The following is a 56,590-nucleotide window of genomic DNA, read 5'->3' as shown; positions in this document are numbered from 1 at the left end:
GTGCGCCGTCAGCCAGTCGGCCGCCCTGCCGATGCCCTGCAGCACAAGCCCGCCCTCGGGGACGCGGCCGCCGCGGGCGCCGACGGAGACGACACGGCCGGACGCGTCCAGCACGACCTGCGCTCCGGGTCCGGTCGGCAGGTCGGCCCGGAAGGCGTCGGTGAACCGGACCATGTCGTCGGCCAGTCGGCAGGTCACGTCCTGCCAGGGCAGCTCGCTGGGCGTGCTGCCGGGGCGGCCGCAGTCCCGGAGCGTGCCGGGGACCCGGTTGATGCCCTGGATCGCGTAGGCGGCCTTGCCCGCCCGGGCGGTGGCGGTGCTCGTGAGGTCCGCGATCCGGACGGTGCGGCCACCGTCCTCGAAGAGCAGCGCGGACCGGGATCCGGCCGCCATCGACTCGAGTTCCCCCCGGTAGGCGCCGATCCCGGACATGGTGCCCGGTACGCCGTCGCCCGGTGACAGCACGAAGAAGCCGCCGTTGACCGCGACCAGGGAGTGCAGCTTGCGCGCCACCGCCGAGGTGGTCTCGCGCTGTGCCACATTGCCGTCGTGCGTGGCTTCGATGCTTCCGTCGAAGGTCTTGGGGTCGATCACCGCCACGTGGACGTTCTCCAGGTCGGCCGGCTCCTGGATGTCGTACCCGGTCCACGACGCAGTCGTGCGGAACCCGGCCGCGGTGACCGCCGACGCGGCCGTCCGCGCCTCCTCCTGGGTGGCGAAGCGGCCGACCCGGACCCGGTACCCCATCAGTCCGTGCGGAGTGTCGGCGTAGGACGGCCACTGCACGCTCTCCACGCGCGGCTCGAAGCCTGAGTGGGTCAGCTTGCGGGCCGTGTCGTCAGCCCAGCTGCGGGTGGAGACCTCGGCCCAGGTCACGGGCGCGTCCGGATCGTTGGTGCTCCACCGGCTGCTGGTCGGCGCCTGAACCGTGACCGTCCAGGAATGCCGCGTGCCGGGGTGCCGGAGGACACCGGTGCGGACCGTGACGCCGGGAGCGACGGTCTGCGTCGTCCACTGTTCGGTCGCCGTCGTGCGCGCCGGACCCGCCTCCGCCGGGCCGGGCAGGAAGGCCGGGGCCGTGAGGGCGAGCACGACCGTCGCCGCGAGCCGGGCACGGACACGAGCGGAGCGCCGTGCAGCACCCCGGATGCGGGTACGACGCATGCACATGCACCTCATCAATGGTCGGGGGGCGACCGTGCCCCGAGCACACCTTGACACGAGGCCCACTTCACGTGCCGTACGTGACATCCACTGTCTCGCGAACGAAAGGGATCGCAACAGGCATGTGAACTCGCCGGCACCAGCCCGTCATCGGCCGGCCGGCTCAGGCGAACGCGGACCCTGCGGTCGCGTGGAACTGCACGTACTCGATGGTCGCGCCACCGGGGTGACGCACGGTCAGGTTGCGGCCGGTGGGTACCTCGTTCGGCCCGTCGAGGATCTCCCCGCCGTGCCGCTCGGCGATGCGCAGCACCTCGTCGACGGACTCGACGATCGTGGTGGCGTGGGTGCCGCGGTACGGGGCCAGGGCCTCCTCCGTGCCCGCGAGGAGCAGATAACCGCCGACGCTCGCGAGGTGCAGGTCGCGGTAGGTGAACCGCAGCCGCGGCTGCTCCCCGGTGAGTTCGACGAAGGTCGGCAGGGCGGCGTCGAGGTCGTCTACGTAGACGCGGGCGAGGGTGGCGAGCACCGGCATGACCATCTCCTGGATCATTTCGACTTTCCCGAAACGTTGAAGTGAGCTGCATACTAAGGGTGTTGCGCGGTGAGGACGAGGAGGACCGGTGGCACGACCCGACCGTGGAGAACCGGACCTGGCCGCGGTGCTGCACGCACTGGGCGATCCGGTCCGGCTGGAACTGGTCCGCCGGATGGCCGAGAACGGCGAGAGCGCGTGCAGCCCGGAGGGCGTGGACGTGCCCCGGTCGACGCTGTCCAATCACTGGAGGATCCTGCGCGAAGCCGGAATCACCCGGACCCGCCGGGCGGGAAAGGCCCGCCTGATGTCCCTGCGCCGCACCGACCTCGACACCCGCTTCCCCGGACTCCTCGCCGCCGTACTGGCCGAGGGCAGGCGCTGAGCACCGGCGGGTGCCGGCTCGGTCGGCCATGCGGCGCGGGGCCGCCCCCGAGCGTCCCGGCGTCACATCGCCGGGGTGCGTCCGGCTGCCACGGAGCCGGGGTGGTCCGCGCGGCATACGTGGTGGCCGACCGCGAGCGGCTGCTCGGCGCGGACCAGCCGGTCACGCTCGCCATCCGGGCCGCACTGCCGAAATGGCGAGCGCAGGGGAGCTGATACTGCGGGACCGGCGGCGTGACGGTGCGGCGGGCATCGTGCACGGCGGCGGCTACGGGGCCCGGGGCCCGACGGCCTGGGGTGATCACCATCAAAGCCCCGGCACGCCCGTCCTAGAGGGCAAGCGTGATCGCCGCCCCGAGGCCGCCGAGGCCGAGGGCGACCGCGGCCTCTCCCCAGCCGCCCCTGCCCCAGGGGAAGAAGCGGTCGACGGACAGGCGGCCCGGGCCGATGGCGGCGACGGCCAGGGCGGCGACGGCGATGCACACGTTGTACTCCACACCGCCGTCCGCGTCCCACGCACCGTGCGCACCGGTGACCGTGGCCATCGCGTTGATCATGACGCCGATCAGGGCGGCGGCCGCGAGCGGTGTGAGCAGCCCGAGGGCCAGGCCGAGGCCGCCGAGCAGCTCGGACAGGCCCCCGATCACGGCGAAGAGCTTCCCCGGGCGGTAGCCCAGCGCTTCGAAGCCCCTGGCGGTCGCCGTCAGGCCATCGCCTCCGAAGAGCCCGAAGACCTTCTGAGCCCCGTGCCCGGCCATGAACAGGCCGAAGCTCAGCCGCAGGAGCAGCAGGCCGCAGTCGGCGGCGGTCGCGAAGGGCTCGGTCGCGGTAGCACGCGCGGCCGGTGGATCGGCGGGGGCGGAACGGTTGAGAATGCGCTTGATCGACATGACACTGCTCCGGTGGGAGGGCCAGAGCGGGCGTTTCCCCCAGCTCGGACGGCTGCCGAGCGACCGGTGGAGGGTCGGCTCCACGCAGCGTCGTGGGGCACGCCCCCGTACGATCCTTCCGTCGCGGGCGGTGTCGTGCATCCGGGGCGGGCGTACGTGCACAGCCCCGCCGTCAACCGTCCACGCAGCGCGCCCGCTGTCGGGGGAATCGGCCCCCGCCGGTCCCGGCCCGGCCCGTGCCCTGTGCCAGGCTGCCGGGCGAACCCCCGCTTCCCTCGTCCGGGAGCGGCTTCAGCGCAGCAGGAGGCAGCGACCTTGACCGCCGACGACGACCCCCTCGGCTGGGACACCTCCGCCGCGGCCGGCGCCTACCGGGACCGCGACATGCGGCTGGCCGAGAGACTGATCTTCCCCGCCGTCCTGGAACGGCTCTCCGGCAGCTCCGGCCCCGGCCGGCTGGCCCTGGACATCGGCTGCGGCACCGGCGCGGTGGCGGCGCGGCTCGCGGCAACCGGCGGGTGGACGGTCCAGGGCGTCGATCCTTCGGCGGACATGCTGGACATCGCCCGTGCCGACCGGGCGCACCCCCGTGTCTCCTACCGCCTGTTCGACGGCCGGTCCCTGGACTGGCTCGCCGACGGCACTGTCGATGCCGCCGTGTGCTGCCTGGTGTACTGCACGGATCCCGACGACCACCGGCTGGCCGGCCTCACCGCCGAGATCCGCCGGGTCCTGCGTCCCGGTGCCCCGTACGTCCTGGCCGACCTCAACCCGGCGGCGACCGGCGTGGTCTTCTCCACCCTGCGGCACGGCGAGCCGGGCGCCGTGTACCGCGACGGGGACGCCGTGGCCACGCTGCTGCGCCTGCGCGACGGCAGCGCGATGACCGGCGTCACGTACCACCGCTCCCTCGACCGGTACCGGGCCCTGCTCACCGAGGCCGGCTTCCCCTCCCCCACCGTGGAGCTGCCCACCCTCCCCGCCGACGGCGCAGCCGAGGAGACCGCGGCGGAGACCCGGATCGCCCCGTACATGATCCTCACGACGCACGCCTGACCCGCGTCCCGGGGCACTGGACGGATCGCCGGTCGACGGCAGCCGTGTCAGGGGAGCCGTGGCACCACCTCGGCGGCGATCCACTCCATGGCCTCCTCGACGTGCTCGGCGGCGACGGGCAGCCACAGGGTGCAGGCGGTGATCCCTGCCTCGGCGAGCCGGGTGAGGTCGTCGGCGACGCTCGCCGCGGTGGGCGCGCTGCCGCCGAGCGGCCGTCCCGGTGCCGTGACCGCCGCCGGGAGACCGGGCGGGGTGAGGAACGCGGCCGTGGCGAGCGTGAGGCGGTCGGCGTCCGCTGTGCCGGCGAGTCCGCGCAGGCGGCGTCGCACGTCGGTGATCTCCGCGGCGTCGGCGCCGGTGCCGTACCAGCCGTCGCCGAACCGCAGCGCGCGGCGCAGGGCGGCGTCGCTGTGGCCGCCGACCCACACGGGCGGACCGCCGGCGGTGACCGGGGGCACTCCGAGGTGCGCCGCGCGCAGGGTGGTGTACGGCCCGTCGAAGTCCGCGGGGCGCCGGGGCCACAGCGCCCGGACGGCGGCGAGGTGGTCGTCGGTGCGTGCACCGCGTTCACGGGCGGGCACACCGACGGCGGCGAACTCGTCCGGACTCCAGCCGGTGCCGACGCCCAGGAGCAGCCGGCCACTGGAGACGCCGTCCAGGGTGGCGGCCTGGTCGGCGAGGACGAGTGCCGGGTGGTACGGCGCGACGAGCACGGACGTCTGCAGCCGCAGGCGCGTGGTCGCCCCGGCGACGGCCGCCAGCAGCACGAGCGGGTCCGTGTCGAGGCCGAAACCGCTGTCCAGGAGGCGGTTGCCGACCGCGACGTGGTCGAAGCCCAGGTCTTCGGCACGGCGCGCGGCGCGGAGCGCGCCGTGCCGTCGTCGAGCGGCCGGCGCGGTTGCAGGGAGACGCCGAGGCGCAGCAGGGGCATGAGGTCGCCTTCCGGTGGCGGTACGGTGACGATTCGACGGTCGGCGGACCGCCCTGTCGCCCACCCCGACTCCCGTACTCCGCCTGGTTCTTCCCGGCCGGGACGCCGAGGAGCACCGCAGCCGTGGGACCGTTCCCGCGCCGGTACATCGTCGTCCGGGGCCGGCAGCGGCGTGTGACCGTCCGTCCACGGGATCTCCGCCCCTGTCAGCGGGGCGGACGGGGGCTTCACCGATCGTCCGTTCTAGCGACACTCCCTGGTCATGGTAGGTTCACAGAAAAACTCGAAGCCGCCCCGGGTTGCCCGGTATTTTGGAGCGCGTATTCATGCCTGGCGCCACCGTTTCGGTCGTCATCGCCGCGTACAACGCGATGCCGTATCTAACGCAGTGCATCGGTTCGGTCGCGGAGCAGAGCATCGGCCGTGAGCGGCTCGAGGTCATCGTCGTGGACGACGGCTCCACGGACGGCACGGCCGACGAGCTGGAGCGTCTCAAGGGCGTCTACCCGGACATGCTGCGCGTCTTCCGGCAGAAGAACTCCGGTGGTCCGTCGGCCCCGCGCAACGTCGGGCTGGACCACGCGACCGGTACGTTCGTGTTCTTCCTGGACGCCGACGACCGTCTCGGCCCCGAGGCGCTGGAACGCATGGTGCGGATGGCCGAGGAGAACGGCACCGACGTCGTGCTCGGCAAGATGGTCGGGGTCGGCGGGCGGGGCGCTCCCACGTCGATGTTCAAGCGCAACCAGCCGCGCACGGACGTGTTCTCCTCCCGTGTGTACTGGACGCTCAACCCGATGAAGCTGTTCCGCCGGGAGCTGCTGGAGCGGCACGAGCTGCGCTTCCCCACCGACCTGGCCATCGGCGAGGACCAGCTCTTCGTCGGCGCGGCCTACCTGCACGCCTCGGGCATCTCCGTGGTCGCCGACTACGACTGCCTGTACTGGGTGCAGCGCGAGGACGACGGAAACATCACCCTGCGGCTCAAGGGGACGCAGCGGCGGCTGCAGTTCCTGCCCCGCATGGTCGACATGATCCTGGAGCTCGTGCCGCCCGGTCCGGGCCGCGACCACCTGGCGCACCGGCATCTGACCGTGGAAGTCCAGCAGTTGCTCGCCGGACACCTCGTGCACGAGCCCCGCGAGACGCAGCTCAAGACGCTGGACCGGCTCGCGGAGATAATCGAGCCCCTGTGGCACGAGGGCATGAACGACCAGCTCTCGGCCATGGCCCGGCTGCGGCTGCACCTGGTGCGCCACCGCATGCTGGACGAGGTGCTGGAACTCGTGGCGTTCGAGAAGCGGCTCGCCCGGTCCAAGGCCGCCACCCCGGTCCTGGTCGAGAACGGCCGGGCACTGGCCCGCTACCCGTTCCTGCGCGACCCCGAGCGTGCGATCCCCGACCTGTGCTACGACGTCACCGCGCAGCTCGGCCTCCGCCACCGCGTCAGCCGCGCCGAGATGGACGGCGGCGTGCTCCACCTGGCCGGACACGGCTACCTGCACCGCGTGGCGACGCGGGACGTCAGCACCGAACTGGTCTTGCGGGAACGCGACAGCAAGACCGAGTACCGGCTGCCCGTCACGCACACCGCGACGCCGGGTCTGGGCGCGGACGAGGACGAGGGCTCGTACGAGTACGACCTGGCCGGGTTCGAGGCCACCGTCGACATCGCGACCGCCGCCGACGGCGAGCCGCTCGCCGACGGGCTGTGGGACATCTCCCTCGCGGTCGGCGCCCAGGGGCTGAGCAAGGAGGTGCGGATCGGCAGCAAGCGCGCCGAGAACGTCTCCGGCGAGCCCAGCACCCGCGTGCTCGTCACCGGCGAGGGCCTGCGCGCCGTCACTCTCTACACCACCAAGCCGTACGGCAACTTCACGCTCGAACTCGGCGAGCTCAAGCACAAGGTGCGGCCGCTCCTGCGCGTCGACAAGGACATCCGCTGGGCCGACGGCTCCCCCACCGAGCTGCGCGTCGGCGGGCGGCTGGGCCTGGCCGAACACCCCGCGGACGCCCTCGCTCTGGCCCTGGAGGACGGCACCGGCACCACCGTCACGTTCGCGGTCCGTGACATCGCCGCCGACGGTGCCTTCCACGTCACCGTGCCGGTCGACGCGCTCCCTGCCGGGGTCTGGACGGGTGAGCTGCGGCTCGGACCGTGGGCCGCGCCGCTGCCCGCGCTCCCCGCGGGTCTGGCCCCCGCCAAGTGGCGCCGCCTCGCACTGCCCTGGTACGCCCGGCCCCTCCCCGGCGCCACCGACCGCTTCGCCCTCAAGGTCGCGCGGACGGACCTCGTCAAGGCACTCACCAACCGCCTCAGGTAGCGGGACGGCCCGGCCGGCGCGACGGGAAAGACCAGCCCGCGCGGAGGTCCCGGGCCGCGTCACGTGGACGACCGGGCGAGCGGCATCGCCTTCGGTCCCGTCGTTCCCAGCGGGTCTCAGCGGTCCGGGCCGTGTCCCCGCCGGGCGCGGCCTGGTTCTCGCGAGGGTCAGCGCCGGGCGCAGGTCGTGTCCCGGGCCGGGAGGCGCCCGGTCGCCAGGTACGTGTTGACGGTGGTGTCCACGCACGCGCTGCCGAAGACGCCGTACACCGCGTGCTGGTCGGCTCCGCGCAGGGTCACCAGGCGGGAACTGGGCCAGCGGTGGTGCACGGATGCGGCGCCGCGGTAGATGGTGCGCGGGTCGCCGGTGGCGTTGACGAGCAGGGCCGGCAGGTCGTCCCGGATCGTGGTGGGGCGTTCACGCGGCGGGTCCCAGAAGGCACACGGGTTGATGTCGTTCGTGACGGGCGCGAACAGCCGGTCCCCCGTCCCGGCGCGCCGCAGATCGCGCCAGTACGTCTCCGGGTCGCGGGGCGCGGCCGCGTCCCCGCACAGGATGGACGCCTGCGCACTGCCGTAGGCGGACTCGTGCCCGGTCAGCAGGAACTCCAGTGCCGAGGCCAGCCACGGGGACGGGGTGACCGTCCGCCCCCCGGCGGCGCGCCGCAGGTCCCGCACGCCCTGCGCGAAGTCGCCGTAGGCCTGGGGATTGTCCTGGGAGAGTCCGTTGAAGACGATGACGGGCAGGACGTGGTCGTCCACCCGGTAGCCGCCCACGCGCAGGGGGGTGCGGGCCGCGGTCGCACGGACCGCCTCCACGGTGCCCAGGACGGCGCTCCGGGTGCGTCCCAGCCCGTAGGCCGCGTGGTGGGCCGCGGCCCAGTCGGCCCAGTCGCGCAGGGCGTGCCGGTTGACCTGCTCCGTGCCCCGCAGCAGCCGCGGACTGTAGCGGGCGGGGTCCACCACACCGTCCAGGACGACCCGGTCGACGCGCTGCGGGAACATCGTCGCGTAGACCTGGCCGAGGTAGGTGCCGTACGAATAGCCCAGGTAGGAGATCCTGCGCTCGCCCAGGGCGGCGCGGACCACGTCCATGTCGCGGGCGGTGTTCCGGGTGCCGGCGTACGGCAGCAGGTCACCGGCACGGGTGCGGCAGCGGTCGGCCAGGTCCGCGGCGAAGGAGACCATGCGGTCGAAGCCGGCCCGGCCGGCACCGGCTCCGCGGATCATGCTGCCGGTGGGCCACTGGCAGTCCAGCGGGGTGCTCCGGCCGACGAAGCGGGGGTCCACGCCGACGACGTCGTAGCGGGCGGCGACGTCCCTCATGGCCTTGCGGACCCACGGTGGATCGCCGATCGTCTGTCCGCCGGGCCCGCCGCCGTTGAGCAGCAGCGCGCCGGCCCGGTGGGCGGTGCCGGTGCCCCGGATCCGGGAGATCGCGACGGTGATCGTACGGCCGTCGGGGCGGGCGTAGTCCAACGGCACGGTGACGTCGGCGCATTGGGCGCCGGCCTGTTCGAGTTCCTTGCCGGTGGCGTCGTCGGGGCCGAGCAGACAGCTCTTCCAGTGGAGGTGCTGGTGGTGGTAGCGGGCGAGGGGGTCGGCGGCCGGCCGGGCCGCGGCGGGTGAGGCGGGGCCGGCGCCCAGGGCGAGCGCGCCCGCCAGGGACAGGGCGACGGCTGTCGCACCCCGGAAGAGGAGGCGGCGTGGGCGCCGGCCGCCGGCCGGGAAGGCGGAGCGGGTCATGCGGGTGTCCTTTCGGTGGACGTGCCCTCGCAGAGGGCCTTGTCGACGACGTCGAGGAAGTCCAGTTCGGCCTGGAGGGTGGCGGGCACCTCGTTCAGGGCGACGGCGACGGTGCGCCCGCCGGGGCCGGTGGCGACCAGCGCGCGGTGGCCGCCGGGCACGGTCCCGGCGTGCCCCCACCAGGTGCCGCCGCACGACAGCGGTGAGGAGATCAGGCCGAGGCCGTAGCGGGCGCCGGGCCAGAGCCGGTCGGGGTCGGCGGCCACCGTGCGGCGCATCTCGGCGAGTTGGGGTGCGGGCAGCAGCCGACCGGTGAACAGCGCGGTGGTGAACCGGGTCAGGTCGGCCGGGGTGGACACCAGGGCGCCGCCGACTCCGCCGAAGGTCGTGTTCCAGTCGGTGCCGTCCACCCGGCGGCCGTCCCCGGCGGTGAAGTAGCTGTGCGAGTGCGGGCCCCGGATGCGCGGGTCGTCGCCCGGCCAGTAGGTGTCGTGCAGGCCCAGCGGCGCGATGATGCGGCGGGTGATCTCCGCCTCCGGGCCGTGCCCGGTGACTTCGCGCACGATCAGCCCGGCGACCAGGTAGTTCGTGGTCGCGTAGTGCCAGGTGTGCTCCGGGCGTGGCAACCGCAGGGCGCGGGCGATGAGGCGGCGCGGCTCGAAGTGGCGGTACCGCAGCCGTTCGATGTGCTGCCACTCGGGGGCGTCGAGGTAGTCGGGCAGTCCGCTGGTGTGCTGGAGGAGCTGCCGCACGGTGATCCGGCGGCCGTCGTGTCCGCCCGCCCGGATCAGGCCCGGCAGGTAGCGCTCGACGGGCGCGTCCAAGGACAGCCGCCGCTCGGCGGCGAGCTGCAGGACGACGGTCGCGGTGAAGGTCTTGGTGACGCTGCCGACGCGCAGCCGGTCAGTGGTGTTCATGGGGCGGCCGGTGCGCAGATCGGCCACGCCGTCGCTCGCCGTCCAGCGGGCGCAGGGCGCGTCCGGGGCGGCGCCGGTGACCAGGACCGCGGCGCCGGCGATCCGGTCGTGTGTCACCAGGTGGTGCACGGACCGGCTGAGCGCCGGGTGCGGGCCGCACGCGCGGGGCGCGTCCCGTGCGGGCTGCGCGGCGGCGGCCGGGGCGGCGGTCAGCAGGCAGGCCAGGGTGACGGCCGCGAGGCCGGTACGCCGGCGGAGTACGGAACCGGGTAAGGAGATCGCCATGCGACCTCACGCTAGACACCGCCCGCAGCGCGCTCACTCCGGCAGGCAGGCGATTCGGTGCGGGGGCCGGCACCAGTGAACGTGCGGAGGCGAACCCCCGGTCCCGGCAGCTGCCGGCGCGGTCGGACAGGCGTACCAAGGGTGAACCCGGGGCGCTCGCGCCGTCCCGCCGAGCCGTGGGCTGACACCCTGGGCGGGACGAAGGGATCCGCTCGTTGCCGCTGGGGGGCAGGCATGACGGTTGGGGAGGCCGCCGGCGGTGCCGTCGGGCGGGTGCCGCGGCACGTGGCCTGTGTGATGGACGGCAACGGGCGCTGGGCGGCGCGGCGGTCGTTGCCGCGTACGTCGGGTCACCGTGCGGCGGAGACGACGGTGATCGACGTCATCGAGGCGGCACGGACGGCCGGTGTGGAATGGCTGAGCCTGTACGCGTTCTCCACCGAGAACTGGCAGCGCCCGAGCGCCGAGGTCGACTTCCTGATGCGGCTGGTGCGCCGCGTCGTGCGCAAACACGCCCCGCTGCTGCACGTACGCGGGATCCGCTGCCGGTTCCTCGGCGTGGCGGATCCGCGCATTCCGCCGGCGCTGGCCCGGGACTTCGCCGATCTGATGACGCTGACCGGACAGAACCGGGGCATGACGCTGACCGTCGCGTTCGATCACGGCGGGCGCGGCGACATCGTGGCGGCGGCGCGGTCCCTGATCCGCAGCGGGGTGCCGGCCGAGGCCGTGGACGAGCGGAGCTTCGCCGCGCACCTGCCCTTTCCCGACACACCCGATGTGGACCTCGTCATCCGGACCTCCGGGGAGCAGCGCATCTCCAACTTCATGCTCTGGCAGGTCGCCTACGCGGAGTGGATGTTCCCGCCGGTCCTCTGGCCCGACTTCCGCGCGCCCCACTTCCTGGAGTGTCTGCACGCCTATCAGCAGCGCGACCGCCGCTTCGGTGGCGTGCCGCCGAACGCGAACGGAGAACGACCAGCGTGACCGCTACGGACAGCCAGTTCCAGGAGTTCTTCAACGATCCGCGCTGGGCGCCGGCCGTCCTCCGGGCGACCGTTCTGGAGGCCGCGCACCCACAGGTCGGCGCGGCCCTGCTCGACAGCTCGACGTTCGTGACCCACCCGTGGCGCCGGCTGCGCAACACGATCGTGAGTCTGCAGCGCATGTTCGGGCCCGACGACGAGGTGCGGCGCAGGGAGGCGGCGCGGCTCAACCGGCTGCACGCCCGGCTGAAAGGCACCGACGCGCACCAACGGCCCTACGACGCGCTGGATCCCGTGGTGCGGGCCTGGGTGGTCGCGACGCTCTTCGAGAGCAGCGTCACGATGTGCCGGCTCAGCGGGCAGCCGCTGGAGCAGACCGCGATGGAGCGGCTGTACGCCGGGTTCCGGGCGTATCTCGCCGCCCTGGACGGCGACGCGGACCGACTGCCGCCCACGGTGCGGGAGTTCTGGCCGTACTACGACCGGGTGGTGGAGGAGGAGCTGGAGAACACGGAGGCGATGCGGATCATCCTCTATCGGCTCCTCGACCATCTGCCGGCCCCGCCGCTGCTGCACGGTGTGCCCACCCTGTGGGCGGCCGGCCGCGCGATCGGCGGTCCGCTGCTGGGTGTGATCACCGTGGCGTCCCTCCCGGAGTCGTTCCGCCGGAAGGCGGGGCTGCCCGAACTGCCCGGTGCGCAGACCCTGATGCAGGGCGTCTATCTGGGCGCGGGCCTCGCCCGTTTCCTGCCGGAGGGCTGGATCCGGCCCGAGGCCGTCGTCGGCCTGCTCTCCCTCTCCCCCGACGGCGACGACCCCCGCGCCCGGACGATCAGCGCGCTGCGGGACCGGATGAAGCGGGCCGGGGCTCTGGTCCGGCTGCTCGCCCCGCTTCCGCCCGAGCCGGATCCCGGCGCCGGAACCGTGTCGCGGCGCGGCGTGGCGGAGTTCTTCACCGAGGTGCTGGACCAGACCGGGGACGGCTACCTGGACTGGCCCGATCTCGCCGCCATGGCACGGGAGATCGCGGGCCGTCTCGACCTGGACGAGCCGGCGGAGACGCGGCTGTACGACGCTTTCGCCGCATGGTGGCGGGAGCTGCAGGCGGCTCTCGACACCGACGGCGACGGCCGGGTCAGCGCCCCGGAGTACGCGGCGGCCGTGCCGTCCCTCGCCGGTCCCGCGCTGATCAGGGTCGCCGAGGTGCTCTTCGACGTCACCGACACGAACGGCGACCAGCGGGTGGACGCGGACGAGTACCGGACGCTGTTCCGCACTGGGTTCCGCCGGGACATGCCGGGCGCGGACGGCACGTACACGCGTGGGGCGTTCGTGCGGGACTTCCTGGCCTTCATGTCGGGCCGGGAGCGCTCGACGCCCTACGACCCGCTGCTCGCCGACGCCTGACCGGCGGCTCCGGTGCGGCGGTGAGCGGTCAGCCGAGGCCGAGGACGTCCAGGGTGCGCTCGGCCATGCGCCGCTCGCCGAGGGCGTTGGGGTGGACCGGGACCACGTTCTGGCCGAACAGGAGCGGCTCGGTCCACCGGGTGCCGACGGGCCGGCAGGCGTCGTGCCCGGCGGAGGCCTCGGCGAAGTCGACGTAGGTGGCCCCCGTCTCCTCGGCGGCGCGCCGGACCACGGCGTTGAGGTGCGCCTGGAGGGCGTGCAGGTACGGCACGTCGCCGGTGGCGACCGGCAGTCTGACGAAGCAGGAGGGGTCGCTGGTGGGCGGGGTGATCCACGGGTAGCCGAGCACCGTCACGCTGGCCCGGGGCCCCTTGGCGCGCACGCCGCGGAGCGCGGACGTCAGCGCGGGACAGGTGTGCGCGTCGATCTCGTCGTCGAAGGACGACCCGTACCGGTCCTTGCACGGGCTGCCCCGGCCACCGCTGAGGATGCCCGCGGTTCCGCACGCGGTGACGGCGTGGACGAAGGTGCCGTTGTCGTTGCCGCCGATCGTCAGGGTCACCAGGTCGGTGTCCGCGGTGACCGCGTCCGTCTGGGGGGCTACGCCGGGACACTGCGCCTCGGTGAAGTCCTTGGTCCGGGCGGCGCCGCAGGTGACGTCCCTCAGGCGCGCCGTCGTCCGGGCGGCGATGACATGGGCGTAGTTCGCCGTGGAGCGCAGACAGAGCGGGCTGGTGACGTCGACGGGGAGGACCCCGGAGGCGGCGCTGTAACTGTCCCCCAGGGCGGCGTAGTTCAGGGGTGTCGCGGCCTGGGCGGGAGTCGTGGTGAGGCCGAGGGCCAGCGCGCCGACGGCCGCGGAGGTCGCGGTGAGGACGCGGCGCAGGGCATGCAGGGGCATGTGGAGACAGCCGGGCATGGCGGTGCCGTGGGCGTGGTGGATCGCGAGAACGGGGCGGCTCGAACGAGCGGAAGGGGTGTGCGGGGCGGCCACGAGACGGCGGTACTACCGCTAGGTAATCTGAGGCCGCCGCCGCGCGGAGTCAACTTTGCCGACAGAACTTTTGAAAGACGGACGGCCTGATAATCCGTCCGCATCCGGGGCACCCGTACGGCAGGAGCACCACCTTCACCGGCTGGAGGCACGTCATGATCGCCCTCGGCATCATCCTGCTCATCATCGGCTTCCTCACAGGCATATCCATCCTGTGGACCATCGGCGTGATCCTGCTGGTGGTGGGAGCCATCCTGTGGATCATGGGGGCCATGGGCCACGCGGTCGCCGGACGGCGCCACTATTGGTGAGCGGCGACATGTGATCCCTCCGGCGGGTGCTGTCCTTCAGTACCCGCCGCGGCAGGGAATGAGCTGCGGCCCACCGGAGGGACGTCCGGCGGGCCGCGGGCGTGCGCGGGGAGTCCGGGCGGGGGCGTCGACCGTGCCTGAGCCGGCGGCCTCGGGGCCGAACCATGCCGCGGGTGGGGCGACTTCCCCGATGCCGGGGGCCGCGCACGGTGATGTGCCGAACGAGGACGCCGGTTCCCCCCTGCCGCAACACGTCGCACGGGACGACCGGGTGTCTCCGGGCCCCGCGCGCCGGGCCACTGTCGCGGAAGCGCCGCGGAATTGTCCGTGATCCGTAACAGCGGGATCCCCTGCCTGCCCCTCACCGTCCTGCCTGATGCCGAGCACATCGGCACGGCACAAGGCGGACACGGCAGGGGGCGGGACGGACATGGCGCGGCATGGCGGACGGGGATGGTACGGCCGGGTGATAGCGGCGGCGGTGGGGGTCACGGCGGTCGCCGCCGCCACCTCGGTGTGGTCCGCGCAGGCCGGCCAGAGCGGCGGCGGGTCCGCCGCACCGGGGGCCGCCCGGCCCGCCGCGCCCAAGGCGGCGCCCGTCTCCGTGGCCATCGCCCACGCCTCCGACCGCGGCGAGCACGCGGTCAACATCACCATCGACGACGGCCCGGACCCGGTCTGGACCCCGCAGGTGCTCCAGGTGCTGCGGGACAACGGCGTGAAGGCGACGTTCTGCATGGTCGGCACCCAGGCCCAGGCGCACCCGGATCTGGTCAGGCAGGTGGTGGCCGCCGGGCACCGGCTCTGCGACCACACCGTGTCGCACGACACCACCATGGACACCAAGTCCGAGTCCTACCAGGCGCAGCAGATCGTCGACGCGGAACGGCAGATCACCAAGGCGTCGGGGGGCGTCCGTCCGATGTACTACCGGGCCCCGGGCGGCGCCTTCACCCCGTACAGCCGGAAGCTGGCGGCCTCCCACGGTATGCGGCCCCTGGGCTGGAACGTCGACTCCAAGGACTTCGAGCGGCCGGGCAGCGCCGCGATCATCGCGACCGTCAAGGGCGAGCTCAAGAACGGGCCCACGATCCTCTTCCACGACGCGGGCGGCGACCGCTCCCAGACGGTGACGGCGCTGCGCACCCTGCTGCCCTGGCTGAAGCAGCAGGGGTACGCGTGCGGCTTCCCGGTGCGCTGAGACGGTACTCGTCCGCAGTCGGCGGCGCGGGCGGGTCCGGGCAGGCACTGAATCGATCATGGAGCCTCCAGGCCGCCTCCGACGTGCGAGGATGAAAGGATGGACATCCTCCGCAGGAACAACGTCCGCGTCTTCGGGCCGGAGTCCGGTCGGGCCATGGTCCTCGCACACGGTTTCGGCTGTGATCAGAACATGTGGCGCCTCGTGGCGCCCGGCCTGGCGCGGCACTTCCGGGTCGTGCTGTTCGACTACGTCGGCTGCGGCCGCTCCGACCTGGCCGCCTGGCGGGAGGAGCGCTACGCGACCCTGGACGGCTACGCCCAGGACGTGGTGGACGTGTGCGAGGAGCTGGACCTGCGGGACGCCGTGTTCGTGGGCCACTCGGTCAGCGCCATGGTCGGTGTCCTGGCGGCCGCGGGGGCCCCGGACCGTATCGGCTCTCTGGTCATGGTGTGTCCCTCCCCCTCGTACATCGACGAGGAGGGCTATCGCGGCGGTTTCACCGCGGCGGACATCCACGAACTGCTGGAGTCGCTGGAAGCCAATTACCTCGGCTGGTCCGCGGCCATGGCCCCGGTCATCATGGGCAACCCCGACCGGCCGGAACTGGGTGAGGAACTGGCCAACAGCTTCTGCGCCACCGACCCGGAGATCGCGCGCGTCTTCGCACGCACCACGTTCCTCTCCGACACCCGTCAGGACCTGAAGACGGTGACCGTCCCCACCCTCGTCCTCGAATGCGAGCAGGACGTGATAGCGCCCCGGGAGGTCGGCGCGTACGTCCACGCGGCCGTTCCCGGCAGCCGCCTGGTCACCCTGGCCGCCACGGGCCACTGCCCGCAGCTGAGTGCCCCGGAAGCCACCACCGGGGCCATCACCACGTTCCTGGAAGACCTGGCCTGATGTCTCCCTCCGGCCCGGCTCCCGGACCCCCTCGGGAGGCACGGCCACACATCGGTACGGATGTCACCGCCCTGCTGGAGGACAGCACGGAGGAGCTGTACGAGTCCGCCCCCTGCGGTTACCTGTCCACCCTGATGGACGGCACCATCGTCAAGGTCAACAGGACGCTGCTGGACTGGCTCGGCCTCGCCCGGGAGGAGGTCGTGCACCGCAGGCGCTTCACCGACCTGCTGACCGTGGGCGGCAAGCTCTACCACGAGACCCACTACGCACCGCTGCTGCGCATGCAGGGGCAGGTCGGTGGTATCGCGCTGGAGATGAAGGTCGCGGACGGGTCCCGGCTTCCGGTACTGATCACATCGACCGTGAAGCGCGGCGCCGACGGCCGTCCCCTGCTGGTGCGCACGACCGTCTTCGACGCCACCGACCGGCGTTCCTACGAGACCGAGCTGCTGCGCGCACGCCGCACGGCCGAGGAGGCCCTGCGCCAGGCGGAGGCCGACCGCGAGCAGCTGCGCGAGGCACTGGCGGTACTGCAGCAGAGTCTGCTCCCGGCCGGTCTGCCGACCGTGCCCGGCATGGAGACGGCCGCGTACTACCACACGGCCTCCCCGATACGGCTGGGCGGTGACTTCTACGACCTGTTCCCCCTCGGCGACGAGCGCTTCGCGTTCTTCCTCGGCGACGTCTGCGGAAAGGGCCCGCAGGCGGCAGCCGTCACCTCGCTCGTGCGCTACACCCTGCGCGCCGCGGCACTCCACGGTCTCGGTCCCGAAGCCGTGCTGTCCACCCTCAACGCCGCACTGCTCGAGCGGTACGCCGAAGGGGACCCGCGGTACTGCACCGCCGTCTTCGGCATCCTGGAACCCGCGGGGCAGAGCGTCGGCGTCCTGCTCGCCTCCGGCGGGCACCCGCCCGCGCTGCTGCTCCGGGCGGACGGCCGGGCCGAGTACCTGCCGACACCCGGCGGACTGCTGATCGGGGCCTTCCTCGAAGCCTCCTTCACGACCATCCGCACCACTCTCCACCCCGGCGACACCCTGTTGCTGTACACCGACGGCCTCACCGAGGCGCGTACGGGAGGAAAGAGCGGCCTGTACGGTTACGACGCGCTGCAGGCGTTCGCCACCGAGCTCGCCCCCGCTGCCCCGCGCACCGTGGTCGACGCCCTCATCCGTCTCCTTTTGAGCTTCGGCGACGGACTCGACGACGACACGGCTCTCCTGGCCCTGGGGCGCCCGCCTCACCCCGGCCGCTGAGCCTGGGACCATGGGCGTGTGAACGGGTATCCGGTGCGCGGCGGGGCCGAGCCGGTGGACGTGCTGGAGGTGGCGCCGACGGCCCGGACCGCGGTGGCCTGGCTGCCGCCGCCGGAGCTGTGGCCGGCGATCCAGGAGATCCGCTGGGAACACGATCCGCAGGTACGGCGGTGGCCGCCGCACGTGAACCTGCTGTTCGGTTTCGTGCCGGAGGAGGAGTTCGAGCGGGCCGTGCCGCTGCTCTCGGCGGGGGCGGCACGGAGTGCGGCGTTCCCGGCGCGGCTGGCCGGGGTGCGCTGGTTCCGGCACCGGCACTACGCGACGGTGTGGCTCGACCCGGCCGCGGCGGATCCGGCACCGTGGTCCCGGCTCCACCGGGAGCTGGAGTCGCGGTTCCCGCTGTGCCGGGGGCGCGGGGAGCGTTTCACCCCGCACCTGTCCCTGGGCCGCACCCGGAATCCGAAGGGGCTGGCCGCCGAGTGCGCCGCCCGGCTGGGCACGCTGTCGGCGGTGGTCGAGGAGGTGGTCCTGCTGTCCCGGCGGGACGAGGAGCCCATGCGGCCCCGGGCCGTGATCACCCTGGGCACGGGTGAGGTGCACCGGGCGCAGGAGGCCTGAGGGCCCGGTCCGGCACGGAAAAGGCGCCCCGGCCCGGGGGCGCCTTTCCTGGCGTGCCGGCCATAAGCACTCGATGACGCGACCTCGTGGCCGTGCAGGGCGCCGCGTGGCCGCCGGCTCTCCTGGGCGGGTCCCCGGTCCGGGCCGGCCGACCGCTCCGCGCGGCAGTGCGCGGGTCAGGGCAGCGGGGTGCCGCCGGTCGCGTTGAGGATCTCCGCTGTGATGAAGCTCGCCTGCGGGGACGCCAGATAGACGTAGGCGGGGGCGAGTTCGGCGGGCTGGGCCGGGCGGCCGAGCGGGCTCTGCTTTCCGAACTCCGCCGTGTCCGGCATGGTCGACGGGATGAGCGGGGTCCACACCGGCCCCGGTGCGACCGCGTTGACCCGGATGCCGCGCTCGGCGACCATCTGGGCCAGCCCCTGGGTGAAGGTGACGATCGCGCCCTTGGTCATCGCGTAGTCCAGCAGGTGCGGACTGGGCTTGTAGGCCTGCACCGACGTGGAGTTGATGACACAGCCCCCGGCCGGGATGTGCGGCAGGGCGAACTTGGTCAGCCAGAACATCCCGTACAGGTTCGTCCGCATCACCCGGTCGAACTGCTCGGTGCTGATCGCCTCGATGCCGTCCGGCTGGGACATCTGGTAGGCGGCGTTGTTCACGAGGACGTCGACGTGGCCGAACTCGGCGACCGCACGTTCGATCAGCGACCGGCAGTTGTCCTCGTCGCGGATGTCGCAGGACACGGGGATCGCCTTGCGTCCCGCCTCCTCCACCAGCCGGGCCGTCTCGCGGGCGTCGTCCTCCTCCTCGTCGAGATGGGTGAAGAGCACATCGGCGCCCTCGCGGGCGAAGGCGATCGCCACCGCCCGTCCGATGCCGGAGTCCCCTCCCGTGATCACCGTCCTCCGGCCGTCGAGACGTCCGGAGCCGCGGTAGGACTCCTCGCCGTGGTCGGGCGGCGGGTCCATCGGGCCGGTCCAGCCCGGATGCGGCTGGTCCTGGGAGGGAAAGTCGGGGCGGGCGTGCTGTGTGACCGGGTTCGGCCGGTCACCCCGCTGGTCCGTCACGGTGGCCTCCTGCGTCTCGGGGGACGGGACAGGCGACCGGGTTCCCTGCGCGCACCGGATGAAAAGCGCCCGTCCGGGTCAGGCCCTGGGCTCGCGGTGGCCGCCGGCGCGCAGGTGGTCCCTGCGGGCGAGGTTGTAGATCCGCAGGAGGTGCTTCGCCACGGCACAGGGCGCGGCGTCGACATGGCACTGACGGCACGTCCGCATGTGCTGCTCGTAGGTGAAGCGCGCGTTGTCCAACGCGTCGTTGACAGAAGACATCGACTTCTCCGGGCAGGGCGGCGTCGGGGATGGCGCCGAGTTGACTGACTGGTACACCCAGAGCAAGGGGATCATGTTACTGGCGGTACTGGGAAACTCGTACTGGCAAGGGCGGACGATTCAGGTCAGCGCCTCGTCCGGCGCCGGGTCCTCCACCCCGGTGGGGCACAGCCGGGATTCCGTGGCGAACTCGCCGACACGCCGGTGGTGTTGACGGTGACCGGTGGGCAGGCGGTGCTCCGGCGCCGTCGGGTCCCGGTTGGTAAGATCGTCGTACGGCATCGCGTGCCGGTCACCGGCCGGGTGAGGCATGGAGGTGCCGGGAGACTGCCCTCGGAGGCATTCCTCTCATGTCCGTCTAGTTGAACCACACCATCGTCCATGCCCGGGACAACCGGGAGTCCGCCACGTTCCTGGCACACATTCTGGGGCTGGAGGTCGGGCCCGAGTGGGGCCCGTTCGTCCCCGTCACGACGAGCAACGGGGTGACCCTGGACTTCGCCACCATCCCCGCGGAGTCGATCGTCATGCAGCACTACGCCTTCCTCGTCGCGGACGAGGAGTTCGACGCGGCCTTCGCCCGCATCCGGCAGGCCGGCCTCACCTACTGGGCCGATCCGCACGGAAAGCAGCCGGGTGAGATCAACCACCACCACGGCGGCCGGGGCCTGTACTTCCTGGATCCGGCCGGACACGGCATGGAGATCATCACCCGCCCCTACGACAGCCACCCGCAGCCGCCGCAGTCCTGAGGAAACGGCAGGCCAGGGCCCCGGCCCTGGCCTGCCCCGCCCGCTCCGCACGACGGGCCCACCCGACTGCCCGCCCACTCCACCCGACCGCCCGCCCACCCGACACACTGTGGTCATGAACGACTTCCCCCCGGTCCACCAGGACCCCGCTCCCGACCGGTACGGACGGCTGCGGGTGCGGGCCGACGACCTCTCGCCCGCCGACTGGCTCACCGCCCGCGGGCCGGGGCCGGCCGCCATGGGAACGGTCGCGGGTGTCGCGGCGCCGGGCTTCGCCGCCTACGCCCGGATCCTGCACCCGGCCCGGCTCGGCGAGCGGCCGGTGCGCTGGTCCACCGTGGCCGCCGCACAGGGCACGCGCATCACGCCGGTCACCCGCTGGCACGAGGTCATCGGGGCGGACCCGGACCACGTCAACCGCTCCGACCTCGGTCTGCCCGGCGTGTGGGACGAGCATCCCGGCGAGGGTCCGACCCCTCCGGAGGTGGCACGGGCGCTGCTGCCCGTGCTGGCCCGGCACACCGGGACCGCGCAGGAGTGCTGGTTCGGGCTGTGGAGCGGATACGGCCGCTGGGACTGGGAGCGGTTCCCGACGTTCGAGACGCCGGGCCGGGACGAGGTGCTGCTGGCCGGCCGGCTGGCCGACGCCGTCTCCCCCGTGTCCCTGGACGAGTTCGCCGAGCTTCCCGGTCTGTGGTGGCCGCAGGACCGCGCCTGGTGTCTGGGCGGAGACGTGGATCTGGCCAGCACGTACGTCGGCGGTTCACCGGAGCTGATCGCCGACCTGCTGGCCGCGCCGGACCTGGAGGCGTGTCCGGTGCACCCGGACGATCCGGTCGGCTGAGCGCTCCGAAACATTTCGCCCCGAACCTCGAATGATGCGAGGGGTATTGACGCCCTGTCACCCCCTCCTATCATCCAGAGCATCCGGGACGCCGACCATCGTTCGGTATGTCAAACGGCCGTTCATCCCTTCCCGGCATGTCATGCGCATGACATAACGACGCCCGCAACGATCACCCGTACGAGGAGAACCATGAAGTGTCCCCGAAGGCCCGGCCGACGCCTGGCCTCCCTGTTAGGCACGTTCGCCGCCGTCACCCTCGTTGTGACCGGGACGGCCGACGCCCGGCCCGCACCCGTCAAAGCGAGCACCCTCGGTGCCCAGGCCGCCCGGTCCGGGCGGTACTTCGGCACCGCGGTGGCCGCCGGAAGGCTGGGCGACGGGACGTACACCGCGATCCTGGACCGGGAGTTCAACGCGGTCACGCCCGAGAACGAGATGAAGTGGGACGCCACGGAGCGCTCCCGGGGCTCGTTCTCCTTCGCGGCCGCCGACCAGATCGTCAGCCATGCCGTCGCACACGGGCAGCGCGTGCGGGGCCACACCCTGGTCTGGCACTCCCAGCTGCCCGGCTGGGTCGGCTCGATCTCCGACGCCACGACCCTGCGCGGTGTGATGCGCTCTCACATCACCACCGAGATGGGCCACTTCAAGGGCAAGGTGTACGCCTGGGACGTGGTGAACGAGGCGTTCGCCGACGGCGGCAGCGGAGCGCGCCGCGCCTCCGTGTTCCAGAACGTCCTCGGCGACGGCTTCATCGAGGACGCCTTCCGCACCGCCCGCTCGGCCGATTCCGCGGCCAAGCTCTGCTACAACGACTACAACATCGAGAACTGGTCGGATGCCAAGACCCAGGCCGTGTACCGCATGGTGCGCGACTTCAGGTCCCGTGGCGTGCCGATCGACTGTGTCGGCTTCCAGAGCCACTTCGGCTCGTCCGGGCCGCCCGCGAGCTTCGGGACCACCCTGGCGAACTTCGCGGCTCTCGGCGTGGACGTGCAGATCACGGAGCTGGACATCGCGCAGGCACCGGCGACCGCGTACGCGAACACGGTGAAGGCCTGCATGAACGTGGCGCGCTGCACCGGCATCAGCGTGTGGGGCATCCGTGACAGCGACTCGTGGCGCAGCGGGGAGCACCCGCTGCTCTTCGACGCCGCAGGGAACAAGAAGGCCGCGTACGGCGCGGTGCTGTCCGCGCTCGGTGGCAGCGTGGCCGCGCCGTCCGCCGCGGCCGCGCTGCCGTCGAGCTTCCGCTGGTCCTCCGGCAGGCAGCTGATCGCCCCCAAGCCGGACGCGACCCACAACATCGCCGGCATCAAGGACCCGTCCGTCGTCTACTACAACGGCAAGTGGCACGTGTTCGCCAGCGTGGCCGGCGCCTCCGGCTACAACCTCGTCTACCTGAGCTTCAGCGACTGGTCCCAGGCCGGCTCGGCCACCCACCACTACCTCGACCGCACGGCGATCGGCAGCGGATACCGGGCCGCGCCCCAGGTGTTCTACTACGCACCGCAGAAGCTGTGGTACCTCGTCTACCAGACGGGCAACGCGTCGTACTCCACCAACGCGGACATCAGCAACCCGAACGGCTGGAGCGCGCCGCGCAACTTCTACGCGTCGATGCCCGACGTCATCAGGCAGAACATCGGCAACGGCTACTGGGTCGACATGTGGGTGATCTGCGACAGCGCCGACTGCTACCTGTTCTCCTCCGACGACAACGGGCACCTCTACCGCTCGCAGACCACCGTCGGCCAGTTCCCGAACGGGTTCACGAACACCGTCATCGCCGCGCGGGACGCCGACAAGTACGCCCTGTTCGAGGCGAGCAACGTCTACAAGGTGCAGGGCGGCAACCAGTACCTGCTGCTCGTGGAGGCGATCGGTTCCGACGGGCGGCGCTACTTCCGCTCCTGGACCTCCGGCAGCCTCGCCGGCTCCTGGAGCCCGCTGGCCGCGTCCGAGAGCAATCCGTTCGCGCGGGCGAGCAACGTGAGCTTCCCGTCGGGCGCCTGGACCAGGGACATCAGCCACGGCGAGATGATCCGCGCCGGGTACGACCAGACGCTGACCGTCCCCGCCTGCAGGCTCCAGTACCTCTACCAGGGCCTGGACCCGAACGCGGGCGGTGACTACAACAGCCTGCCGTGGCGGCTCGGCCTGCTCACGCAGACCGGCTCCGCCTGCTGAACGGCCGGAAGCGGGACGCCGCCCGGAGCGGCGTCCCGCCTTCGCTCACCGTCGCGCACCGGCCCAGGGGTTCACGACGCTCCCGCCGAAGGTCACCACGAGGTGGCCGTCGGAGGCGGTGCCGGACCACCTGGTTCACGACGATGTCGTCGCCGACCTTGTAGCCGTGGGAGTCGACGGTGCCGTCGCTCAGGGTGCCGTTGCCGTAGGACAGGGAGTACTCGGGATGCGAGTGGTCCAGGGGGGTGTTCCCGCCGCTCGGTACCGTGAGGGGAGTTGGGGCGCTACTCGCCGGGAGCGAGGGTGCGGGCCACGACGGCCGCCGCGTCGGCGATCAGCGCCTGGTTCACGGGGGCGTCCGGGGTCGTCTTGCAGGACAGGACGGCCAGCACGAGCGGGGTCCGCCGGGTCGTCCAGGCCACGCCGATGTCGTGGGCGCTCGCGTAGTCACCGGTGCCGGTCTTGTCCGCCACGACCCAGTCCTGCGGCAGCCCCTTGCGGAACCGCTCAGCGCTGGTCTTGTTGCCCTTCAGCCAGGTGACGAACCGCTCTCGGTCGGCGTCGGCCAGCGCCCGGCCCAGGGTGACGTGCTCAAGGCTCGCGGCGATCGCCTCCGGGGTCGTGGTGTCGCGGGGGTCCCCGGGGATCGCGGTGTTCAGCTCCGGCTCCCACCGGTCGAGCCGGCTCACCCCGTCGCCGAGCGACCGGTGGAAGCGGGTGAGACCGGCCGGGCCGCCCACCTCCCGGAGCAGCAGGTTGCCGGCCGCGTTGTCGCTGTACTGGATGGCCGCCGCGCACAGGTCGGCCACCGTCATGCCGGTCGCGAGATTCTCCTCGGTGCGCGGCGAGTTGGGCAGGATGTCGTGCGGCGGGTAGTGCACCACCCGGTCCAGCGGCGCACAGCCACCGTGGTCGCGCAGGACCGCCGCGGCGGCGAACGCCTTGAAGGTCGAGCACATCGCGAACCGCTCCGCCGCCCGGTGGGTCACGGTCCGCCCGGTGCGGACGTTGCGCGCGTACACACCGAGCCGGGCGCCGTAGCGCCGCTCCAGCTCGGCCAACTCCGCCTGGCCGGCGCGTACTCGTGCGTCCGGTGCGGCGGACGCGGACGGTGCGGAGAGCGCCGTGGCGGTCAGCGCGGCGCCGGTGACCGCGAGGCCGGCCTGGAGCAGGCGGCGGCGCGGCAGCGGGGTGGGGCGGTCGGTACTGGTCATGGGTGTGGTCCTCCGAGGTCGTCCGGCGTCGGTGTCGATCTCCGACGGAAGCAGCGAAACAGCAGGCGGGCGCCCATGTCCAAGAGGACACTTTGAAGATCGCATTCCTTATTGATATGAGTGCCTGGTGGATCTCCTGGCACATCTCGAGGCGTATGTGGCGACGGCGGAGGAGGAGAGCTTCTCCCGGGCGGCCGACCGGCTCGGCATCGCCCAGCCGCTGCTCAGCCGCCGTGTCAAGACGTTGGAGGAGCACTTCGGCGGCCTGCTGTTCGACCGGTCCCGGCGGCAGACCGCGACGACCGAACTGGGTGTGCTGCTGCTCCCGTACGCCCGGGACGTACTGGACAGGGCCCAGCGGCTGCGGCAGGTCGCCCGCTCGGCCCGGCGGTCCCGCGTGCGTGCCGTCGGCGTGCCCACGGACTGCGCCCCGGCCGCGCTGGCCCGGGCCCTCCGCGCCGGCACCGAGCACGGGATCACCCTCGGCATGCGCGAACTGCCGCCCAGGGAACGGGTTTCCGGACTGGCCGACGGCTCGCTCGGATACGCGCTGGTGCGCGCCACCCCGGAACACGCGGCGTTCCGGGCGCCGTTGGGACTGGCGTCGGCGGCGGCGCAGGACGGAACGGCCAGGAACCGGGTCCACCTCGAAGAGCTGCGGCCGCGCCGCACGCGCGCCGCCACACCCACCGCGCCACCGCCCCTGCTGCTCCTGACAGAGGATCAAGTGCCGTACTTCGAGGAGAGACTGGCGAGGACGGCCGCTCGGGCCGGGCTGCCCGAGGACCGGATCCGGCCGGCCGGGACGGCGGCCACCGCACTCGCCGAGACGCTGGCCGGGAGCGCGCTGCTGCTGTGCACCGAACCGTTCGCCCGGCAGCACGGAGCCCACTGGACACCCCTGGCCGACCGCACCCTGCACCGGGGGTACGACGTGAGCGCCGCCCCGGGCCGAAGCGGCGCGGGCGAGGTGCCGGGCTGGCTGGCCGCGCTGCTCGCGGCGGCCGTGGGCGCGGTAGCCGCCCGGCGCGGCGAGCCGGCACCCGGGGCCGGGAACGAGGACCTCCGCGCACGGCTGGCGGCGCGCGGATGAGCGCGCCAGCGGTCCACCACCCGGTGTACGCCGGGGACGACGGCGCCCTCCTGGACGTCGCCGAGGCGATCGCCACGGACTGGGCGGCCCTCGGCGTCCGCGGCTCCTTCCTCGCCCGCAACCTCGACACCGGAGAGCAACTCGGCTTCGACATCGAGGTGCCGACGCCGTTGGCCTCGGTGGTGAAGGTCCCGCTCGCGCTCGCCGTGCTGGAGCGGATCGCGACCGGAGACCTCGACCCGGCGCTCCCGGTGACTGTGGACCCGGGCACGAGCAGCGTCGGTCCGACCGGGCTCGCCGCCTTCCGGCACCCGGCCACGGTGGCCGTGGCCGATCTGGTCCTGCTGATGCTGTCGGTGAGCGACAACGCCGCCGCCGACGCGCTGCTCGATCTGGTCCCGGTGGCGGACGTGGACGCGCGACTGCGGGCATGGGGGTGCGACGGCATCCGGATGCGGCACCGGATGAACCACCTGTACGAGTGCGCCGCCGGTGCCGCCGGCAACGACTTCTCCCTCGCGCTGGAGCTGGCCGTCCGGGACGAGCGCGCGGGCCGGCACACCATCGAGACCCTGGACCCGGCCCACGCCAACGCCGGCTCGGCCGCGGCGCTCGTAGGACTGCTGCGCCGCGTGTGGTGCGACGAGATCGCCGCTCCCCCGGCGACGGCGGAGCTGCGCCGGCTCATGGGACTCCAGGTCTTCACGCAGCGGCTGGCGGGCGAGTTGCGCACGGACACCCTGCGGTGGAGCGGCAAGACCGGTACGTTTCTGCACCTGCGGCACGAGATCGGGGTGGTCGAGGCGGAGTCCGGGGAGCGGGTGGCGATGGCAGCGCTGACCCGTTCGGTCCGCAGGGCGGGACTCGCTGCGGACATCGACCTCGCGATCGCGGCGGCGGGGCGGGAGGCGTTCGAGGCGCTGCGGGGGTGAGGACGGCGGTGGGGTCGGCGCCGTCGCGGGTAAGGGCCGTGGGCAGCTGTGTGGTTGGGCAGACCTCGGGAGAGGGTGGGCGAGGACGTCGCGCTTGCGTGGGGTGAGGGAGGGGCGGGGGTTGCGCAGGCGGGACATGACACGGTCGGCCACCGGGGGTGAGAGCGCCGGGCGGCCCTGGGCGGCGGCGTGGATCGCCGTGAACTGGTCCTCGGCGCGGGCGGCCTTCAACAGATATCCGGTGGCGCCCGCCTCGACGGCGCGGGTGACGTCGGCGTCGGTGTCGTACGTAGTGGTCTCCGCGCCGTCGATGCCGTCGCCCAGTTGCAGGTCCACCAGGACGACGTCCGGGGCGGTCCTGCGGGCGAGGGCGAGCGCTGTGCAGGACGGCCAGCAGCCCGGCGGGTACGACGGCGTGGTCGTCGCAGCCGAGCAGGACGGCCCGCAGTCGTACGAGTCCGCGCAGCGCAAGGCGTTCACCGCGGTGTCCTGGAACGCGCCGACCTCGGAACTGGCCGGGCGGCTGGCGCAGGCGCCGAACCGGAAGGACATCCCGGGCACGCTGTTCCTCGCGGGCGGCACGCCGGTGACCGCCCAGGGCGCTCCCGTCGCGGGCATCGGCGTCGCGGGCGCTCCCTCGGGCGACCTGGACGAGCGGTACGCGGGGGCGGGCGCGGCGGTGCTCGGCCGCTGATCCCGGACGGCCGGCCCGGGCGCACGGCCCTAGGCTCCAGGGGCAGCGGAAACGTCCCGTCCGGCTCCCGGAGCGGCAGGACGTCCGGTCCGCCCCGCGGGGCTGACCGGACGTCCTGTTCAGTGCGTCGGGAGGGTCAGACGAGGTCGAACCGGTCCGCGTCCATGACCTTGCTCCAGGCGGCGACGAAGTCCTTGACGAACTTCTCCTTCGCGTCGTCGGCGGCGTAGACCTCGGCGAGCGCGCGCAGCTCGGAGTTGGAGCCGAAGACCAGGTCGGCACGGCTGCCGGCCCACTTCACCTCGCCGGTGGCGGCGTCGCGGCCCTCGAACGTGGTCTGGTCCTCGGAGGTCGCCTTCCACGTCGTGCCCAGGTCGAGCAGGTTGACGAAGAAGTCGTTCGTGAGGACGCCGGGCGTCTTGGTCAGGACGCCGAGCTGCGACTGCTGGTGGTTGGCGCCGAGGACGCGCAGGCCGCCGACGAGCACCGTCATCTCGGGGGCGCTCAGGCTCAGCAGGTTCGCCTTGTCGAGCAGCAGGTACTCGGCCGGCAGGCGGTTGCCCTTGCCGAGGTAGTTGCGGAAGCCGTCCGCGGTCGGCTCCAGCGCCTCGAAGGACTCGGCGTCGGTGTGCTCCTCGGTCGCGTCGACCCGGCCCGGGGTGAAGGGCACCTCGATCTCGAAGCCGGCTTCCTTGGCGGCCTTCTCCACGCCGGCGGCACCGCCGAGGACGATGAGGTCGGCCAGGGAGACCTTCTTGGCGCCGGAGGAGGCGTTGAACTCCTGCTGGATGTTCTCCAGGGTGCGCAGCACCTGCGCCAGCTGGTCGGGGTCGTTGACCTCCCAGCCGCGCTGCGGGGCGAGGCGGATGCGGGCGCCGTTGGCGCCGCCGCGCTTGTCGCTGGCGCGGAAGGTGGACGCGGAGGCCCACGCGGTGGTGACCAGCTGGGACACCGACAGGCCCGACTCCAGCAGCTTGGTCTTCAGGGTGGCGATGTCCGCCCCGTCGATCAGCTCGCCCTCGCGCTCCGGCAGCGGGTCCTGCCACAGCAGGGTCTCCTGCGGGACCTCCGGGCCGAGGTACAGCGACTTCGGGCCCATGTCACGGTGGGTGAGCTTGTACCAGGCGCGGGCGAAGGCGTCCGCGAACTCGTCCGGGTTCTCGTAGAACCGGCGGGAGATCGGCTCGTAGATCGGGTCGAAACGCAGCGCCAGGTCGGTGGTGAGCATCCGCGGGCGGTGCTTCTTCGACGGGTCGTGCGCGTCCGGGATGATCTCCGGGGCGTTCTTGGCCACCCACTGGTGGGCGCCGGCCGGGCTCTGCTCCAGCTCGTACTCGTACTCGAAGAGGTTCTTGAAGAACCCGTTGCTCCACCGGGTCGGCGTGGCGGTCCAGGTGACCTCCAGGCCGGAGGTGATGGCATCCCCGCCCTTGCCGGTGCCGTAGGTGCTCCGCCAGCCCAGGCCCTGCTCCTCCATCGAGGCGGCCTCGGGGTCGGGGCCGACGTGGTCCGCCGGGCCGGCACCGTGGGTCTTGCCGAAGGTGTGACCGCCGGCGATGAGGGCGACGGTCTCCTCGTCGTTCATCGCCATGCGGCGGAACGTCTCACGGATGTCGCGGGCCGCGGCGATCGGGTCCGGGTTGCCGTTCGGGCCCTCCGGGTTGACGTAGATGAGGCCCATCTGGACGGCGCCGAGCGGGTTCTCCAGCTCGCGGTCGCCGGTGTAGCGCTTGTCGTCGAGCCAGGTGGTCTCGGGACCCCAGTAGACGTCCTCCTCGGCCTCCCAGACGTCCTCGCGACCGCCGCCGAAGCCGAAGGTCTCGAAGCCCATCTGCTCCAGGGCGACGTTGCCGGTGAGGATCATGAGGTCGGCCCAGGAGATGCTCTGGCCGTACTTCTTCTTCACCGGCCACAGCAGACGGCGGGCCTTGTCGAGGTTGCCGTTGTCCGGCCAGCTGTTGAGCGGGGCGAAGCGCTGCTGGCCGGCGCCGGCGCCGCCGCGGCCGTCGCTGATGCGGTAGGTGCCCGCGCTGTGCCAGGCCATACGGATCATCAGCGGCCCGTAGTTGCCGAAGTCGGCGGGCCACCAGTCCTGCGACGTGGTGAGCACCTCGGCGATGTCCCGCTTCACGGCCGCGAGGTCCAGGGCCTTGAAGGCCTCCGCGTAGTCGAATTCCTCACCGAGGGGGTTGGCCACGGCCGGGTTCTTGGCGAGGATCTTCAGGTTGAGCCGCTCCGGCCACCACTGGCGGTTGCCGCCGCCCTGGGTCGGGTGCAGGGCCCGGTCATGCGCGACGGGGCAACCGCCGCTCCCCTCCTCCGACTTCGCGTCTGTGACGATCGCGTCGTGGTTCTCAGTCATGGCAATCCTTCCGAACTGTGCGGAACTCGGTGCTCAGGAACTGCGGCCGGTGGAACAGTCGGGGCACACGCCCCAGTACACGACCTCGGCCTCGTCGATGGCGAAGCCGTGGTCGTCCGCGGCGGTCAGGCAGGGCGCGTCGCCGACGGCACAGTCGACGTCGGCGACGGCACCGCAGGACCGGCAGACGATGTGGTGGTGGTTGTCGCCCACGCGCCCCTCGAACAGGGCCGGATGGCCGGCCGGCTCGATACGGCGCACGAGACCCGCGGCGGTGAGCGCGTGCAGGGCCTCGTAGACGGCTTGCACGGAGATGTGGCCCACGCGATCGCGGACTCGGGCGGCGATCGCCTCGACGCCGAGGTGGTCGCCGTCCCGGACGGTCTCCAGCAGCGCGACGCGGGCTGCCGTCACGCGCAGGCCGGCACCGCGGAGTTCCTCGGCGGTGGTCGGTCTCGGGGAGGCGGTCATGACGGCGAACCTATCCTCATAAACACGAGAGGTTCAAGAAAACGAACAATGCAATTTTGGCCACGTGCCGTCGCCTGCCGTCCATCTCCCGGCCGGGGGCGACACCCGCCGGAAGATCTGCTCGCACGTTGCCTCCGCACGTCCGCGTCCGGCGGGCGTGGCCGGTCCGATGGGCGCGGCCGGAGCGGCCGTCGGTGGGAGACTGAGACTGAGCCCTGGCCATGCACGCATCATGTGACCCCGGGCGGACGACGGCCGCGCGGCGAGCCGAACGGTCCTCCGAACAGACGACCCCGGCGCACTGTGCACGGCCGTCCACGCACGAGCCGCCCGGCCGGCGCCGGCGTGCACGGCGGCGACTCGTTCCCGGTGGCGGTGAGGTGCATCCTTGGGGACTCACCTCGGCCCGGCGCATTCACCTCGGGCCCGGTGCCTCCTCCGGGAACAGGCCTCGTGCCTGACGCGAGCTGTCCCGGTAGCGGCGGGCCAGGGCGTGGAAGGCCTGCTTCGGTTCCCAGTGCCAGCCGGACTCCGGGTCGTCCGGGCGGTCCTTGACGGTCCTGGTGATGGCGTAGCTCGCCATGTCGAGGTCGTGCCGCGGGTCGTCCGGGCGGTACGGGGCGTCCGGGCTCACGAACTCGTAGGCCATCGCCGCGTACAGGTCCACCGTGGAGAACACGTCGAGGAGTTGCGTGAGGTAGGCCGCCTGCGTGCGCTCGCTGCGGACCAGGTCGCCCTTGATCTCCTCGGGCTTCTTGTCGTGGTCGACGACGTCCCAGCCCATCCCGCCGGCCTCGGGCGCCCCGACGTAGGCGCAGGTGCCGAACTCGGTGACGGCCACCGGCTTGCCCCACCGCAGATGGCGGCTCAACTCCCTTACGTGGTCGGCAGGATCGGGGAAGTACGAGTAGTAGTCGATACCCACGATGTCGAAGAGGCGCCAGTCGACCTCGTCTTCCTGGGCGGCGGCATAGCCGAGCCGGCCGTGGAAGACGGACCGGCCGACCGCGGCGGCCGTCGCCGTGAAGCGGTCCAGGCGGCGCTGCATCGCCACGGGGTCCACCCGGCCGGCCAGCAGGTTCCGGATGCGCTCGAAGGCGGTGTCGCCGGGTACGATCCCGGGCACGTACAGCCAGAACTCACAGCCCACGCTGAGGTCCACCGCCGCTCCCTGCCGGCGCAGCCGCTCCGCGAACCGGCCGGTCTCGGCGAGGTGTTCCAGGATGTCCCGCTCCGGTACGTCGCCGAGCGTCGGCTGGAGCCAGACGCGCAGACCCCGTTCGGCCGCCTCGGCGGCGGTGGCCGTGAGTCGTTCCACCCCATCCCCCGTCACGTCGACGGTGTCGGCGTACAGCTCGTCGCGGATGACCCGGAGGTCCGCCCGCATGCGGGCCGCGCTGAACGCCGTACCCGGTGTCTCGCCCTTGCCCACGGTGTACACGACCCCGCGGTGGCGCAGTCCGCGGTGCGCGCCCCCGGCGGGGCCGGACGGCAGCACGGCGGCGGCCCCGGCCCGGCCGGACGGCAGCACCGCCGCGGCCAGCCCCGCGGACGCCAGGCCGGCCAGGAACTGTGTTCGCTTGATCCCCTTGCTTCTCTGCATGCCGTCACCCTGCCGGGCCCGGCCGCACGGCGCCGTCCGCCGACGGTCTGCGGAACGGGTCCGAAGGGTGGGAATCCGTCGCCGAAAGTCGCGCCGCGCCCCCCGGGCGAACAGCCTCGAACCGCACAGGAACGCCTTCCGGTGAGAAACTCGGACTCCGTCGTGAAGTGGCCGTCGAGAGGGGCGCTGGTGGACCTGGACACCGTCGCCGACGAGCTGTACGGGCTGCGGCCGGAGGACTTCGTGGCCGCCCGCGACCAGCGCGCCCTGGACGCCCGCAAGGCCGGTGACCAGGCCCTCGGCAAGAAAATCGGCGCGTTGCGGCGGCCGAGCCTGGCCGCCTGGGTCAGCAATCTGCTGGTGCGCCGGCAGTCGGAGGAGATCGAGCCGCTGCTCCGCCTCGGCGAGGAGCTGCGGCGCGCGCACCGCGAGCTGGACGGGGCCCGGCTGCGCGGACTCGCCCGGCGGCAGAACGAGGTGATCGGCGCACTGGGACGCCAGGCCCGGCGGCTGGCCGCGGAGGCCGGGCATCCGGTGGGCGAGGGCGTCCAGCGCGAGGTCGAGGAGACGCTGCACGCCGTCCTCGCCGATCCGGAGGCCGCGCGGGAGTGGGCGGCGGGCCGGCTGGTCAAGCCGCTGCGTTCGACGGCCGGGTTCCCGGCGGCCGACGAGACCCTGCTCGCCCGCCGGCCCGCACCCGAGCCGGAGAAGCCCGCGCGCGGCAGGGGCCGTACCCGGGAGGAGGACCGCCGGCAGGACGAGGAGCGCCGTCGGCGCCTGGCCGAGGCCCGCGAGGCCGAGCGGGAGCTGAGCGCCCGGCAGGAGGAGGCCGACGCCGCCGGGCGGGCGGTGGAGGAGGCCGGGACCCGGGTCGCCGAGGCGGAGGGGCGGGTCCGCGAGCTGCGGGAGCAACTGCGGCACGCCGAGGAGGAACAGCGGCAGGCGCGGGCCGGTGAACAGGACGCGCGGGAACGGGCACGGCAGGCCGACCGGGCCGTCCGCGAGGCCCGACGCCGGGCCGGTACGGCCGCCGCACGGGTGGACCGGCAGGCCCCGGCCGGCCGGGCCCGTGGCCGCCGGGACGAGGCGCCCGGATAACCGGTGGAGCGGCGCCGTCGAGCGCCGCTACCGTGCTGCCGGACCGAGTCGTCTGATGAAGGACGTGCCGTTGTACACGGTGTGAGACCTGAAACCGGTGTACTTCTGTGCTCAACACCTGGGTCGTCACGCCCGCCTTCCTGCCGCTCGTGCTCCGCCGTTGCCACACGTGCGCGTCAGAGCGCTTCCGGACAAGCGGACCGCGAAGTTCACGGTCCTGGAGCGGATGAACGTGCGCTCCGTACGACCCGGGCTGCTGGACCGGCTGCACGACGACGATCCCGGCCTGGCAGCCGAGCTGCTCCAGGACCCGGCCGTACGGCGCCGCAATCGCATCGCCCTCGACTGGGACGGATCCTGGCGTCTCGACACCGGCGGAACGGATCACCTGGACGCCGAGGCGATCGACGTCTCGGTGCGCTTCGCGGCGAGGATCCCCGTCCGGCCGGTACGGCTGATCGCCGAGGGCTGTGGTCTTTCACGGGCCGAGGCCGAGAGACTGATCACGGAGGGGAAACTCGTCTCGGCGGTCCGGCTGAGCGACAGGCTCTCCGGCGACTTCACCTTCACGCTCAAGCGCTGAGTCCTTCTCGGGTGCGGGGACGATCGTCCGTCCGCAGCCCCGCGTAGGCAACCGCCCTTCACGGGCCCGACCCCGGCCGGCGACCACGCCGACCGGGGTCTTCGGCCGCGTGGGAAGCGTCCGTCCCAGGCGGGCGAGGGGCGACAGGGCCATCAGTGCCGGAGACAGCAGCATGCCTGCGGCTGTCACCAGGAGACCGGTGCGTGTCCCCCACGCCTGCGCGAGAAGGCCGCCGAGCAGCGAGCCGAGCGGGGTCAGCCCCATGCCGGCGAAGCTGATCGTCGCGGCCGCACGGCCCTGCATCCCGTCCGGGGTGACGGTCTGCCGGACCGCCATGACGGTGACGTTCACCAGCTGACCGAACGTCCCGAACACGAAGTTCACGGCAAGGAGCGCGGGAACCGTCACCGCGGAGGGGCCGTGCAGGGCCGGCACGATCAGGAACACGCCGTCGCCGAATGCTGCGGCGGCCACGAGCACAGTGCCGTGTCCGAAGCGGCTCGGCACCCGGGCGGCCAGCAGCGAGCCGAGGAGGGCGCCCGGCCCCGTCGCCGCGAGTGCCAGCCCGACGGCGGTGCCCGACAGGTGCAGTTCCCGGGTCAGGAACAGCAGATAGACGGTCATCACGGCCGCGAAGAAGAGCTGGAAGGCGGCTGACGCGAGGCACACGGTCCGCAGCAAGGTGTCGCCCGCGACGAAGCGGAGGCCCTCGTGGATCCGCCGCCACACCCGAGGGGGACGCTCGGAGCGTTCCGGGACGTGCTCGCGGCGGCCGATCCGTCGGATGGACAGGAACGACAGCGCGAAGAACGCCGCGCCGGCGGCGGCTGCGACCGGCGCCGACAGCACGGACACCAACGCACCGCCGAGGGCAGGGCCGCCGATCTGTGCGGCGGACCGGCTGCCCTCCAGCGCGCTGTTGCCCCGCACCAGCTGGTCGCGCTCTACCAGCCGTACCAAAGACGCCTGGTACGCCACGTCGAAGAACACGGACAACGACCCGACGGCGAACGCGGCCACGAGCAGCGTCGGCAGGCCGAGCCCGCCGAGGAGACCGGCCACGGCGGCGGCGCCCAGCGCCAGGGCCCGGCCGGCGTCCGTCAGCGCCATCACCGTACGGGTCCGCCACCTGTCCACCCACGCGCCGGCGAAGAGCGACAGCAGCAGGATCGGTGCCTGCCCCACCGCGCGCAGGGCGCCCAACTGACCGGCACCGGCGTCGAGCGTCAGGACGGCGAAGAGCGGCAGGACCACCAGACTCGCATGTTCGCCGAGTTGGGAGGCCGTCTGGCCCACCCAGAGCCGGCGGAAGTCGCCGTCCCGCCACAGGCTTGACGGAACAGGCAGACCGGAATCGGATGCAGCGGAGGAAGAGGACGGCACAGGAACCCCTCGGACGACGGAAGGCGAGACCCGCCCGCCGGCGCGTGCCGGATGCGCCGACGAGTTCGGGCAGCGGGAGAGGGCCGATCAGCGTGGGGGCAGCCGGGCTCAGGCTGCTCCGGAGCCGCCCTGTCCGGCGAGCCAGATCCGCAGCGGACCGACCGGCTCGAAGCCGTGGCGTACGGCGGCCTCCAGGCCGTCTCCGTGCTCGTAGCCGACCACCGGCGAGTCCGGGAACAGCCGGTGTACCGCTGCCAGTACGCCCGGCCAGGCCGCGTCCGGACCGCCGTCCGATGCGAAGACGTTGGAGATGCCGACCACCTGGTCGCTGCGGCTCGCCACCGCTCCGGCGACCACCCGGCCGCCCGGGTCCCGCCCGGCGAGCACGAAGGTGGCCAGGTCGTCGAGCAGTTCGGGCCGGAAGAGGTCCGCGTCGCCGTCCCCGTCGTCCCACGCGAGCGCCCAGGCGCGCAGCGTGTCCGGCGTGTCGGCCACGGCCCACGCGAGAGCGGACGCGGTGGCGGGTGGACTCGCCGCGCGATGGATCCACTGCGCCTCGAACAGGACCTGGAAGCCGGCCTCGGTCAGATCGAGGTCGGCGAAACTGTCCTTGACGGAGGCGCCCGGCGCGGCGGTGTCGATACGCGCCGCCAGCACGGCCGGGTCAGCGCCCGGCGCCAGCGTCACGGCGTCGGGGTAGTACCGCGGTGTGCGGGCCGGGGCCGCCCAGGCCTCCGCTCCGAACTCGCCCACCAGGCCGTGCGATCGGCTCATCACCGCGCACCACTCGGCGTTGTTACGGGCGGCGGCCCGCACCATGAACTGCCTCGGCGTTGTCACGAGCGGATCATTGCCTGTTGCGGGCGGTGCGGCGAACGCTTTTCCGGTGCACGGCAACGAACCCCACACCCGCGGGCGTACCGGACGGCTCGGGTTGCGGCCTGCCCCGCCCGGGGCTGTCGAGCGCCCCCGTCACCGTGGCGGACCGCATCACTCGTGCGGGTGCACCGGGTCCCGCCGTCCGTGGCATACACCGCGGTCCGTCGTTCGGCAGCAGTGTGATGTTTGCCATGCGAGGTGATGGATCTCGGGTGAACGGGCAACGTACCCCTTCATGCCCCACGCGAACCCCCAGCGGCAGGTGATGTGATGACCACGGCGACGACCCCGGCCCTCCGGACGCCGCCCGCCCGGACCGGCGCGGCCACCGCCGGGTCCCCCGCACCGGCCGCCGCGCCCTCCCTGCCGTCTCTGACCGGGCTGCGCTGGATGGCGGCGCTGCTGGTGTTCGGCCTGCACGTGAACAACTTCGGCTACTTCGGCGGCACCGGTGGCCGCCTCGTGACGTGGGCCTTCGGCGCCGGCGCCACTGGAGTGTCGTTCTTCTTCGTGCTGTCCGGATTCGTGCTGACCTGGTCGGCGCGGCCCCGCGACCGCGCGCTCGCCTTCTGGCGGCGGCGCATCGCGCGTATCTACCCGGTGCATCTGGCCACTCTCACCATCGCGTTCGTCATGGCGTACACGCTGGCCCACCAGGCCCGGCCGACGGCGAAGCAGGCGCTGGCGAACGTGCTGCTGGTGCACTCCTGGCGGCAGCCGTGGTGGCAGACCCTGAACCCGGTCAGCTGGTCCCTGGCCTGCGAGGCGTTCTTCTACGCCGCCTTTCCGCTGCTGTTCCTGCTGCTGCGCCGGCTGGGGGTGCGCGGCTCGATCGCTCTGGGCGGGCTGTCCGTGGCGGCGGTCCTGGTGCTGGCCTGGGCGGACGCCCACCACTGGTGGACCCACCCGATCTACTCGTTCCCCGCCGCACGGCTGCCCGAGTTCGTGCTCGGCGCGGTCACCGCCCGGCTGGTGCTGCTCGGCCGCTGGCGCGGGCCCGGGCTGGAGGCATCGCTCGCCCTGGCCGTCATCGGCTACTTCATGGTCCCGCAGGTCACGCCCGGCTACTCCGCCACCGTGTGCACCCTCACCGGCTTCACCCTGCTCATCCCCGCGGCGGCCGTCGCCGACCTGCACGGGCTGCCGTCCCTGTGGCGGCGCCGGCGGACGGTACGGCTCGGGGAGCTGTCGTTCGCGTTCTACATGATCCACCTGCTGGTGCTGCGCGCCGGGACGGAGCTGCTGGGCAAGAAGCCGCATTTCGGCGCCCTGGCGGGGCTGACGGTCACCGCGGCCGCGTTCACCGTCTCGCTCGGCCTGTCCTGGCTGCTGTACGAGGCGGTGGAGCGCCCGGCACGGCGCCTGCTGCTGCGCCGCCGCCGGCCGGCCCCGCTGCCGGACCCGGTACCGGCCTGCCGGGAGGCCCCGGCAGCGACGCACGACTGAGGGGCGCCCGGCTGGTGGCGATGCGGCGGCAGCGGCTCGGCAAGCGCACCGCCCGTCTCTCCCTCCGCCGCGCCTCGCGACACTCGCCACGTCACCCGCTGCACTCCATGGCCCCCTCGCCCTCCCTCGCCCGCGCCCCGCGTCACCCGGTGCGCCCCGTGGCCACCCCGCGCGCCGCTCACCGGCCGGTCGCACGCGCGGGTGACGTCGGCAACAGCGAGGAGAGTCCCGCGCCATTCGGGGTAGGCGGCTTCCGACACCGGGCCGGCGGCGCCCGCCGACGAGCCGGCACCGGTCGAACGCGCGGAAGGAGCCGAGTCGACGTGCCCGGGAAGCAGACCAGGGAGGTCGTACGACCCACGCTCCCGCATGCCGTGCGCCCCCGTCATCGCGACCGCCCGGCCGGGACGGAACCCGGTGCTCCGGCCGTGCAGCGGCCCGGGCATCCGCTGCCGGCACCGTCCGTCCGACGTTCCGGACAAAATCGCTGTGACCTGGGGAAAGTTCGCGTGAGCGCGGTACCGGAAGCAGGTTTGGCCGTGCCGGACGCCGAGAGCTACGGTGGGCGGTCGGCAATGATCAGCGTCGGGAGCCGGCGGACCGGCAGACCTGGCCGTGCGAGAGGAGAGAATGAGCGTGCCCGAACAGGACGCGGCCGAATCGGCACCGCAGGTGGTGAGTTCCTTCCTGGAACAGCGCAAGGAGCAGATCGCCCAGCGCTGGGCCGACGCCCCCCTGTTCCGGTCGGTCTTCACCGTCTCCCGTGACGAGGCGGTCGAGGCGTGCAAGGCCGTCGTCGAGGCACTGTCCGAGGTGGCCGTCAGCGGACGGCTGGAGGACATCGGGTCGCCCGGCTTCGCGCCGGTGCGTGACCAGTTGGGGCGGATGACCCAGACCCGGGCCCGCTCCGGATCCACCCCGGCCCAGATCGCCGACGAGGTGGCCGGGCTGCGCGCCTCGGCGATCGAGTTGCTGCGCGAGGAGTTCCCCGACCCCGCCGCCCCGCGGGCCCAGGAGTCCGTGCTGGCGCTGACCCTGCTGTTGTGCACGCTGCGCCTGGTGGTGATGGAGACGGCTCTGGACGCCAACGCCGAGCTGATCGAGCGGCAGCGGCAGCAGCTGCTCGAAGTGGCCACCCCCGTGATCAAGCTGTGGGAGGGCACGGTCGCCGTACCGCTGATCGGGACGCTGGACAGCGCGCGCAGCCAGGTCGTGATGGAGTCGCTGCTGGAGGCCATCGTCGACCAGCGGGCCCGGTACGCCATTCTGGACATCACCGGGGTGCCGACGGTCGACTCGCTCGTCGCGCAGCACCTGATGAAGACGGTGGCCGCGGCCCGGCTGATGGGTGCCGAGTGCATCGTCTCCGGGATCCGCCCGGCCATCGCGCAGACCATCGTGCAGCTCGGTATCGACCTGGGCACCGTGCTCACGCGTGCCTCGCTGTCCGACGCGCTGGCCTACGCGCTGGGCAAGCAGGGCATCGAGGTCTCCCGTTCGGACGCGGGTGCGAGCGCCCGGTGAACCAGCCCACTCCCGGTCAGCCCGCCCCGGTGCCGGTCCTCGCCCTGGGCGACGTCCTGCTGGTCTCCTTGCAGGGCGAGCTGCACGACGGCATGGCCGAGCAGTTGCAGCACGACATCACCAGCCGCATCGCCACCAACCGGGTGACCGGTGTGGTGATAGACATCTCGGGCGTGGACATGGTCGACTCCTTCCTCGGCCGGGTGCTCGCGGAGATCGCCTCCACGGCCAGCCTGCTGGCGGCCCGAACGGTCCTGGCCGGAATGCGGCCCGCCGTGGCGATCACGCTGGTCGAACTGGGGCTCACCCTGCCCGGTCTGGTCACCGCCCTGGACGTCGACCGCGCCATGGAACTGCTCTCGCAGAGGGGGAGCTGATGCAGCCGTCCGGCCAGGCGACCGCGACGAGCCTGCCCATCGGCTCGGACGCGGATCTGGCCTGGGTCCGGCAGCAGGTGCGGCAGTGCGCGGCGCAGCTCGGTTTCGGTCTGGTGCAGCAGACCAAGCTGGTCACGGCGGCGAGCGAGCTGGCCCGCAACACGCTGGTGCACGGCGGCGGCGGGCGGGCGGAGATCACCCCGCTGGACAACGGCCGTACCCGGGGCCTGCGGATGTGTTTCATCGACAGTGGTCCGGGCATCCGCGACCTGGAGCTGGCCATGACCGACGGATACACCACCGGCGGCGGCCTCGGACTCGGGCTGAGCGGAGCGAAACGGCTGGTGCACGAGTTCAGCGTCGACACCGAGCCCGGCCGGGGCACGACCGTCACGGCCGTCGCCTGGGTCGCCCAGGTGCCCTCCTCCCGTCCGGGGGTGGGATGAGCCGGGTGTGGGAGGTCCCGGTGCACGACTCCACGCGGGTCCGGGACGCCCGGATCGCGGCCCGCGAGGCGTGCGGGCAGGCGGGGCTGGCCCCCACGCGCACCGCGGCCGCGGAGCTGGTCGCCACCGAGCTGGCCACCAACCTGCTCAAACACGCCGGCGGGGGCCTCATGGTGGTGAACCTCGTGGTGCCGCCCACCGGTGGGCCGGGCACGTCGGTGCAGCTCTACTCGCTCGACCACGGGCCGGGCATCGCCGACGTCGGCGCCGCGCTGCGCGACGGCTGGTCCACCGCCGCCGGCTCGCTGGGCGCGGGCCTGGGCAGCTGTCTGCGCAGCGCCGACTCCTTCCATCTGTACAGCCGGCCGGGCCGCGGGACGGTGGCGACGGCCCGGATAGACCCGGCGCCCGGCCGGCACGAGGCGCCCGCGCCGCCGGTTCCCGCGGGCGGGATCGCGGTCGCCCTCGCGCAGGCCGAGCAGTGCGGCGACGCCTGGAGCTGGGCGCGTTCCGGGAGCCTGCTGACGCTGCTGCTGGCCGACGGTCTCGGGCACGGCGCGAAGGCCGCGCACGCCTCCGGCGCCGCGGTGGCGGAGTTGCACCGGGCCGCGCACCTGCCGCCGGTGGACCTGCTGCGCCGGCTGCACACGGTGCTGCGGCCCACCCGGGGCGCGGCGGTCACGGTGGCCCAGGTGGACGAGGAGCGGGCGGAACTCAGTTTCGCCGGGGTCGGCAACGTCGGCGCCCGGGTGCGCACCGGGGACTCCTGGACGTCCCTCGTCTCCCACCCGGGGATCGTCGGGGCGTACTTCCCGGCGCACGTCCCGGTGCGCCGGGTGCCCTGGCACCGGGACAGCCTGCTCGTCGTGCACAGCGACGGACTGCCCAGCCGCTGGAAGCCCCCGGAAGACCCCCGGCTGCTCGCCCACGACCCGTCGGTGGTGGCCGCGGCGATCCTGCGGGACGCCGGCAGCCCCGCCCGCCCCGTTCGCGACGACACCAGCGTGGCCGTACTGGCCCCCGACCGCCGGACCAGCGCCCATGACAGCCGCCACTGAGAACTGGACCATCGCCTCCGCCGCCGACGCGGCCCGTGCCCGTGCCCGGCTGGCCCGTCTCCTCGCGGACGCCGGAGCGCCCGCGCTGGACCGTGCCCGCTTCCTCGCCGCGCTGGGTGCCCGGCTGCGCCGCGGCCTCGCCGCGGGCGGCACGGACCTGACCGTGACCGCCGGCGCGGGCGGCGAACTGCGGGTCGCGCTGGGCGGCCCGGAGCCCTGGCAGCACACCCTTGTCTGCCCCTCGCCGGTGCCCGGCCCGCCGCCCGGACCGGACGACGCCCCGCTCGCCGAGGCGCTGCTGGACGCCGACGCGGACGCCGAGACGCTGCTGACGCTGCTGACCGAGACGGAGGAGCTACTCGGGCTCCACCGGGAGGAGCTGCACCAGACCAACCAGGGTGTGCTGGCGCTGCACGCCGAACTGGAGGCGGCGGCGCTGGCGCAGCGCGAACTCCTCGACGCCGAGCGGGCGGCGCGCGCGGAGGCGGAGAAGGCCCGCCGTCTGCTGACCTTCCTGGCCAACGCGAGCGCGGTCCTGAACGCCTCCCTCGACCACGAGGACATCCTGCGCCGGCTGCCCGAGCTGCTGGTCCCGGAGTACGCGCGGCACGTGGACATCTGGCTCCTGGACGACGAGCGGACCCCGTCGGGCGAGCGGGCGGCGGCCGCGGTGACGGCGGCCCGCACCGGCCGCCCGCAGCACGCGGGCCCCCACCCCGGCGAACTGCCGGGCGTGGACGACCTGCCGGCCTCGGCGCTGTCCCCGGACCGGCCGCTGCTGTGCCTGCCGCTCGGCGCGCGTTTCGTGCAGGGCGTGCTCACGCTGGCCGCGCCCGGCGGCCGTTTCGACCCGGACACCACCGTGATGCTGGTGGAGCTGGCCCGGCGGGCGGGCATCGCCCTGGACAACGCCCGCCAGTACGAGCAGCACCGGGACGTCGCCGAGGCCCTGCAGCGGGCGCAGCTCACCGAACTGCCCGCGACCCGGGGTCTCGACCTGGCCGCCCGCTATCTGCCGGCGACCCGCGGTCTGAACATCGGCGGCGACTGGTACGACGCCTTTTCGCAGCCGGACGGCAGTGTGCTGGCGGTGATAGGGGACGTCACGGGGCACGGGCTGCGCGCGGCGGTCATCATGGGCCAGCTGCGCACCGCGCTGCGTGCCTACGCCGTCGAGGGCAACGGCCCGGCGCGGATCCTCACCCTGCTGCACCGGATGCTCCGCCACCAGCAGCCGGAGCTGTACGCGACCTGTGCGATCGCCCGGTTCACCCCCGGGGAGCCCGGGGTGGTGTGGGCCGCCGCCGGGCATCCGCCGGCCGTCGCTCGCGGTCCCCGGGGCGAGGTGCGGGTGCTGGAGGCCAGGCCGGGGATCATGCTGGGCGTTCCGATGCCGTACACGTACGAGGAGCACACCCTGGAGTTGCCTGTGGGTTCCACGCTCGCGCTGTACACGGACGGTCTGGTGGAGCGCCGGTCCGCCGGGATCGACGCGGGCATCGACCGACTGGCCCAGGCGATCGGGGCGCTCGGCGGTGCCGATCTGGTGGATCTGGACACGGCGGCCGACGCACTGCTCAAACCGATGCTGCACGATTCCGAACACGACGACGACATCTGCCTTTTGCTGTGCCGCACCACACAGGAGTGAACAGCCGTGTGCCGGCCCCGGTGACGAGGCCGGCGGTGTGCGGCGTTCGGGCAGTGCCCCTGCCGTGACGCGCCGGGTCAGGCGGCGGACGGGAAGCGTTCCCAGACGCGGTGGGCGCCGAGCAGCCGGACGAGCTGCTGGAGCACCGCGGCGGCGGTGTCGCCGTCGACCACGCCGGGCGCGTCGAGCGGGATGCCGGCCGCCTCCAGCGCTGCCTGTCCGCCCTTGGCGGCGCCGATGGCCTTCCCGTGCCGGTAGGCCTCCGCCAGCAGCAGCCCCACCCGCGGGTCGGGCGTGGCCTCCCGGAGGCTGGGCTCGCCCGCCTTGGCGTCCCGGGCACCGTAGGCGTCGGCCCCCACCCCCGGGGTGCCGGCGACCAGCAGCGCGTCGAACTCCACGGAGCGCGCGGTGGCATAGGTCCGCTGGACGGTCAGGGCGTCGGTGCCGTCGCCGAGGGTGCCGCCGGTCGGCGCGACGATCAGCGGGACCATGCCGCTCTCCAGCACCTCCTGGCGTACGGTCCGTACGCCGTCGAGGTCGCCGTCGGGGCCGGTGACGATGCCGATGATCCGGCCGTCGGTGGGCCAGGTGTGCCCGATCTGGGAGAGGGCGGGGCTGGGTTCGACGTCGGCGAGGGGCACCGTGGGCTCGGGCGCGGGCAGTCCGAGACCGGCGGCGACGCCCGCGCACAGTTCCGGGTCGACGTTGGCGAGGACCTGCAACGCCCGTTCCCGGATGGCCTGTTCGTAGCACTTGGCGAGTTCGAAGGTGTAGGCGCCGATGATGTGCTCGCGTTCGGGCGGGCTCATGCTGAGCCAGAACCGGCGCGGCTGGCTGAAGTGGTCGTCGAACGACTCGGGGGCCTCGCGCACCTTGGTCGCCTCGGGGACGCGCACGGGAGTCTCGACGTACGCGCCGTCGAGGGACGCGCTGTCGGCGGACGCCCCGGGGGTGAACGGGCAGCCGCCGTCGAGGGAGTTGGGGCGGTAGGGGGCCGTGCCGCGGTGGACGGCGGTCTGGTGCATGCCGTCACGCAGCATGTCGTTGACGGGCGCGTGCGGCCGGTTGATGGGCAGCTGCGGGAAGTTGGGGCCGCCCAGCCGAGTGATCTGGGTGTCCAGGTAGGAGAAGAGCCGGCCGGCGAGCAGCGGGTCGTCGGTGATGTCGATGCCGGGGACGAGGTGGCCGACGTGGAAGGCGACCTGCTCGGTCTCGGCGAAGAAGTTCGACGGGTTGCGGTTGAGGGTGAGCAGCCCGATCGGCTGCACGGGGGCGAGTTCCTCGGGGACGATGTTCGTCGGGTCCAGCAGGTCGATGCCCTCGAAGGTCTGGTCGGGGGTGTCGGGGAAGGTCTGGATGCCGAACTCCCACTCGGGGTAGGCGCCCGCCTCGATGGCGTCGGCGAGGTCCCGGCGGTGGAAGTCGGGGTCGACGCCGTTGATGATCTGCGCCTCCTCCCACACCAGGGAGTGCACGCCCAGCTTCGGCTTCCAGTGGAACTTCACCAGGGTCGTCCGGCCCTCCGCGTCGACCAGACGGAAGGTGTGGACGCCGAAGCCCTCCATCGTGCGGTACGAGCGCGGGATGCCCCGGTCGGACATGTTCCACAGGGTGTGGTGGGTGGCCTCGGTGTGCAGGGTGACGAAGTCCCAGAAGGTGTCGTGGGCGCTCTGCGCCTGCGGGATCTCCCGGTCGGGGTGCGGCTTGCCGGCGTGGATGACGTCCGGGAACTTGATGGCGTCCTGGATGAAGAAGACCGGGATGTTGTTGCCGACCAGGTCGAAGACGCCCTCGCTGGTGTAGAACTTCGTCGCGAAGCCCCGGGTGTCGCGGACGGTGTCGGAGGAGCCCCGGGAGCCGAGCACGGTGGAGAAGCGGACGAACACCGGTGTCTCGACGTCCTCGGCGAGGAACGCCGCCTTGGTGACGTCGGCCGCGGTGCCGTAGCTGCGGAACACCCCGTGCGCTCCGGCACCGCGGGCGTGGACCACGCGCTCGGGGATGCGCTCGTGGTCGAAGTGCATGACCTTCTCCCGCAGGTGGTGGTCCTGCAGGAGCACCGGTCCGCGGGGGCCGGCCTTGAGGGAGTGGTCGGTGTCGTACAGCCGGGTGCCCTGGGCGTTGGTCAGGTGGCTCCCGCTCTGCGCCATCCGTGCCTGCTCGGCGCCGGTCGGCTGTCCGGTGGGCGAGACGGTGTCCGGTCCGGTCTGGTCGGGCTTGGGGGGAAGCGGCTCGCGGGGTTCGGTGGGTTCGGCGACCGGCGGCGACTGGAACCCCGGCTTGCCGGGGATGCCGTCCTCCGGGCCCGCGGGTTCCCCGTGCAGGGCGTCCGCCACCTTGTCCGCCGCTCGCTTCAGGGGGTTCGTCTCGCTCATCAGTACCTGTTCCTTAGCTGGGTCACGGGGGCGGGTCCGGCATGGGCGAGATGGGGTGTCCGATGCGCGGTGGCCACGCCGGGGCATGCGGCCGACACCCAAGGGCATATCGGGTGGATACCAAACGAAAGGGTCGACGGCGGCCCTCGTACCGAGGTCCCCGGGCCGGGGCGTCCGAAACCGGGAATCGCGGTGATTTCCGGTCGGGGTGAAGTCGGGCCGTCTCCCATCGAGTTGCCGGGACGGCAGGCCCGCCGGACGCTGGTCCGGACCCGGGAACCGCCGGCGGGGCCGAGCGTCCCCGCCGAAGACGTGTTCGTCCGCAGGGCCGGCTTCTTGACCCGGGGCAGACGGACACCCGGCCACCCGCACACGCCACCCTAGGCGCAGACGCCGGCCTGCGCAGTTCGAGTCGAGCGGACCGGTCACGGGCGAGCCGGGCCCCGCGCCGGTCACGGGCGGACCGGGGCTCCGCCGGTCACGAGCGTGCCACGACCCGCAGCGTCTCCAGGGAGGAGTCCGCAGCGCCCGCGATGAGGAAGCCGTGGGCGACGCCGCTGCGCAGGTAGTCCAGGACCTCCGCGGTGATCACCTCGCCGGGCGCGACGACCGGCACGCCCGGCGGGTAGGGGCAGATCATCTCGGCGGCGACACGGCCCACGGCCCGCTCGGCGGGCACCTGTTCGGCCGGCCCGAAGAAGGCGTCGCGGGGCAGGAGGGCCTGTTCCAGTTCGAGGACGTGCGGTTCGGGCAGGTGCACGGCGGGCTGCCGCTCGATGGTGTCCGCCCGCTCGACCAGCGTGCGCACGGACTCCAGCAGCAGTTTCTCGGTCTCCTCGTCGTCGGCGTGGGTGATGGAGGCACTGATCCGGCAGGTGTCCGAGCCACCGACGTCGATGTGGCAGTTGGCGCGCAGCCACTCGGCCGCCTGCATCCCGCTGATACCGAGGTCCCGTACGTCGACGACGATCTTCAGGGGGTCGAACTCGGCGGCCAGGCCCTCGTCGACGATCTCGCCGCCCATCACGCGCAGCCCCGGCAGCTCGCGGAGCCGGGCCCGGATGCGCTCGGCGCGGTGCAGGGCCGCGTCCAGGAGCCCGTGCCCCTGCTCGGCCATCTGCCGTCGCCAGCCGTCGAGGGTCGCGTAGACCAGGGAGGAGGCGCTGGTGGTGCCGAGCAGGTCCTCACGCTGCTTGAGGACGTCGGGCGAGACCCGGTCGTGCTGGAGGTGGAACACCGAGCTCTGCTCGATCGCGCCGCCCATCTTGTGGACGCTGGTGACGACCAGGTCGGCGTCCGCGTCCATGCCCCAGGCCGGCAGCCCTGGATGGAAGGGCAGGTGGGCGCCCCACGCCTCGTCCACGATGAGCGGCACGTCGAAGGCGTGACAGGCGTCGGCCACGCCCCGGATGTCGGCGCAGGTTCCCCAGTCGGTGGGGGTGATCAGCAGCATGCCCTTGGCGTCCGGGTGCTCGCGCAGCCGGGCGCGGACGTCGTCGGGCTCGGGCGGGTGGGCGAGGTGCCGTTCCGTGTCGAACTTCGGATGGACCCAGATCGGCTCGACACCGTTGATGATCACCGCCGAGATGACCGACTTGTGCGCGTTGCGGGACAGCAGCAGCTTCTCCCCCGGCCCGGCGACCGAACACATCGCGGTCTTGACGGACAGGGAACTGCCGCAGGTGGAGAAGAAGGCGTGCTCGGCTCCGACCGCGTCGGCCATCAGTTCCTCGGCCTGTTGGAGGACGCCCTGCGACTGACGGCGGTCGTCCAGGCCGTTCAGGGAGAGCACGTCCGAGCGGAAGACGTCCATGCCGACGATCTCGGCGACGCGCGGATCGGCCCCGCGGCCCTGCTTGTGCCCCGGCGGCCCGTATGCCACGTCCCCCCGGCGCCGGAACTCCTGCAACGCCTCCAGGACGGGTACGCGCGAGTGGTCCATGGCTGTCCTCCTGAGGTGATCGGTGCCGCACCCACCGTGTTGCACCGGCCGGGCGCCCCAAACCCTCCGGCCGGTGTCAGGGGCCGTCCGGGTGGAACCCGGTCCGGCACGCACCACGCCCACCGGACCGGAGGAGGTCTCGTGTCGCTGTACCAGCGGATCCGGGAGGAGGCCGCACGGCGCGCCGACGCGCTGTGGGCCGTGGCCTCGACCCTGCACGCGGAGCCGGAGACCGCGTTCGCCGAACACCGGGCGGCCGCGCTGCTGAGCGGCGAGCTGGAGGGCGCCGGCTTCGAGGTGCGGCGCGAGGTCGCGGGCCTGCCGACCGCGTTCACGGCCCGCTCGGGCGAGGGGCAGCCGGTGGTGGCGTTCCCGCTGGAGTACGACGCCCTGCCCGGACTCGGACACGCCTGCGGGCACAACCTGATCGCGGCGGCCGGCCTCGGCGCCGCCCTGGTCGTGGACGCCGTACGGGACGGCGCCCCGGGCACGGTCCTGGCGGTGGGGACGCCGGCCGAGGAGGGCGGGGGCGGCAAGGCCCTGGAGGTGGAGGCCGGGGTCTTCGACGGGGTGGACGCCGCCCTGATGTTCCACCCGGGGGTGTACGACTGGGTGCGGGCGCCGCTGACCGCCCAGGAGCAGTACCGCGTCGCCTTCCGGGGCCGGGCCGCGCACCCCACGGGTAATCCGACGGAGGGCATCGACGCGCTCGCGGCGCTGATCGAGCTGTTCAACGTGGTGTCGGCGCTCGGCCGGCGGCTGCCGGAGGGATCCCACGTGCAGGGGATCATCACGCACGGCGGTACGGCCACGAACATCGTCCCGGAGTACGCCGAGGGCCGCTTCGGGCTGCGGGCGCTCACCACCGCCGCCCTGGACGAGCTGGCCGCACAGCTACGCACGGCGGCCGAAGGAGTCGCCCTGGCGACCGGCACGAGCCTGACGGTGGAACGCGCGAGCGTGCGGTACGAGCACTTCCGGGACAGCACGGTGCTGTCCGAGCGGTTCGCCGGGCACCTGGAGCACGCCGGGATCACCCTCACCCCGCCCGCTCCCGGCGTCTACCTGGGCTCCTCCGACATCGGCAACGTCAGCGGCCGGGTGCCCGCCATCCATCCCTTCGTCGCGATCATGGGTGCCGACGGCTCCGATCACACGCCTGAGTTCGCCGAGGCCGCGGCCTCGGAGCGGGCCCGCCGGGTGCTCCAGGCGGTGGTGGAGGCGCTGGCCTGCACGGCGGCGGACGTCCTGCGGGACGCGGAGCTGCGCGGGCGCGCGTGGGAGGGCCTGGGCCGGGCCCCGGCCTGACCGCGCCTGCCCGCGACCGGGCTCATCCCGGCCGGCCGGACCCGACCTCTTGCCTGTCCTTCCAGGCGTCGGCGGCTGCCTGGCCGCGCGCGTGCTCCACGGCGGCGGGCAACGCCCGGCGGATCACCTCGGGGAGCTTGCGCCGGGCCGGCCACTCGACCAGGCAACGTGCCACTTCCCGCAGTTTGACGTTGGTGTGCTGCGACATGTGCTTCAGGGCCTCCCAGCCCTGCTCCGGCCGCAGACCGCCCAGGGTGATGACCACGCCGATCGCCTGGTCGACCAGGGCGTGCGAGACCAGCGCCTGGCGCAGTTGGTCCACCTCGTCCTGGAGCGCCTTCACCTGCTCATGGTCCGCCTGCTCGTCCGGTGCGATCATGTCTTCACCCTGAGCGCCCCGACCGCTCCCCGCCAGCCGCCAGGCGAACAACCGGGCCGGCCTCCGTACAGAAAACGAAAAATGGCTGGTAAGGCGCCCATACGAGCGGTGTTCGCGGGAAGCCGCGGTTCATGGAGACGCTCACCTTCGACAGCGACGACCTGGATGTGACGGAGGACTTCCTCAGCCGCGCCTACGCCCGGATGCGTATCGGCAGCGGCAGCCCCGGCTCGAACCGCGCCCGGATCCGTCGTACCGGCATCGGCTCGGTGAGCGTCGACGAACTCGCGCTGGACTTCGAGATGGACTACTCGGTGACCCCGCTGGGCCGGATCTGCCTGTGCGTCGTGCACGAGGGAACGGTGCGGGACCACGCCTTCCAGGGCGTCGAGGACTCCTTCGGCCCGGGTGACGTGGTGCTGTTCGCGCCGCCGGACCTGCCGTACACGGGCCGGATCTGCAACGCCCGCTACAACATCACGATGCTGGACCCGGCGCTGCTCACCCAGGTGGCCGGGGACGCGGGCTCACGGCCGGTACTGCTGACCGGGCACCGGCCGCGCTCGGCGGCGGCCGCGCGGCACCTGCACCGGACGATCAACCATCTGCGCGACACGGTGCTCGCCGATCCCGAGATGGCGGACCAGCCGCTGGTCGCGGCCACGGCCGCCCAGCACCTCGCGGCGAGCGTGCTGGCCGCGTTCCCCAACACGGCGCTGGACGAGCCCGCCGCCGATCACGCCGATGCCCACCCGGCGGTGCTGCGCCGCGCGCTCGCCTACATCGACGACCACGCCGACCAGCCGGTCTCGGTCGCGGACATCGCCGCCGCGGCCCATGTGACGGTCCGCGCGCTCCAGTACGCCTTCCGCCGCCACCTGGACACCACTCCGCTCGCCCAGCTGCGCCGGGTACGGCTCGCGCACGCCCATCACGACCTGGTGGCCGCCGATCCCGGCACCGGGGCCACGGTCACGGAGATCGCGGCCCGGTGGGGTTTCCACCACCCGGGCCGCTTCGCCTCCCTGTACCGGGACACCTACCGGCGGGCCCCGCACGAGACCCTGACCGGCGGCTGACCGGACCCCGGGGGGTCTCCTACGGGAGTCCTAGGGGAAGGACGTCACCTTGGACGGAACCGTGTCGGTGCCCGAGGTCGGTGCGCCGGTGCCGTTGACGACGTGCGCGTACTGCCCCTTGCCGCCGAGGGAGATCACCAGCAGGTCGTGCATCCTGATCCCCGGGGTCACGGGCACCTGGAAGCCGTGCGCCTGGACGATCGACGGATCGGCCGTGTAGTTGCAGTAGCTGCCCAGGCCCCACGCCTCGTGGGTGGTGACGGAGTCGGCGACCTTGTAGGCCGCGTAGCCGGTGATGCCGTCGTGGGTGACGGCGGCGGCGTTCGGGGCGTCGTACGCCTTCTCGTTCTGGAAGAAGATCGTCCGGCCGCGTTCTCCGCTCCAGTGGACGTCGTACTTGTTGAAGTGCTCCACGAACAGGCCGCTGGCCAGGACGTCGTTGCCGTTGACCCGCAGGCCGTAGTCGGCGCGGTTGGTCTCCCAGCCGACGCCGCTGCCGTGGTCGGCGCGCCACAGCCAGGTGTGGTCGATGACGACGTTGTTGCTGTTGACGACCACGGAGTTGGTGGCGAGTCCGGGACCGGCGCCGCCGATGCGGACGAACACGTCCTGCACGGTGGTGGGGTCGGCGGAGTGGTCCGCGGTGGAACCGGGCGTGCCGATGCGCAGCAGCGTGTCGGAGTGGACCGGGCCCGCGTCGATGAGGAACCCGGCGAGCCGCACGCCGTCGACGTCGGCGACGTGCATCGCGTCGACACCGTTGTCCGGGACCAGGGTGGCGAGGCCGAGACCGAGGACGACGGTGTCGGGGCGGGTGACCTCGATGGTCCGGTCGAGGTGGTAGACACCGGGCGTGAACAGGAGGTTGAGGCCCTGGGCGAGGGCCGCGTCGATGGTGGTGGCGGTGGCGCCCGGCTTGACGACGTAGAACCGGTCGAGCGGCAGGGACGTGCCGGCGTTCGCGGGCCAGGAGACGCCGCGGGCGTTCGTGCGCTTGGCCGGGACGAACACCTTGTAGGCGGAGCCGTCCAGGTAGAGGAAGGGCTTCTCGCGGGAGACGGGGGTGGTGTCCAGGGTGGTGTACGGGCCGCCGTCGAAATTGGTGGCCGGGGCGCCCTGGACGCCGGAGAAGGTCATGTTCCACACGCCGTTGGTCCAGCCGCCGACCGAGCTGTCCCGGGTGTACCACTGCTGCTGGGAGTACGGGCCCACCGTACCGTCGATCTTCGAGTCCGCGATGTAGCCGCCGGAGGCCCAGCCGTAGCCGTCGGGTGCGAGGTTGAGGCCGCCCTGCACGTGGATGCGGCGGAAGGGCGCGGCCTGGGCGACGGCCCAGCGGTCCGTGCCGTTGACCGGCTTGAGAGAGAGGTTCTCGGCCGAGCGCCAGAAGTTCTGGGTGGCGTTGCCGTTGAACCAGCCGGCGTCGACGGTGATGTCCCCGTTGATCCGGGTGTCGTCGGGGTTCAGGCCGAGGCCGGAGACCGAGGTGTAGAAGCCGAGTTGGGCGTTGATGCCGTTGTACGTGCCGGGCTTGAGCAGGAACTGGTAGCGGCCGGTGCCGAACTGGGCCGACTCCTGCCTGGCGAAGACGTCGTCGAACTTCTGCTGGAGGCCCGGGGTGGACGGGTCGACGACGATGACGTTCGGGCCGAGGTCGCCGCCGCCCTGGACGGGCGGGACACCGGTGGTGCCGGTGTGCACGGCGACCTCCCACAGGGAGTAGCCGTAGCCGGTGCCGCGGGCGGTGCCGTGGATGCGCACGTACCGGCCGGAGCCGCTGACGTCGTAGGACGCCGTACCGCCGGTGGCCCCGGTGACGCTCCTGAGGGTGTGCCAGCTCTGACCGTCGGAGGAGGCCTGGATCTGGAAGTCCCTGCCGTAGGCGGCCTCCCAGTTCAGGTCCACCTTGCACAGGTCCTCGACGGAGCCCAGGTCGACCTGCAGCCACTGCGGGTCGGCGGCCTGACTGGACCAGCGGGTCGCGGTGTTGCCGTCGACGGCGGCGGAGGCGGGCGTGCCGGCGTTCTCGGTGGAGGACGCCGTGGCGGGCCTGCCCTGGGCGGCATTGGCGGTGCCGCAGCCCGCCTGGCCGCCGTCGGCGCTGCCGAACACCTGGAACTCCCAGAGGGAGTACCCCCACTGGGTGGCCCGGTGCACGCCGAGCATCCGTACGTAGCGGCCCCGGCCGGACACGTCGAGGGTGTCGACGCCGCCGTCGGAGCCGGTGACGGACTTCAGGTCGGTCCAGGTGGTGCCGTCCGCGGATATCTGGACCTTGTAGTCCCTGCCGTAGGCGGCCTCCCAGTCGAGGACCACGCGGTCGACGGTGGCGGTGGTCCCGAGGTCGACGCGTACCCACTGGTCGTCGCCCACGGCCGAGGACCAGCGGGTCCCGGTGTCGCCGTCGACGGCGAGGGCGGCGGCGGTGCCGTTGTTCTCCTGCGACGACGCGGTGGCCGTCTTCCCCTGGGACAAGGGGGTTTCGGCCGCGGTGGCCGACGGGTGTGCGGTGGGCAGGGCGATCAGCGCTGCCGTGGCGGCCAGCGCGACACCCAGGGATCTCAGTCTCATTCGGCGGCTCCAGACGAGGGGCGGGGTCGAAGAACCGACCCCACGGCTTAGTTCATGGTTTGATTTAAGTGATGAACCAAGCGGACCACAAGCCTTCGGACGGCAGTTCCTTTCAACCGCCGCGCGCCGGCGACGAGTTCGCTCAGAGGCGCAGACCGTGCCCGCGCCCCAGGACCAGATGCGGATCGTGGCGCCGCTTGGCCTCCGCGAAGGACTGCCAGCCGGTGCCGTGGTGCTCCCGCCAGTCGGCGGCGGAGAGGGGCAGGGCGTTGACGGGGTAGGCGACGGCGCCGGCGGCCCGGGCCAGATCGTGGGCGGCGCGATTGGCGGCCACCATCCGGGCGGCCGTCGCGGGGCTGCCCGGCGGAGCCGTGCGCAACAGGGCGAACAGCCAGAGGACGTGACCCGGCGGGCGGCGGAAGAGCGGCGCGCGCAGCCGGCCCGACAGCAGCGGGTAGAGCAGGACCAGGCCGGTGCTGCGCAGGTCGGCGAAGGCCGGATCGGCGAGCACGGAGCGCACGACCGGCTCGGCGGTCTCGTCCGGGAGGAGCAGGTTGAGCCACGGGTGCGGATGCAGCCACTCCCCCGTCGCCCGGAGGATCTCCTCGTCGGCGTCGACGCGGTGGGCGAACTCGGCGTACCCGAGGTCGGCCGACTCCACGGTGGCCGGGTCGTGGGCGAGCCCCGCGAGCAGGCGGCCGTCGTCGGGCGGACACGGCCCGTCGTACGGGGCCACGGCTTCGATCATGTACTGCAGGCCGCGGTCCCCCACCGGGCGGGCCTGGCCCTCCAGGTGGGCGAAGCGCCCTTCCTCGGCGAGCCGTCGCTGGTCGGCGAGGTAGCGGGGGAGGTCGTCGTGGAAGAGGCAGTAACGGCGGACGCGTTCGGGTGCGGGAACCAGGCGCAGGGTGGCCTCGACGATGACGGCGCACTGGCCGAGTCCGGCGAGGACGGCGTGGAACAGCGCGGGGTCCCGGCCGGGCGAGCAGACGCGGTGCTCCCCCGCTCCGGTCACCACCTCCAGCTCCAGCACCTGGTCCGCGACCAGGCCGTGCCGGTGGGTGGCGCCGCCGAGTCCGCCCGCGGACAGGACGCCGCCGACGCCCGCGCCCAGGTAGTCGGTGAGGACCGGGGGCGTGCGGCCGTACAGCAGGGTGGCGGCCAGCACCTCCCGCCACGACGCGCCCGCCTGCACGGTGACCTGGTCCTCCGTCACCGGGCCGACCCGGTTCATGGCGCGCAGGTCGACGACGATGCCGTCGGCCGCCTGGCTCTGTCCGTACAGCGCATGGCCGCCGGCGCGCACCCCGACCGGGATGTGCCGTGGTCCGGCGAACTCGAGCAGCTCCCGGATCCGGGCGGCGGACCTCGGGCGCAGCACGGCCCGCGGGGTCGCCCGCACGAGCCGCCCGAAGTCCTGCGCGGCGTCCCGCAGGGTCTCCGGGCGGGTGTCCAGGGCCTGGCCGAAGCGGGCGGCGAGGTCGTCGGCCGGGGTCATGCGGGCATCCCATCAGACGGCGGCGCCCCCGTCGAGACGGCCTCCGGCCGGGTCAACTCGCCGGTGAGGTCTGGTTCTCGACCAGTTTCAGCAGGGCGGCGTGCGTCTCGGCGTCGGCCGCCGCGATCAGTCCGCCCGCGCCGGTGTGCAGCGGCTCGCCGTACAGACCGGTCACCGTGCAGCCGGCGGCCCGGCACAGTGCGATGCCGGCGGCGAAGTGCACGCTGTCCTCCAGGTGGCCGTCGGTGACGTACGCGGCCCGGCGCCCGGCGGCGACCCAGGCCACCGCGAGGGTGCTGGAGATCACCCGGGGCCGGAACCGCTCGGTGAAGCCCGGGTCGGCGAGCAGGCGGGCGGCCCGGAAACCGGGCGCGTTCGGGAACGGGGGGTCGAGGTTGACGTCCACCAGCGCGGACCCGGCGGCCGGCGTCAACTCCGTGTCGTCTCCGTCCCGGTGGACCCAGGCCCGCTCGCCGTCGGTCCAGAACACCTCACCGGCGAACGGATCGGCCGTCGCGCCCGCCGTCACGTCCGTGTCCACCCGCAGCGCGACGTTGACGCCGACGAGCATGGTCTGCACGGCGTAGTTGAGGGTGCCGCACAGCGGGTCGACCAGCCAGTGGCGGCGGGCGCAGGCGGCGCCGGTACGGCCGCTCTCCTCGGCCGTCACCGCGTCCTCGGGACGGGCGGCACGCAGGACGTCCAGGACGGCCCGCTCTGCGGCCAGGTCCGCTTCCGTCGCGAAGTCGCCGGCGGACTTCTCGTAGCGGTCCAGGCGCCGGCCGTACAGGTCGCGCACCACCGCCGCACCCGCCTGGGCCGCCGCTGCGGCCAGCCGTCCGTCGGACTCCCCGTTGGTGATCGTCATGGTGTGCACGATAGGAGGTCCCCGCACCGGCGGGTGAGTGCGGGGCGCCGGGGTCGGATCGGGGGCTCGGGTCAGGTGGTGGCCGGGGTGAAGGTCAGGGTCTGCTCGGCCGCGGTGCGTCCGCCGCCCACGGGGCCGCCGGTCGGGTCCGTCCAGGTGCGTACGGGTGTGGTCTCGGCGAGCCGGCCCGCGGTCGCGGAGAGGCCGAGAACGAGGCCGCTGTAGCGGTTGACCAGGCGGTAGGTGCCGTCGCCGGTGGAGTCGGGGAGGACGAACCACTGCTGTCCGACGGCCGGTCCGCCGCCCCGGGCCGCGGTGACCGCCGGCTTGGCGCCCCAGGCGCGGCCCGCCGTCCTCACGGAGTCGACGCCCAGCAGCCGGCCGGTCGCCGCGTTGGCGATGGTGAAGGCGCCGTCGTCCGTCGGTGCGAAGGACCACGACGCGCGCGCCGAGCCGGTGGCGCGCGCCACCGAGGTGACGGCGGAGCCGCCGGACGCCTGGGCGAGGATCCGGCCGGTGCCGCTCGCGATGCGGTACCCGCGGCCGGTTTCCACGGGTGGGACGGCCGGTGTGGCGGAGTCGACGGTGACGTCGACGTACTCGCCCGAGGCGTCGTGGGAGCAGCCGAAGGAGCAGTAGGCGCGGAAGGTCCGTCCGAGGACGGCGGAGCCGGTGCGGCTGACGGGGTCCAGGAACCAGCGGTACCAGGACGCGGTGGTGTAGTCGCCGGTGTCGCCGATGAGGTGCCACTGCTGCGTGGCCAGGTCGTCGGTGGCGTACAGGTACTGCGGTGCGCCACCGCTCTGGTCCACGGCCTGGGGTGTGCCGATGTAGCGGCCGAGATGGGCGTCGTAGGCGATGTTCATGACGAACAGCGGCGAGGTGGGGGGCATGGTGCCGGCCGCGATCTGCTCGGCGGCGGTGCCGGTGCTGGCCGGGTCGTACTCGTCCTCGGCGGGGGTGTAGCCGGTGGGGTGGCCGGCGTCGACGGGGACGATGTTGCTCTCCTGACCGCCGGTGCCGGGCTGCGACCAGGCGCCGTCGTACCACTTCCGCCAGGAGCCGGGGGCCATCTTCGCGGCGATCGGTGCCCGGGCCACATGCGCGTGGAAGGCCTTCCAGCCGCCGCGCTTGTCGACGATCCGCGAGCCGTAATAGACGTAGAGGTAGCCGGAGGCCGCGTCCACGAACAGGCGCTGGTCACCGTCACCGTAGGAGTACGTCTCGTGCGGGAAGGCCGTCGTGTCCCCGCGCTCGGTGCTGTACGGCGAGGTGATCACGTGGTCCTTGATGGTCCAGGTGCGGCCCTGGTCGGTGGAGACCGCGTAGTCGACGGCGTCGTAGTGGAGCCCGTCGCCGAAGGGCTGCGGGGTGAACTCGTTGTGCACCAGGCCGTACCAGTCACCGGTGTCGGGGTCGGCCCATATCCCGGACAGGTCGCAGTAGTTCCTCTGCGCGTAGCCGGAGCCGCTCGGCGCGTACGTCGCCTCCCGGCCGGTGGGGCTGTTGTTGCACCGCCGGGTGGTGTCGTCGTTGCGGTCGGCGGGGTCGGCCGGGTTCACCGCCTCGCTCAGGGTCCGGTCGAAGGCGGCGCCGTCGAAGTCCCTGCCGGTGTAGAAGTCCCAGACCCGCGGGTCGCCGGCGCCGTAGAGCGCGGCGGACTGCTGGTAGTGGAAGGTGCCGTCCTTGTCGAGGTAGGGGGTGGCGGGGGTGTCCGTGGGATGCGGGAACGGCACCGGGGTCCCGACGGTCACGGTGTAGCGCGCGTCGACGGGGGACGCGGTCCGCGCGGGCGCCGCGGTGCCGACGCCCAGGACCAGGGCGACGGCCGCGGCGACGGCACCGCCTGCTCTGCTCAACGGTCGCACGGGTGCTCCTTGTTGCCGAAGGGCCGGTTGCACGGAACGATCCGGCTCCGGCGACGCCCCGGCCATGGACTCCCGTGCCGCGCCTCTTGCACTTTCGTGCGCGCGGGGCGGTCGCCGCGACCACGTTCGCGCACCGGGTGCGGTTCAGTGCGGCTCGGGCGGGACCGCTGACAGCGGGGTGTCCCAGGCGAGTTGGCACAGCAGGCGCTCGTCCGGCCCGGCGGGAGGGGCCATGACGGGCGCCGGACCGGACGGCGTACGGGTGCCGCGGGAGAGGCCGCCGCTGACGGTGATGTTGTGCTCGACCCGCGGGCGGCGGTGCCGCTCGTACGCGGTGAACGCGGTCTTGGGGTCGGGCAGGTCGCGCAGCGCCTTGGCCAGCACGACGGCGTCCTCCAGGGCCATCGAGGCGCCCTGGCCGGTCGCCGGGGAGGCGGCGTGGGCGGCGTCCCCGACGAGCAGCACGCGCCCGGTGTGCCAGGCGGCGCCGAGCGGCAGTTCCGTGGCGTTGGTGACCATGATCGCCCCGTCGGCGGCCTCGACCAGACCGGCGGCGGGCGTCGCGTCCTCGCGCAGCAGCGGCAGCAGGCGGGCGCGCAGTTCGGCGGAGGGTGCGGCGGGCGTCCCGGCGGGCAGCGGATCGCCGCCGGCGCGGGCGAACCAGTACGTCTCCCCCGCCGGGGACACGGCGTACCCGAACGCGGTGGCGCTGCCCCGCACCATGGTGATGGCGCCCTGCGGGCCGGGCGCGGGTGCGGTGCCGGTGTAGCCGTAGTAGACCCGCTGGCCGGCGTATCCGGGGCGCACCTCGGGGTGGAGCAGCCGGCGTACGGTCGAACGGAGTCCGTCGGCGCCGACGAG

The 56,590-nt window shown here is 73.1% G+C and carries 48 protein-coding genes and 2 pseudogenes (2 of these 50 only partly in view); 26 read left to right on the top strand and 24 right to left on the bottom strand.

Annotated elements, in window-relative coordinates:
• A protein-coding gene (locus S1361_RS36400; protein ID WP_208036083.1) for a phosphodiester glycosidase family protein crosses the window boundary here: on the bottom strand, positions 1–1,164 show its 5' portion. 468 nt of this gene lie to the left of the window's left edge; only the first 1,164 of its 1,632 coding nucleotides appear in the window; the start codon lies at positions 1,162–1,164; the stop codon falls past the left edge of the window.
• 163 nt (positions 1,165–1,327) lie between these two features.
• Positions 1,328–1,717 (bottom strand): VOC family protein, encoded by a 390-nt coding sequence (locus S1361_RS36395; protein WP_243769426.1) that lies wholly within the window; start codon positions 1,715–1,717, stop codon positions 1,328–1,330.
• A gap of 70 nt (positions 1,718–1,787) precedes the next feature.
• Between S1361_RS36395 and S1361_RS36390 the strand changes: the two genes are divergently transcribed.
• A complete protein-coding gene (locus S1361_RS36390; protein ID WP_243769425.1) occupies positions 1,788–2,084 on the top strand; it encodes an ArsR/SmtB family transcription factor in 297 nt (98 codons plus the stop codon).
• Positions 2,085–2,412: 328 nt separating this feature from the next.
• On the opposite strand, the gene S1361_RS36385 is transcribed toward S1361_RS36390, so the two are convergent.
• Complete coding sequence (locus S1361_RS36385; protein ID WP_208036082.1) at positions 2,413–2,973, bottom strand: DoxX family membrane protein; 561 nt, start codon at positions 2,971–2,973, stop codon at positions 2,413–2,415.
• Positions 2,974–3,288: 315 nt separating this feature from the next.
• Between S1361_RS36385 and S1361_RS36380 the strand changes: the two genes are divergently transcribed.
• Positions 3,289–4,029, top strand: coding sequence for a class I SAM-dependent methyltransferase (locus S1361_RS36380; RefSeq protein ID WP_208036081.1), 741 nt, complete (start codon positions 3,289–3,291; stop codon positions 4,027–4,029).
• Positions 4,030–4,076: 47 nt separating this feature from the next.
• Here S1361_RS36380 and S1361_RS36375 read toward each other — a convergent pair whose 3' ends face one another.
• Complete coding sequence (locus tag S1361_RS36375) at positions 4,077–5,024, bottom strand: TIGR03619 family F420-dependent LLM class oxidoreductase (protein ID WP_208036080.1); 948 nt, start codon at positions 5,022–5,024, stop codon at positions 4,077–4,079.
• A gap of 262 nt (positions 5,025–5,286) precedes the next feature.
• Here S1361_RS36375 and S1361_RS36370 point away from each other — a divergent pair, with 262 nt between their 5' ends.
• A complete protein-coding gene (locus S1361_RS36370) occupies positions 5,287–7,284 on the top strand; it encodes a glycosyltransferase family 2 protein (RefSeq protein ID WP_208036079.1) in 1,998 nt (665 codons plus the stop codon).
• Positions 7,285–7,451: 167 nt separating this feature from the next.
• On the opposite strand, the gene S1361_RS36365 is transcribed toward S1361_RS36370, so the two are convergent.
• Both S1361_RS36365 and S1361_RS36360 read right to left on the bottom strand, forming a co-directional pair.
• Positions 7,452–9,029 carry an alpha/beta hydrolase gene (locus S1361_RS36365; protein ID WP_208036078.1) on the bottom strand — a complete coding sequence of 526 codons (1,578 nt, stop codon included), beginning with the start codon at positions 9,027–9,029 and terminating at the stop codon, positions 7,452–7,454.
• Positions 9,026–10,231 (bottom strand): serine hydrolase domain-containing protein, encoded by a 1,206-nt coding sequence (locus tag S1361_RS36360; RefSeq protein WP_208036077.1) that lies wholly within the window; start codon positions 10,229–10,231, stop codon positions 9,026–9,028. The genes S1361_RS36365 and S1361_RS36360 overlap by 4 nt, the downstream gene beginning before the upstream one ends.
• Before the next feature lie 234 nt (positions 10,232–10,465).
• Between S1361_RS36360 and uppS the strand changes: the two genes are divergently transcribed.
• On the top strand, positions 10,466–11,218 hold the full coding sequence (uppS, locus tag S1361_RS36355) for a polyprenyl diphosphate synthase (RefSeq protein WP_208036076.1): 753 nt from the start codon (positions 10,466–10,468) through the stop codon (positions 11,216–11,218).
• Positions 11,215–12,624, top strand: a complete 1,410-nt coding sequence (locus S1361_RS36350) for an oxygenase MpaB family protein (protein WP_208036075.1) — start codon at positions 11,215–11,217, stop codon at positions 12,622–12,624. The genes uppS and S1361_RS36350 overlap by 4 nt, the downstream gene beginning before the upstream one ends.
• Positions 12,625–12,652: 28 nt before the next feature.
• Here S1361_RS36350 and S1361_RS36345 read toward each other — a convergent pair whose 3' ends face one another.
• Complete coding sequence (locus tag S1361_RS36345; RefSeq protein ID WP_208036074.1) at positions 12,653–13,525, bottom strand: SGNH/GDSL hydrolase family protein; 873 nt, start codon at positions 13,523–13,525, stop codon at positions 12,653–12,655.
• 248 nt (positions 13,526–13,773) lie between these two features.
• Between S1361_RS36345 and S1361_RS36340 the strand changes: the two genes are divergently transcribed.
• The 5 genes from S1361_RS36340 (at position 13,774) to S1361_RS36320 (ending at position 17,910) form a co-directional block, all read left to right on the top strand.
• A complete protein-coding gene (locus tag S1361_RS36340; RefSeq protein ID WP_189979180.1) occupies positions 13,774–13,929 on the top strand; it encodes a DUF6131 family protein in 156 nt (51 codons plus the stop codon).
• Between the two features lie 430 nt (positions 13,930–14,359).
• Positions 14,360–15,130 (top strand): polysaccharide deacetylase family protein, encoded by a 771-nt coding sequence (locus S1361_RS36335; protein ID WP_208036932.1) that lies wholly within the window; start codon positions 14,360–14,362, stop codon positions 15,128–15,130.
• Between the two features lie 99 nt (positions 15,131–15,229).
• A complete protein-coding gene (locus S1361_RS36330; protein WP_208036073.1) occupies positions 15,230–16,033 on the top strand; it encodes an alpha/beta fold hydrolase in 804 nt (267 codons plus the stop codon).
• Positions 16,030–17,292, top strand: coding sequence for a PP2C family protein-serine/threonine phosphatase (locus S1361_RS36325; protein WP_425088121.1), 1,263 nt, complete (start codon positions 16,030–16,032; stop codon positions 17,290–17,292). The genes S1361_RS36330 and S1361_RS36325 overlap by 4 nt, the downstream gene beginning before the upstream one ends.
• Positions 17,293–17,310: 18 nt before the next feature.
• Positions 17,311–17,910 (top strand): 2'-5' RNA ligase family protein, encoded by a 600-nt coding sequence (locus tag S1361_RS36320; protein ID WP_208036071.1) that lies wholly within the window; start codon positions 17,311–17,313, stop codon positions 17,908–17,910.
• Positions 17,911–18,086: 176 nt separating this feature from the next.
• Here the strand turns inward: S1361_RS36320 and S1361_RS36315 are convergent, their stop codons facing one another.
• The 3 genes from S1361_RS36315 to S1361_RS36305 form a co-directional block, all read right to left on the bottom strand.
• The gene (locus tag S1361_RS36315) at positions 18,087–18,977 is read right to left on the bottom strand and encodes an SDR family oxidoreductase (RefSeq protein ID WP_208036070.1); all 891 of its coding nucleotides are present in this window, start codon (positions 18,975–18,977) and stop codon (positions 18,087–18,089) included.
• 78 nt (positions 18,978–19,055) lie between these two features.
• Positions 19,056–19,238 carry a hypothetical protein gene (locus S1361_RS36310; RefSeq protein ID WP_208036069.1) on the bottom strand — a complete coding sequence of 61 codons (183 nt, stop codon included), beginning with the start codon at positions 19,236–19,238 and terminating at the stop codon, positions 19,056–19,058.
• 120 nt (positions 19,239–19,358) lie between these two features.
• A complete protein-coding gene (locus S1361_RS36305) occupies positions 19,359–19,550 on the bottom strand; it encodes a hypothetical protein (RefSeq protein WP_208036068.1) in 192 nt (63 codons plus the stop codon).
• 50 nt (positions 19,551–19,600) lie between these two features.
• On the opposite strand from S1361_RS36305, the gene S1361_RS36300 reads away from it, so the two are divergent.
• The 3 genes from S1361_RS36300 (at position 19,601) to S1361_RS36290 (ending at position 23,027) form a co-directional block, all read left to right on the top strand.
• A complete protein-coding gene (locus S1361_RS36300; protein ID WP_208036067.1) occupies positions 19,601–19,990 on the top strand; it encodes a VOC family protein in 390 nt (129 codons plus the stop codon).
• A gap of 115 nt (positions 19,991–20,105) precedes the next feature.
• Positions 20,106–20,834 (top strand): hypothetical protein, encoded by a 729-nt coding sequence (locus tag S1361_RS36295; protein WP_243769424.1) that lies wholly within the window; start codon positions 20,106–20,108, stop codon positions 20,832–20,834.
• A 192-nt stretch (positions 20,835–21,026) separates the two neighbouring features.
• Positions 21,027–23,027 (top strand): glycoside hydrolase, encoded by a 2,001-nt coding sequence (locus S1361_RS36290; protein ID WP_208036065.1) that lies wholly within the window; start codon positions 21,027–21,029, stop codon positions 23,025–23,027.
• A 284-nt stretch (positions 23,028–23,311) separates the two neighbouring features.
• Here S1361_RS36290 and bla read toward each other — a convergent pair whose 3' ends face one another.
• Positions 23,312–24,241 carry a class A beta-lactamase gene (gene bla, locus S1361_RS36285; RefSeq protein WP_208036064.1) on the bottom strand — a complete coding sequence of 310 codons (930 nt, stop codon included), beginning with the start codon at positions 24,239–24,241 and terminating at the stop codon, positions 23,312–23,314.
• Positions 24,242–24,368: 127 nt separating this feature from the next.
• Between bla and S1361_RS36280 the strand changes: the two genes are divergently transcribed.
• The 3 genes from S1361_RS36280 (at position 24,369) to S1361_RS36270 (ending at position 26,960) form a co-directional block, all read left to right on the top strand.
• Entirely contained in the window at positions 24,369–25,334 is a 966-nt protein-coding gene (locus S1361_RS36280) for a LysR family transcriptional regulator (RefSeq protein ID WP_208036063.1), read from the top strand.
• The gene (locus S1361_RS36275; RefSeq protein ID WP_208036062.1) at positions 25,331–26,266 is read left to right on the top strand and encodes a serine hydrolase; all 936 of its coding nucleotides are present in this window, start codon (positions 25,331–25,333) and stop codon (positions 26,264–26,266) included. The genes S1361_RS36280 and S1361_RS36275 overlap by 4 nt, the downstream gene beginning before the upstream one ends.
• 136 nt (positions 26,267–26,402) lie before the next feature.
• Positions 26,403–26,960: a GlcG/HbpS family heme-binding protein gene (locus S1361_RS36270; protein ID WP_208036061.1), complete on the top strand. Its 558-nt coding sequence runs from the start codon at positions 26,403–26,405 to the stop codon at positions 26,958–26,960.
• A 136-nt stretch (positions 26,961–27,096) separates the two neighbouring features.
• Here S1361_RS36270 and katG read toward each other — a convergent pair whose 3' ends face one another.
• From katG to S1361_RS36255, 3 genes are all read right to left on the bottom strand, one after another.
• Positions 27,097–29,322: a catalase/peroxidase HPI gene (katG, locus tag S1361_RS36265; RefSeq protein ID WP_208036060.1), complete on the bottom strand. Its 2,226-nt coding sequence runs from the start codon at positions 29,320–29,322 to the stop codon at positions 27,097–27,099.
• A gap of 33 nt (positions 29,323–29,355) precedes the next feature.
• Entirely contained in the window at positions 29,356–29,793 is a 438-nt protein-coding gene (locus S1361_RS36260; RefSeq protein ID WP_208036059.1) for a Fur family transcriptional regulator, read from the bottom strand.
• A gap of 415 nt (positions 29,794–30,208) precedes the next feature.
• Positions 30,209–31,396, bottom strand: a complete 1,188-nt coding sequence (locus tag S1361_RS36255; RefSeq protein WP_208036058.1) for an abortive phage infection protein — start codon at positions 31,394–31,396, stop codon at positions 30,209–30,211.
• Positions 31,397–31,537: 141 nt separating this feature from the next.
• Between S1361_RS36255 and S1361_RS36250 the strand changes: the two genes are divergently transcribed.
• A complete protein-coding gene (locus tag S1361_RS36250) occupies positions 31,538–32,494 on the top strand; it encodes a hypothetical protein (protein WP_243769423.1) in 957 nt (318 codons plus the stop codon).
• A gap of 107 nt (positions 32,495–32,601) precedes the next feature.
• A pseudogene (locus S1361_RS36245) lies at positions 32,602–33,077 on the top strand (DUF1062 domain-containing protein).
• Positions 33,078–33,188: 111 nt separating this feature from the next.
• Here S1361_RS36245 and S1361_RS36240 read toward each other — a convergent pair.
• A pseudogene (locus tag S1361_RS36240) lies at positions 33,189–34,460 on the bottom strand (MFS transporter); the annotation flags it as partial.
• A 108-nt stretch (positions 34,461–34,568) separates the two neighbouring features.
• Positions 34,569–35,300, bottom strand: a complete 732-nt coding sequence (locus S1361_RS36235; RefSeq protein ID WP_208036057.1) for a hypothetical protein — start codon at positions 35,298–35,300, stop codon at positions 34,569–34,571.
• A gap of 309 nt (positions 35,301–35,609) precedes the next feature.
• Here S1361_RS36235 and S1361_RS36230 point away from each other — a divergent pair, with 309 nt between their 5' ends.
• From S1361_RS36230 to S1361_RS36205, 6 genes are all read left to right on the top strand, one after another.
• Positions 35,610–36,785 carry an acyltransferase family protein gene (locus tag S1361_RS36230; protein ID WP_208036056.1) on the top strand — a complete coding sequence of 392 codons (1,176 nt, stop codon included), beginning with the start codon at positions 35,610–35,612 and terminating at the stop codon, positions 36,783–36,785.
• Between the two features lie 630 nt (positions 36,786–37,415).
• Entirely contained in the window at positions 37,416–38,309 is an 894-nt protein-coding gene (locus tag S1361_RS36225; RefSeq protein ID WP_208036055.1) for an STAS domain-containing protein, read from the top strand.
• A complete protein-coding gene (locus tag S1361_RS36220; protein ID WP_208036054.1) occupies positions 38,306–38,686 on the top strand; it encodes an STAS domain-containing protein in 381 nt (126 codons plus the stop codon). Before S1361_RS36225 ends, S1361_RS36220 begins: the two co-directional genes overlap by 4 nt.
• Positions 38,686–39,132 (top strand): ATP-binding protein, encoded by a 447-nt coding sequence (locus S1361_RS36215; RefSeq protein ID WP_208036053.1) that lies wholly within the window; start codon positions 38,686–38,688, stop codon positions 39,130–39,132. The genes S1361_RS36220 and S1361_RS36215 overlap by 1 nt, the downstream gene beginning before the upstream one ends.
• Positions 39,133–39,137: 5 nt before the next feature.
• Positions 39,138–40,190, top strand: coding sequence for a SpoIIE family protein phosphatase (locus S1361_RS36210; protein ID WP_425088119.1), 1,053 nt, complete (start codon positions 39,138–39,140; stop codon positions 40,188–40,190).
• A complete protein-coding gene (locus S1361_RS36205) occupies positions 40,174–41,841 on the top strand; it encodes a PP2C family protein-serine/threonine phosphatase (RefSeq protein ID WP_208036051.1) in 1,668 nt (555 codons plus the stop codon). Before S1361_RS36210 ends, S1361_RS36205 begins: the two co-directional genes overlap by 17 nt.
• A gap of 77 nt (positions 41,842–41,918) precedes the next feature.
• On the opposite strand, the gene S1361_RS36200 is transcribed toward S1361_RS36205, so the two are convergent.
• Positions 41,919–44,216, bottom strand: coding sequence for a catalase (locus tag S1361_RS36200; RefSeq protein WP_208036050.1), 2,298 nt, complete (start codon positions 44,214–44,216; stop codon positions 41,919–41,921).
• 478 nt (positions 44,217–44,694) lie between these two features.
• Complete coding sequence (locus S1361_RS36195) at positions 44,695–46,158, bottom strand: aminotransferase class I/II-fold pyridoxal phosphate-dependent enzyme (RefSeq protein WP_208036049.1); 1,464 nt, start codon at positions 46,156–46,158, stop codon at positions 44,695–44,697.
• Positions 46,159–46,299: 141 nt separating this feature from the next.
• Here S1361_RS36195 and S1361_RS36190 point away from each other — a divergent pair, with 141 nt between their 5' ends.
• Positions 46,300–47,466 (top strand): amidohydrolase, encoded by a 1,167-nt coding sequence (locus tag S1361_RS36190; protein WP_208036048.1) that lies wholly within the window; start codon positions 46,300–46,302, stop codon positions 47,464–47,466.
• Between the two features lie 22 nt (positions 47,467–47,488).
• Here S1361_RS36190 and S1361_RS36185 read toward each other — a convergent pair whose 3' ends face one another.
• Complete coding sequence (locus tag S1361_RS36185; protein ID WP_208036047.1) at positions 47,489–47,845, bottom strand: ANTAR domain-containing protein; 357 nt, start codon at positions 47,843–47,845, stop codon at positions 47,489–47,491.
• Positions 47,846–47,976: 131 nt separating this feature from the next.
• Between S1361_RS36185 and S1361_RS36180 the strand changes: the two genes are divergently transcribed.
• A complete protein-coding gene (locus S1361_RS36180) occupies positions 47,977–48,924 on the top strand; it encodes a helix-turn-helix transcriptional regulator (protein WP_208036046.1) in 948 nt (315 codons plus the stop codon).
• Positions 48,925–48,954: 30 nt separating this feature from the next.
• On the opposite strand, the gene S1361_RS36175 is transcribed toward S1361_RS36180, so the two are convergent.
• The 5 genes from S1361_RS36175 to S1361_RS36155 form a co-directional block, all read right to left on the bottom strand.
• Complete coding sequence (locus tag S1361_RS36175) at positions 48,955–51,495, bottom strand: discoidin domain-containing protein (protein WP_208036045.1); 2,541 nt, start codon at positions 51,493–51,495, stop codon at positions 48,955–48,957.
• Positions 51,496–51,637: 142 nt separating this feature from the next.
• Positions 51,638–52,993, bottom strand: a complete 1,356-nt coding sequence (locus tag S1361_RS36170) for an FAD-binding protein (RefSeq protein WP_243769422.1) — start codon at positions 52,991–52,993, stop codon at positions 51,638–51,640.
• A gap of 52 nt (positions 52,994–53,045) precedes the next feature.
• Positions 53,046–53,861, bottom strand: a complete 816-nt coding sequence (locus S1361_RS36165; RefSeq protein WP_208036044.1) for an inositol monophosphatase family protein — start codon at positions 53,859–53,861, stop codon at positions 53,046–53,048.
• A 71-nt stretch (positions 53,862–53,932) separates the two neighbouring features.
• Entirely contained in the window at positions 53,933–55,720 is a 1,788-nt protein-coding gene (locus S1361_RS36160) for an RICIN domain-containing protein (RefSeq protein WP_208036043.1), read from the bottom strand.
• A 153-nt stretch (positions 55,721–55,873) separates the two neighbouring features.
• Positions 55,874–56,590 carry the 3' portion of an FAD-dependent oxidoreductase gene (locus tag S1361_RS36155; RefSeq protein WP_208036042.1) on the bottom strand. Its footprint extends 450 nt past the window's final position, so the window shows 717 of its 1,167 coding nt (coding positions 451–1,167); its start codon lies beyond the right edge, outside the window — the gene reads right to left on this strand; it ends in the stop codon at positions 55,874–55,876.

Origin of the sequence: Streptomyces cyanogenus (assembly GCF_017526105.1) — a bacterium.
Lineage (GTDB): Bacteria > Actinomycetota > Actinomycetes > Streptomycetales > Streptomycetaceae > Streptomyces > Streptomyces cyanogenus.
The sequence above is the reverse complement of the archived record's forward strand: the minus strand, read 5'-3'. Positions and strand labels throughout refer to the sequence as shown.

Excerpts from the sequence above, each read along its gene's own strand:
- S1361_RS36255 (WP_208036058.1), bottom strand. The coding sequence starts at position 31,396 with ATGCAGAGAAGCAAGGGGATCAAGCGAACACAGTTCCTGGCCGGCCTG.
- S1361_RS36305 (WP_208036068.1), bottom strand. The coding sequence starts at position 19,550 with ATGCCTCACCCGGCCGGTGACCGGCACGCGATGCCGTACGACGATCTT.
- S1361_RS36260 (WP_208036059.1), bottom strand. The coding sequence starts at position 29,793 with ATGACCGCCTCCCCGAGACCGACCACCGCCGAGGAACTCCGCGGTGCC.
- S1361_RS36395 (WP_243769426.1), bottom strand. The coding sequence starts at position 1,717 with ATGATCCAGGAGATGGTCATGCCGGTGCTCGCCACCCTCGCCCGCGTC.
- S1361_RS36225 (WP_208036055.1), top strand. The coding sequence starts at position 37,416 with ATGAGCGTGCCCGAACAGGACGCGGCCGAATCGGCACCGCAGGTGGTG.
- S1361_RS36175 (WP_208036045.1), bottom strand. The coding sequence starts at position 51,495 with ATGAGACTGAGATCCCTGGGTGTCGCGCTGGCCGCCACGGCAGCGCTG.
- bla (WP_208036064.1), bottom strand. The coding sequence starts at position 24,241 with ATGACCAGTACCGACCGCCCCACCCCGCTGCCGCGCCGCCGCCTGCTC.
- S1361_RS36195 (WP_208036049.1), bottom strand. The coding sequence starts at position 46,158 with ATGGACCACTCGCGCGTACCCGTCCTGGAGGCGTTGCAGGAGTTCCGG.
- S1361_RS36330 (WP_208036073.1), top strand. The coding sequence starts at position 15,230 with ATGGACATCCTCCGCAGGAACAACGTCCGCGTCTTCGGGCCGGAGTCC.
- S1361_RS36230 (WP_208036056.1), top strand. The coding sequence starts at position 35,610 with ATGACCACGGCGACGACCCCGGCCCTCCGGACGCCGCCCGCCCGGACC.
- S1361_RS36170 (WP_243769422.1), bottom strand. The coding sequence starts at position 52,993 with ATGACCCCGGCCGACGACCTCGCCGCCCGCTTCGGCCAGGCCCTGGAC.
- S1361_RS36340 (WP_189979180.1), top strand. The coding sequence starts at position 13,774 with ATGATCGCCCTCGGCATCATCCTGCTCATCATCGGCTTCCTCACAGGC.
- S1361_RS36200 (WP_208036050.1), bottom strand. The coding sequence starts at position 44,216 with ATGAGCGAGACGAACCCCCTGAAGCGAGCGGCGGACAAGGTGGCGGAC.
- S1361_RS36295 (WP_243769424.1), top strand. The coding sequence starts at position 20,106 with ATGAACGACTTCCCCCCGGTCCACCAGGACCCCGCTCCCGACCGGTAC.
- uppS (WP_208036076.1), top strand. The coding sequence starts at position 10,466 with ATGACGGTTGGGGAGGCCGCCGGCGGTGCCGTCGGGCGGGTGCCGCGG.
- S1361_RS36185 (WP_208036047.1), bottom strand. The coding sequence starts at position 47,845 with ATGATCGCACCGGACGAGCAGGCGGACCATGAGCAGGTGAAGGCGCTC.
- katG (WP_208036060.1), bottom strand. The coding sequence starts at position 29,322 with ATGACTGAGAACCACGACGCGATCGTCACAGACGCGAAGTCGGAGGAG.
- S1361_RS36270 (WP_208036061.1), top strand. The coding sequence starts at position 26,403 with ATGACACGGTCGGCCACCGGGGGTGAGAGCGCCGGGCGGCCCTGGGCG.
- S1361_RS36345 (WP_208036074.1), bottom strand. The coding sequence starts at position 13,525 with ATGCCCCTGCATGCCCTGCGCCGCGTCCTCACCGCGACCTCCGCGGCC.
- S1361_RS36370 (WP_208036079.1), top strand. The coding sequence starts at position 5,287 with ATGCCTGGCGCCACCGTTTCGGTCGTCATCGCCGCGTACAACGCGATG.
- S1361_RS36365 (WP_208036078.1), bottom strand. The coding sequence starts at position 9,029 with ATGACCCGCTCCGCCTTCCCGGCCGGCGGCCGGCGCCCACGCCGCCTC.
- S1361_RS36180 (WP_208036046.1), top strand. The coding sequence starts at position 47,977 with ATGGAGACGCTCACCTTCGACAGCGACGACCTGGATGTGACGGAGGAC.
- S1361_RS36205 (WP_208036051.1), top strand. The coding sequence starts at position 40,174 with ATGACAGCCGCCACTGAGAACTGGACCATCGCCTCCGCCGCCGACGCG.
- S1361_RS36165 (WP_208036044.1), bottom strand. The coding sequence starts at position 53,861 with ATGACGATCACCAACGGGGAGTCCGACGGACGGCTGGCCGCAGCGGCG.
- S1361_RS36335 (WP_208036932.1), top strand. The coding sequence starts at position 14,360 with ATGGCGCGGCATGGCGGACGGGGATGGTACGGCCGGGTGATAGCGGCG.
- S1361_RS36360 (WP_208036077.1), bottom strand. The coding sequence starts at position 10,231 with ATGGCGATCTCCTTACCCGGTTCCGTACTCCGCCGGCGTACCGGCCTC.
- S1361_RS36290 (WP_208036065.1), top strand. The coding sequence starts at position 21,027 with ATGAAGTGTCCCCGAAGGCCCGGCCGACGCCTGGCCTCCCTGTTAGGC.
- S1361_RS36275 (WP_208036062.1), top strand. The coding sequence starts at position 25,331 with ATGAGCGCGCCAGCGGTCCACCACCCGGTGTACGCCGGGGACGACGGC.
- S1361_RS36310 (WP_208036069.1), bottom strand. The coding sequence starts at position 19,238 with ATGTCTTCTGTCAACGACGCGTTGGACAACGCGCGCTTCACCTACGAG.
- S1361_RS36385 (WP_208036082.1), bottom strand. The coding sequence starts at position 2,973 with ATGTCGATCAAGCGCATTCTCAACCGTTCCGCCCCCGCCGATCCACCG.
- S1361_RS36215 (WP_208036053.1), top strand. The coding sequence starts at position 38,686 with ATGCAGCCGTCCGGCCAGGCGACCGCGACGAGCCTGCCCATCGGCTCG.